Source organism: Sphingopyxis sp. GW821-FHT12C06, assembly GCF_058807415.1.
In genome coordinates, this window is record NZ_JBXAQR010000001.1 from 1,124,474 (window position 1) to 1,182,144 (window position 57,671).

At 64.1% G+C, this 57,671-nt stretch carries 47 protein-coding genes (2 of these 47 running past the window's edge); 21 read left to right on the top strand and 26 right to left on the bottom strand.

All coding sequences use genetic code 11. The features are described from left to right. The 11 genes from AC1RRJ_RS05010 to AC1RRJ_RS05060 all read left to right on the top strand — a co-directional run. A protein-coding gene (locus AC1RRJ_RS05010; protein WP_493120613.1) for an AMP-binding protein crosses the window boundary here: on the top strand, positions 1-836 show its 3' portion. 838 nt of this gene lie to the left of the window's left edge; only the last 836 of its 1,674 coding nucleotides appear in the window; its start codon lies off the left edge, out of view; it ends in the stop codon at positions 834-836. After that, positions 836-1,147, top strand: coding sequence for a hypothetical protein (locus tag AC1RRJ_RS05015; protein ID WP_493120614.1), 312 nt, complete (start codon positions 836-838; stop codon positions 1,145-1,147). Before AC1RRJ_RS05010 ends, AC1RRJ_RS05015 begins: the two co-directional genes overlap by 1 nt. Then, entirely contained in the window at positions 1,147-3,675 is a 2,529-nt protein-coding gene (locus AC1RRJ_RS05020) for a beta-glucosidase (protein WP_493120615.1), read from the top strand. The genes AC1RRJ_RS05015 and AC1RRJ_RS05020 overlap by 1 nt, the downstream gene beginning before the upstream one ends. Positions 3,676-4,226: 551 nt before the next feature. After that, positions 4,227-6,530: a TonB-dependent receptor gene (locus AC1RRJ_RS05025; protein WP_493120616.1), complete on the top strand. Its 2,304-nt coding sequence runs from the start codon at positions 4,227-4,229 to the stop codon at positions 6,528-6,530. 16 nt (positions 6,531-6,546) lie between these two features. Next, complete coding sequence (locus AC1RRJ_RS05030; RefSeq protein WP_493120617.1) at positions 6,547-7,797, top strand: MFS transporter; 1,251 nt, start codon at positions 6,547-6,549, stop codon at positions 7,795-7,797. 106 nt (positions 7,798-7,903) lie between these two features. Then, on the top strand, positions 7,904-9,097 hold the full coding sequence (locus AC1RRJ_RS05035; RefSeq protein WP_493120618.1) for an amidohydrolase family protein: 1,194 nt from the start codon (positions 7,904-7,906) through the stop codon (positions 9,095-9,097). Between the two features lie 136 nt (positions 9,098-9,233). Next, positions 9,234-10,139: a LysR family transcriptional regulator gene (locus tag AC1RRJ_RS05040; protein WP_493120619.1), complete on the top strand. Its 906-nt coding sequence runs from the start codon at positions 9,234-9,236 to the stop codon at positions 10,137-10,139. Positions 10,140-10,278: 139 nt separating this feature from the next. After that, positions 10,279-11,289: a Rieske 2Fe-2S domain-containing protein gene (locus AC1RRJ_RS05045; RefSeq protein ID WP_493120620.1), complete on the top strand. Its 1,011-nt coding sequence runs from the start codon at positions 10,279-10,281 to the stop codon at positions 11,287-11,289. A 70-nt stretch (positions 11,290-11,359) separates the two neighbouring features. Beyond that, positions 11,360-12,160 carry an acetoacetate decarboxylase family protein gene (locus AC1RRJ_RS05050; protein WP_493120621.1) on the top strand — a complete coding sequence of 267 codons (801 nt, stop codon included), beginning with the start codon at positions 11,360-11,362 and terminating at the stop codon, positions 12,158-12,160. Continuing rightward, entirely contained in the window at positions 12,160-13,029 is an 870-nt protein-coding gene (locus AC1RRJ_RS05055; RefSeq protein ID WP_493120622.1) for an SDR family NAD(P)-dependent oxidoreductase, read from the top strand. Before AC1RRJ_RS05050 ends, AC1RRJ_RS05055 begins: the two co-directional genes overlap by 1 nt. Further along, on the top strand, positions 13,023-14,366 hold the full coding sequence (locus tag AC1RRJ_RS05060) for an MFS transporter (RefSeq protein WP_493120623.1): 1,344 nt from the start codon (positions 13,023-13,025) through the stop codon (positions 14,364-14,366). The genes AC1RRJ_RS05055 and AC1RRJ_RS05060 overlap by 7 nt, the downstream gene beginning before the upstream one ends. A gap of 10 nt (positions 14,367-14,376) precedes the next feature. Here AC1RRJ_RS05060 and AC1RRJ_RS05065 read toward each other — a convergent pair whose 3' ends face one another. Together AC1RRJ_RS05065 and AC1RRJ_RS05070 are read right to left on the bottom strand one after the other, a co-directional pair. Then, positions 14,377-15,090 carry an EthD domain-containing protein gene (locus AC1RRJ_RS05065; RefSeq protein WP_493120624.1) on the bottom strand — a complete coding sequence of 238 codons (714 nt, stop codon included), beginning with the start codon at positions 15,088-15,090 and terminating at the stop codon, positions 14,377-14,379. Between the two features lie 123 nt (positions 15,091-15,213). Then, positions 15,214-16,356: a helix-turn-helix transcriptional regulator gene (locus AC1RRJ_RS05070; RefSeq protein WP_493120625.1), complete on the bottom strand. Its 1,143-nt coding sequence runs from the start codon at positions 16,354-16,356 to the stop codon at positions 15,214-15,216. A 223-nt stretch (positions 16,357-16,579) separates the two neighbouring features. On the opposite strand from AC1RRJ_RS05070, the gene AC1RRJ_RS05075 reads away from it, so the two are divergent. Further along, a complete protein-coding gene (locus tag AC1RRJ_RS05075) occupies positions 16,580-18,139 on the top strand; it encodes a FadD3 family acyl-CoA ligase (RefSeq protein ID WP_493120626.1) in 1,560 nt (519 codons plus the stop codon). A gap of 208 nt (positions 18,140-18,347) precedes the next feature. Here AC1RRJ_RS05075 and AC1RRJ_RS05080 read toward each other — a convergent pair whose 3' ends face one another. Genes AC1RRJ_RS05080 through AC1RRJ_RS05140 form a run of 13 tightly spaced genes read right to left on the bottom strand, consistent with a single transcriptional unit; the run spans position 18,348 to position 30,603 of the window. Continuing rightward, on the bottom strand, positions 18,348-18,812 hold the full coding sequence (locus AC1RRJ_RS05080; protein WP_493120628.1) for a MaoC family dehydratase: 465 nt from the start codon (positions 18,810-18,812) through the stop codon (positions 18,348-18,350). Then, positions 18,809-19,591, bottom strand: coding sequence for an SDR family oxidoreductase (locus AC1RRJ_RS05085; protein WP_493120629.1), 783 nt, complete (start codon positions 19,589-19,591; stop codon positions 18,809-18,811). The genes AC1RRJ_RS05080 and AC1RRJ_RS05085 overlap by 4 nt, the downstream gene beginning before the upstream one ends. Before the next feature lie 11 nt (positions 19,592-19,602). Continuing rightward, the gene (locus tag AC1RRJ_RS05090) at positions 19,603-20,784 is read right to left on the bottom strand and encodes an acyl-CoA dehydrogenase family protein (RefSeq protein WP_493120630.1); all 1,182 of its coding nucleotides are present in this window, start codon (positions 20,782-20,784) and stop codon (positions 19,603-19,605) included. Then, positions 20,781-21,845, bottom strand: coding sequence for an acyl-CoA dehydrogenase family protein (locus tag AC1RRJ_RS05095; RefSeq protein WP_493120631.1), 1,065 nt, complete (start codon positions 21,843-21,845; stop codon positions 20,781-20,783). The genes AC1RRJ_RS05090 and AC1RRJ_RS05095 overlap by 4 nt, the downstream gene beginning before the upstream one ends. 1 nt (position 21,846) lies before the next feature. Next, entirely contained in the window at positions 21,847-22,749 is a 903-nt protein-coding gene (locus AC1RRJ_RS05100) for an SDR family oxidoreductase (protein WP_493120632.1), read from the bottom strand. Between the two features lie 5 nt (positions 22,750-22,754). Further along, positions 22,755-23,906, bottom strand: coding sequence for an acetyl-CoA C-acetyltransferase (locus AC1RRJ_RS05105; RefSeq protein WP_493120633.1), 1,152 nt, complete (start codon positions 23,904-23,906; stop codon positions 22,755-22,757). 12 nt (positions 23,907-23,918) lie between these two features. Beyond that, positions 23,919-24,992: an acyl-CoA dehydrogenase family protein gene (locus AC1RRJ_RS05110; protein WP_493120634.1), complete on the bottom strand. Its 1,074-nt coding sequence runs from the start codon at positions 24,990-24,992 to the stop codon at positions 23,919-23,921. Positions 24,993-24,997: 5 nt separating this feature from the next. Then, on the bottom strand, positions 24,998-26,149 hold the full coding sequence (locus AC1RRJ_RS05115) for an acyl-CoA dehydrogenase family protein (RefSeq protein ID WP_493120635.1): 1,152 nt from the start codon (positions 26,147-26,149) through the stop codon (positions 24,998-25,000). Further along, positions 26,149-26,904 carry an enoyl-CoA hydratase family protein gene (locus AC1RRJ_RS05120; RefSeq protein ID WP_493120636.1) on the bottom strand — a complete coding sequence of 252 codons (756 nt, stop codon included), beginning with the start codon at positions 26,902-26,904 and terminating at the stop codon, positions 26,149-26,151. Before AC1RRJ_RS05120 ends, AC1RRJ_RS05115 begins: the two co-directional genes overlap by 1 nt. A gap of 15 nt (positions 26,905-26,919) precedes the next feature. Further along, positions 26,920-27,987 carry an NAD(P)H-dependent flavin oxidoreductase gene (locus tag AC1RRJ_RS05125; protein ID WP_493120637.1) on the bottom strand — a complete coding sequence of 356 codons (1,068 nt, stop codon included), beginning with the start codon at positions 27,985-27,987 and terminating at the stop codon, positions 26,920-26,922. Continuing rightward, positions 27,987-28,910: an enoyl-CoA hydratase gene (locus tag AC1RRJ_RS05130; RefSeq protein ID WP_493120638.1), complete on the bottom strand. Its 924-nt coding sequence runs from the start codon at positions 28,908-28,910 to the stop codon at positions 27,987-27,989. The genes AC1RRJ_RS05125 and AC1RRJ_RS05130 overlap by 1 nt, the downstream gene beginning before the upstream one ends. 3 nt (positions 28,911-28,913) lie before the next feature. After that, positions 28,914-29,714, bottom strand: coding sequence for a CoA-transferase subunit beta (locus AC1RRJ_RS05135; RefSeq protein ID WP_493120639.1), 801 nt, complete (start codon positions 29,712-29,714; stop codon positions 28,914-28,916). A gap of 13 nt (positions 29,715-29,727) precedes the next feature. Beyond that, on the bottom strand, positions 29,728-30,603 hold the full coding sequence (locus AC1RRJ_RS05140; RefSeq protein ID WP_493120640.1) for a CoA transferase subunit A: 876 nt from the start codon (positions 30,601-30,603) through the stop codon (positions 29,728-29,730). Between the two features lie 151 nt (positions 30,604-30,754). Between AC1RRJ_RS05140 and AC1RRJ_RS05145 the strand changes: the two genes are divergently transcribed. Together AC1RRJ_RS05145 and AC1RRJ_RS05150 are read left to right on the top strand one after the other, a co-directional pair. Next, positions 30,755-31,519 carry an SDR family oxidoreductase gene (locus AC1RRJ_RS05145; RefSeq protein ID WP_493120641.1) on the top strand — a complete coding sequence of 255 codons (765 nt, stop codon included), beginning with the start codon at positions 30,755-30,757 and terminating at the stop codon, positions 31,517-31,519. A 104-nt stretch (positions 31,520-31,623) separates the two neighbouring features. Next, complete coding sequence (locus AC1RRJ_RS05150) at positions 31,624-32,655, top strand: NADP-dependent oxidoreductase (protein ID WP_493120642.1); 1,032 nt, start codon at positions 31,624-31,626, stop codon at positions 32,653-32,655. Between the two features lie 333 nt (positions 32,656-32,988). Here AC1RRJ_RS05150 and AC1RRJ_RS05155 read toward each other — a convergent pair whose 3' ends face one another. Beyond that, complete coding sequence (locus AC1RRJ_RS05155) at positions 32,989-36,018, bottom strand: TonB-dependent receptor plug domain-containing protein (RefSeq protein ID WP_493120643.1); 3,030 nt, start codon at positions 36,016-36,018, stop codon at positions 32,989-32,991. 422 nt (positions 36,019-36,440) lie between these two features. Here AC1RRJ_RS05155 and AC1RRJ_RS05160 point away from each other — a divergent pair, with 422 nt between their 5' ends. After that, positions 36,441-38,834, top strand: a complete 2,394-nt coding sequence (locus tag AC1RRJ_RS05160) for a penicillin acylase family protein (protein WP_493120644.1) — start codon at positions 36,441-36,443, stop codon at positions 38,832-38,834. Between the two features lies 1 nt (position 38,835). Here AC1RRJ_RS05160 and dacB read toward each other — a convergent pair whose 3' ends face one another. From dacB to AC1RRJ_RS05195, 7 genes are all read right to left on the bottom strand, one after another. Next, positions 38,836-40,320: a D-alanyl-D-alanine carboxypeptidase/D-alanyl-D-alanine endopeptidase gene (dacB, locus tag AC1RRJ_RS05165; protein ID WP_493120645.1), complete on the bottom strand. Its 1,485-nt coding sequence runs from the start codon at positions 40,318-40,320 to the stop codon at positions 38,836-38,838. Continuing rightward, entirely contained in the window at positions 40,317-41,342 is a 1,026-nt protein-coding gene (locus AC1RRJ_RS05170) for a serine hydrolase domain-containing protein (RefSeq protein ID WP_493120721.1), read from the bottom strand. The genes dacB and AC1RRJ_RS05170 overlap by 4 nt, the downstream gene beginning before the upstream one ends. Further along, entirely contained in the window at positions 41,342-42,835 is a 1,494-nt protein-coding gene (locus AC1RRJ_RS05175; RefSeq protein WP_493120646.1) for an MFS transporter, read from the bottom strand. Before AC1RRJ_RS05175 ends, AC1RRJ_RS05170 begins: the two co-directional genes overlap by 1 nt. Continuing rightward, a complete protein-coding gene (locus AC1RRJ_RS05180) occupies positions 42,832-44,094 on the bottom strand; it encodes a dicarboxylate/amino acid:cation symporter (RefSeq protein WP_493120647.1) in 1,263 nt (420 codons plus the stop codon). The genes AC1RRJ_RS05175 and AC1RRJ_RS05180 overlap by 4 nt, the downstream gene beginning before the upstream one ends. 22 nt (positions 44,095-44,116) lie before the next feature. Next, the gene (gene dgcA / locus AC1RRJ_RS05185; RefSeq protein ID WP_493120648.1) at positions 44,117-45,109 is read right to left on the bottom strand and encodes an N-acetyl-D-Glu racemase DgcA; all 993 of its coding nucleotides are present in this window, start codon (positions 45,107-45,109) and stop codon (positions 44,117-44,119) included. 10 nt (positions 45,110-45,119) lie between these two features. Beyond that, positions 45,120-46,130, bottom strand: a complete 1,011-nt coding sequence (dgcN, locus tag AC1RRJ_RS05190; protein WP_493120649.1) for an N-acetyltransferase DgcN — start codon at positions 46,128-46,130, stop codon at positions 45,120-45,122. 97 nt (positions 46,131-46,227) lie between these two features. Beyond that, positions 46,228-47,112, bottom strand: a complete 885-nt coding sequence (locus AC1RRJ_RS05195) for a LysR family transcriptional regulator (protein ID WP_493120722.1) — start codon at positions 47,110-47,112, stop codon at positions 46,228-46,230. Between the two features lie 174 nt (positions 47,113-47,286). Here AC1RRJ_RS05195 and AC1RRJ_RS05200 point away from each other — a divergent pair, with 174 nt between their 5' ends. Beyond that, positions 47,287-48,936: an N-acyl-D-amino-acid deacylase family protein gene (locus AC1RRJ_RS05200; RefSeq protein WP_493120650.1), complete on the top strand. Its 1,650-nt coding sequence runs from the start codon at positions 47,287-47,289 to the stop codon at positions 48,934-48,936. Between the two features lie 226 nt (positions 48,937-49,162). On the opposite strand, the gene AC1RRJ_RS05205 is transcribed toward AC1RRJ_RS05200, so the two are convergent. The 3 genes from AC1RRJ_RS05205 to AC1RRJ_RS05215 are packed head-to-tail and all read right to left on the bottom strand — an operon-like array spanning position 49,163 to position 52,716. Beyond that, a complete protein-coding gene (locus tag AC1RRJ_RS05205) occupies positions 49,163-50,443 on the bottom strand; it encodes a dihydrolipoamide acetyltransferase family protein (protein ID WP_493120651.1) in 1,281 nt (426 codons plus the stop codon). A gap of 1 nt (position 50,444) precedes the next feature. Further along, entirely contained in the window at positions 50,445-51,452 is a 1,008-nt protein-coding gene (locus AC1RRJ_RS05210; RefSeq protein ID WP_493120652.1) for an alpha-ketoacid dehydrogenase subunit beta, read from the bottom strand. A 13-nt stretch (positions 51,453-51,465) separates the two neighbouring features. Further along, positions 51,466-52,716, bottom strand: coding sequence for a thiamine pyrophosphate-dependent enzyme (locus AC1RRJ_RS05215; RefSeq protein WP_493120653.1), 1,251 nt, complete (start codon positions 52,714-52,716; stop codon positions 51,466-51,468). 133 nt (positions 52,717-52,849) lie between these two features. Between AC1RRJ_RS05215 and AC1RRJ_RS05220 the strand changes: the two genes are divergently transcribed. The 5 genes from AC1RRJ_RS05220 to AC1RRJ_RS05240 all read left to right on the top strand — a co-directional run. Next, positions 52,850-53,314, top strand: a complete 465-nt coding sequence (locus AC1RRJ_RS05220) for an Lrp/AsnC family transcriptional regulator (protein WP_493120654.1) — start codon at positions 52,850-52,852, stop codon at positions 53,312-53,314. A gap of 163 nt (positions 53,315-53,477) precedes the next feature. Beyond that, entirely contained in the window at positions 53,478-54,152 is a 675-nt protein-coding gene (locus AC1RRJ_RS05225) for a helix-turn-helix domain-containing protein (protein ID WP_493120655.1), read from the top strand. A 280-nt stretch (positions 54,153-54,432) separates the two neighbouring features. Next, the gene (locus AC1RRJ_RS05230; protein ID WP_493120656.1) at positions 54,433-56,415 is read left to right on the top strand and encodes a serine hydrolase domain-containing protein; all 1,983 of its coding nucleotides are present in this window, start codon (positions 54,433-54,435) and stop codon (positions 56,413-56,415) included. A gap of 185 nt (positions 56,416-56,600) precedes the next feature. Beyond that, a complete protein-coding gene (locus AC1RRJ_RS05235) occupies positions 56,601-57,647 on the top strand; it encodes an N-acetyltransferase DgcN family protein (RefSeq protein ID WP_493120657.1) in 1,047 nt (348 codons plus the stop codon). Continuing rightward, a protein-coding gene (locus tag AC1RRJ_RS05240; protein WP_493120659.1) for a YkvI family membrane protein crosses the window boundary here: on the top strand, positions 57,644-57,671 show its 5' end (the start). Its footprint extends 1,142 nt past the window's final position; 28 of the gene's 1,170 nt are visible here — the first part of the coding sequence; its start codon is at positions 57,644-57,646; its stop codon lies beyond the right edge, outside the window. Before AC1RRJ_RS05235 ends, AC1RRJ_RS05240 begins: the two co-directional genes overlap by 4 nt.

Consider the following 57,671-nt stretch of genomic DNA (forward strand, 5'->3'; position numbering starts at 1 on the left):
CGGTGCTGCGCGCGGTCGAGGCCGAGCGCTGCACGTCGCTCTACGGCGTGCCGACGATGTTCATCGCCGTGCTTGCGCATCCGCGCTTCGACGCGTTCGATGTCTCGTCGCTGCGCACCGGTTGTATGGCGGGCGCGATCTGCCCCGAGCCGTTGATGCGGCAGGTGGTCGATCGGCTGAACATGCGCGACGTGACGATCGCTTATGGTATGACCGAGACGAGCCCCGTCAGCTTCCAGACCGAGCCCGACGATCCCTTCGAGCGTCGCGTCGGTTCGATCGGCCGCGTCCAGCCGCATCTCGAATGCAAGATCGTCGACCTCGATGGCAATATCGTGCCCTCGGGCGAGCCCGGCGAACTGTGCACGCGCGGCTATTCGGTGATGATCGGCTATTGGGACGAGCCCCAGCGCACCGCAGACTCGATCGACGAAGACGGCTGGATGCATTCGGGCGACCTCGCGACGATCGACGAGCAAGGCTATGGCAATATCGTCGGTCGCCTCAAGGACATGGTGATCCGCGGCGGCGAGAATATCTACCCGCGCGAGGTCGAGGATTATCTCTATCGCCACCCCGCGGTCGAGGATGTCGCTGTGGTCGGGATCCCTGACGAGAAGATGGGCGAAGAGCTTTGCGCGTGGGTGCGATTGAAGCCCGACGCCACCGTCGACGCCGAAGCCGTACGCGAATTTTGCCGCGGCCAGATCGCCCACTATAAAGTCCCGCGTTACGTGCGTATCGTCAGTGAATTCCCCACCACAGTGACGGGGAAGGTCCAGAAATATCTGATCAGAGAGGCGATGGTCGCCGATCTCGGAAAGGAAGAAGCATAATGAAGACTGCCATGTTTGTTGCAGCGCTGATGGCCGCTGCCCCCGCTTTTGCTCAGGGCGCCGCCGCGCCGGCTCCGGCGCCCGCACCCGCCAGCGATGCGAAGTTCAACCTCGACACCCCGCTGCAGGACATCGTCGCCGACGAAAAGGGCAAGGCGGTGATCGAAAAGCATTTCCCCGGTATGATCGCGCTGCCTGAATACGAGATGTTCAAGGCGATCAGCCTGACGCAGCTTCAGCCCTATTCCAACGGCAAGATCACCGACGAAATGCTGGCCGCGACGGCCAAGGATCTGGCGGAGATCAAGTGATGAAGAGCCGGACAGCCTATCTGGCGGCAAGCTTGCTGTCTTCCACGGTGGCGCTGTCCGGCGCTCAGGCCCAGGAAATGATCTACAAGAATAAATCGGCTCCGCTCGAGGCGCGCGTCGACGACCTGATGGGGCGGCTGACGCTTGACGAGAAGATCCTGCTGCTCGCGGGCGAAACGTCGATGACGCTGAACCCGATCGAGAGGCTCGGCATCCCTTCGATCCGTATGACCGACGGGCCGACGGGTGTGCGTTCGCCCGACGGCAAGCCCGCGACGGTCTTTCCCGTTGGCGTCGCGATCGCAGCGACGTGGAACCCCGACCTGACCGCAAGGGTTGGCGCGGCGATCGGCAAGGAAACGCTCGCGCATGGCGCCGACGTGCTGCTTGCGCCGACAGTCAATATCGTGCGCACCCCGCGTTGGGGTCGCAATTTCGAAACCTATTCCGAAGATCCGTATCTCGCGGGCCAGATCGGGCTTGGCTATGTGAAGGGCGCGCAGGGCGCGGGCATCGGCGTGTCGCTCAAGCATTTCGCAGCGAACAATCAGGAAACCAACCGTTTCATCGTCGACTCTGTTGTCGATCAGCGGACGCTGCGCGAAATCTATCTCCCGGCGTTCGAGACGGTGATCAAGCAGGGCGATCCCTGGTCGGTGATGGCATCGTACAACAAGATCAACGGGACGCACGCGGCCGAGAACCGCTGGCTGCTCACCGACCTGCTCAAGACCGAATGGGGCTACAAGGGCTTTGTCGTGTCCGACTGGGGCGCGGTCCATTCGACCGCCACAACCGTTAACGCTGGCATGGACCTCGAGATGCCGGGGCCGCCGAATCATTTCGGGCCCAAGCTCAGGAAGGCCGTCGACGAAGGCAAGGTTACGACCGCACAGATCGACGACAACGCCCGCCGCATGGTGCGCCTGATCGTACGCAGCGGCGCGATCGAACGCGGCTTCGCGCGCCCGGTCGCCGAAACGACTCCGCGAAACGCTGTGCTCGCGCAAAGCGCCGCCGAAGAAGCGATTGTCCTGCTCAAGAACAGCGGCGTGCTGCCGCTCCCTTCATCGATCAAGTCGCTCGCGGTGATCGGCCCCAACGCCGATGTCGTGCGCATCCAGGGCGGCGGCAGTTCGGCGGTCGTGCCGTTCGAGACGAGCACACCGCTCGCGGCGCTCAAGGCCGCGCTGCCCGGCGTACAAATTGTCTATGCCCGGGGCGTCGACAACGAGGAAACACCGCCAGCCGCTAACCCGAAATTGTTCAGCCCCGGACAGGACCGCAGTGTCACCGGTCTTGCGGCCACTTATTACGCCAATGCCGACATGAGCGGCGAACCGGTGAAGCGCGAAACCGCGACAAGCTTTCTCAAGCGGATCAGCGGCAATATCGCCGGGCCGCAGGTAACAGGCTATGCCGGGTTCCGCTGGGAAGGTCTGTTCTGGCCCGACAAGAGTGGCACCTATGAATTCAGCACCCGCGGCACCGGCAATGCGACGATCACGCTCGACGGCAAGACCGTGCTGTCGAAGGAGAGCGCGTCGAAGCCTGACATTCGCGACGTGCTCGGTTTCCCGATCCCTCGCCGGACGGTTTCGGTCGAACTCGAAGCGGGGCGCAGTTATCCGATCCGTCTCGACTATGTGAACGGCCAGACCCCTTATGAATATCTGAGCTTCGGCATTCGTGAACCGCTGCCGTCGTTCGACGAAGCGGTCGTGGCGGCACGCGGCGCCGATGCCGTGGTGCTGTTCGTAGGCTCGTCCTCGACGACCGAGGGCGAAGGATATGACCGCACTTCGCTCGACTTGCCGGGTGACCAGAACAAGCTGGTCGAGGCGGTCCTTGCTGCCAACCCAAAGACTGCGGTGGTTGTCAACGCCGGGGCGGCGATGACGATGCCCTGGTCCGACAAGGCGCCGGCGATCGTCGATATGTGGCTGCCGGGCGAAGGCGGCGCAGCGGCGCTCGCGAATGTCCTGACGGGCAAGGTCAATCCCTCGGGAAAGCTCCCCGTGACCTTCCCCGCGCGGACCGAGGACGACACGATCAACCTCAAGGGCGCCAAGACACCTTATTCGGAAGGCCTGCTCGTCGGTTATCGCGGCTATGCCGCGCGCGATGTGAAGCCGCTCTTCGCTTTCGGCCATGGGCTGAGCTACACCAGCTTCGCCTATTCTGGCTTGTCGGCGCCGGCACGCGCCAAGGGCGGCGAAGCCCTTCCAGTCAAGCTAACTCTCCGCAACGATGGCAAGCGCGCGGGCAAGGAAGTGGTGCAGCTTTATGTCGCACCGGTCGCGGCCGTGGCGGGTGATCCGCCGATCGCGCTGCGTGGTTTTGCAAAGGTCGACCTCGCGCCCGGCGCGCGCCGGACGGTCAGCATAGCGCTCGATCCGCGGGCCTTTTCGCAATTCGATGCCGAGCGTGGCCAGTGGCGCGTCGTGCCGGGCCGCTACCGGATTATGGCGGGGTCGTCGTCGTCGGATATCCGCGAGGCCCGTGAGGTCGAGATAGGTTTGGATTGATGGCGGTCATATCGCAGGCAGGACATTCTGCCGAACAATCACTCGACCGTGACTGAGACGGCTATTGACGGTCCGCCTGTAACGCAATTCAGCCGAAAACGACCGGGTCACCGGCCGATCATCGCCATTCGTTAGTATGATCATCGATATCGGGAGTTGCAGCCGGAGCGCAGGCCTGTGAGCGGCAGCCTGTATCGCGAGGTTTGCCATGCGAAAATTGACGTCATCTTTTTTTGCGTCGCTCGCCGGGGCCGATTGACCTCCTGTCCGCGCAATCAACCCGGATCGGTCTTCAGTATCTGATATATCGTCCGGGCGGGCCCCGGGCGACATCCTTTGCTTCCTGTTTTTCAGGGCCAATCGTCCATCGCTGACGTGTGAGCGCTGCCGCGTGGTCAAAATGCTATTCGCCACGGGAGTGAACAGTGTGGCCACGAGCGTGCGCTTTACCGTCGTGGCTTGTTGGTTATCCTCAAGGACAGTTATCGGGCCACGCATCAAGAAGCCCGAGAGTGGCGGTCGAAACTGGCCGTGATGGGAAGGGAGAAATTATGGCATTTCGGAAAGCCGCGTTTGCGGCGGTCATGGTCACGACTGCGTTGAACTCGTCGATGGCATTCGCGCAGGAGGCGGATGACAAGGGGACGGCACTCAGCGAAGGGGAGATCGTCGTCACCGCGCAGCGCCGTGAAGAGCGGCTGGTCGATGTGCCGATTTCGGTTTCGGCGGTCAGTAGCGCGGCGATCGACCGGGCGCAGGTCCGGACCGTATCCGATATCGCGACCATCGTTCCCAACATCCAGATCAACGAAACGATCGGTAACAGCTTCGGACCGCTCATCACCATTCGCGGCCTGTCGCCATCGGCCGATACCAGCCTTGCCCGTGACCAGCCGGTCGGCCTTTACATCGACGGCGTGCCGATCGGGAAATCGACCGGGGCTGCCTTCGACACCGTCGATCTCGAGCGGGTCGAAGTGTTGCGCGGGCCGCAGGGTACTTTGTACGGCAAGAACACGATCGGCGGCGCGGTCAACCTGATCACCCGCAAGCCGAGCGGCGAATTCGGCGGCCAATTTCTGGCGGGCGCCGGGAGCTTTGGGCAGTTCAACCAGCGGATTTCGGTCGATCTGCCCGAAGTGGCTGGGTTTAGCGCCAAGGTGGGCCTGATCACCAAGCTCGACGGCGGTTATTTCCGTAACAACTTGCGCAAGGATAATTTCGGCGAGGAGGAGTTGTGGGCGGCGCGCGCCGACCTGTTGTGGCGTCCGTCGGACAGCTTCAGCGCGCTCTACAGCTATGATATTTCGGACAGCAAGGGCACACCGAACCAGCTCGCCGCCACCGCGGTCACGGGCTCGGGGGCGACCGCTTTCGTCAACGCCCTGATGGCGCCCTATGTCGTCACCGGTCGGACGCGTGAAATCGGGGCGCAAAGCGCGCTCCGCAGCGATTATCGCACCAACGGGCATGCGCTGACGCTTGAATGGCAGCCGGGTATCGGTGACCTCACGCTCAAGTCGATCACCGCGCGGCGAACCGCGATGACCCGGTCGGCGAGCGATTTCGACGGCAGTCCGCTCGACCTGCTGCGCATCATTCTCGACAATAATTACAAGCAGTTCACGCAGGAATTTCAAGCGATCGGGACCGTCGGCGACTTCAAATATACGCTCGGTGCCTTCTATCTCGACGACGACTATGACGTGTACAATCCGCGCTGGAACTTCCAGTTCGGCGGCAACGCCTTCGATATCAGCGAGCGCGGCGGCCATTCGAAATCCTATGCCGGCTATGGCCAGCTTGCGTGGACGCCGCAGGCGCTCGACGAGAGGCTGACGGCATCGGTCGGGCTTCGCTATACGCGCGAGTCCAAGAATGCTTACGAACTTCTGCTGTCCAATTCGGCCTATCGCACCAATCCGGCGGCGCCCGGTTCGGGCGTGTTCCTGCGCGACGCCAACGGCAATCCGGTCACCCGTAGTGGACAGCCCGCGGCCGGCGCGCGGCCGGGAGCTGGCGGGATCGGCTATACCGACCTCACCCCGCTCGAAAATTCGGGGGTGTGGAAGCGGTTCAATCCCGAATTCAACATTCTGTACAAATTCCAGCCCGATTTCTCGGTTTACGGACGCGTGGCGACGGGCTTCAAGAGCGGGGGCATCAACGATACCGCTGCGACGAACGCGGCCTTCATGACCTCCTATAATCCGGAAAAGCTGACGTCGTTCGAACTGGGTATGAAATATGGCGGCTTCGGCAATTTGCTCAATCTGAATGCCTCGGTCTATCACTCGATCTACAAGGATTTTCAGGCTGGTGTGCTCGTCCCCGCGCTGGTGACCACCAACATCATCAACGCAGGCAAGGCGAAGTTCACCGGCGTCGAGGTCGAGGGAACGCTGCGCCCCGTTGAAGGGCTGAGCTTCAATTTCGGCGGTGGCTATGTCGATGCGCGCTACACCGATTTCATCCTGCCCGACGGCACCGACGTCACCAAAACCTATGTCCTCTCGCGTGTGCCCAAATGGAATTATCAGATCGGGGCCCTTTATCGTCAGGAGGTCGGTGTCGGGCGATTGGAAGCGAGCCTGAACTACAGCTGGCGCAGCAGCCAATTCTCTTCGATCACGCCCGATCCGCTGTCCAAAATGCCATCCTATGGCCTGCTCGACGGACGCATCGCGCTCACCCGGATCGAACTTGGCGGCGGCACGACGCTCGAAGTCGCGGCATGGGGCAAGAATCTGACCGACAAGGAATATCTGGTCAGCGCGATCAACCTCGGGGTCCTCACGCTCGGCCAATATGGTGATCCGCGCAGTTTCGGCGGCGAAGTTCGTATCCGCTTCTGATCGCGGCGAAGCCGAGATGTCCGTGATATTGGACCCGCCGCGCACCGGGTCGCGGTGGGTCCTGCCCTTTCTGGGGGCAGTGACCTTCCTCACCGCGATCGGCAACATCGGGCTGGTGTCGGTGATGCCGACGATCGGCCGGTTGTTGCACATCCCCGATTTTCTGGTCGCGGGCATCTTCTCGCTGTCGGCGTTGACTTGGGCGATCAGCGCGCCCTTTTGGGTGTCGCGGATCGAGCGCAAGGGGCCGAACCCTTATATTCGCGCGGGTCTCGTCGGCTTTGTGGTGTCGATGGGCGGCTGTGCGCTGTCGGTCGAGCTCGGCCTGCTTGGGCTGCTTACGCCCTTCGCGGCCTTCCTGCTCTTTTCGATCTTGCGGTCGACCTATGGCCTCCTCGGTTCGGCGGCGGCCACCGCGACGCAGGCGCTGATCGCGGCGCAGACGGCCGGCGCGGCCCGGACGCGGGCGATCACGACGCTGGCCGGAGCGCTCAGCCTTGGCACCATCGTCGGGCCTGCGATCGCGCCCATGATGATCGTCGATCCGCTGGGGCCGCTCGGGCCGATGCTGGGCTTTGCGATATTTGGCGTTATCGCTTTGGCCGGGGCCTTTCTCTTTCTTCCGCGGTCCTCGTCAGGGACAGCACCGGTGCCTGGCGGCGCGCCGAACATCTCGCTCACGCGGGTCTGGCGGCGCAAGGGGATCGGTTCTTATCTGAGCTTCGGGTTGCTGCTCTGTTCGGCGCAGGCGATCAACCTTTACACCATTGGCTTCGTGATCATCGACCGCATGGCCGACGATCCGATGGCGGCGCAGCGGATGATCGGCATCGCCATGACCGCCGCCGCGATGGCCGCGCTGCTCGGTCAATGGGGCTTCGTCCGGCTGTTTTCTCCGTCGCCGCTCTCGATGATGCGGATCGGCACCGGTTTTGCCTTTGCCGGCAATCTCCTGGCCCTATCCCATGGCAGCGTACACGCCGCCGCGCTGGGCTTTGTCCTTGCGAGCTTCGGCTATGGCTTGGCGCGCCCGGGGTTCAGCGCGGCGGCGTCGCTCGCGGGATCGACCGAGGATCAGGTCGCGATCGCCTCTGCGATCACCTTCATCGCCGGCGCATCGATCACCCTGCCACCCGTCCTCGCGTCCGCCGCCTATCAATGGTGGCGCCCTGCGCCGTTTGCGATCGCCGCAGTGATCGGGGGCGCCTTGCTGTTGAGCCATCTGCTGCCCGTGCTGGCCCGGCATATTGTCCACAGCGAGCGATAGATCGTTCGCTCCGACCCGCTTTATCCGGCGGATGAAGAGCATAATGTCTGACCATGGCTGCACGGCCAATTCGCCCGTGCACAGAAACAAAAACTGGAGAGAGAGTGTGGATCGTTATCTTGTCATTTCGTCGGACGGTCATGTCGGTCTGCCCCCCGAAAAATATCGCGGCTATCTGGAATCGAAATATCATCAGCAGTTTGACGAGACGGTCGAGCTGGAGATCAAGGCGCGCGAAGAGCATGAAAAGCGCTTCCTGATCGACGACTTCAACAACAAGTGGCGCTCGCGTGTCGGCGACGGGCTGGAGGGCGCGTGGGACGGCACGATCCGCAACCGCGTGCTCGATGGCGACGGCGTCGCGGCCGAAGTCCTGTTTCCCGACGGGATCACCGAACGCAATGCGCCGCCCTTTGGTGCGGACATTGGCCTCCGCCCTTCGGCAGCACGGGCCGAACTGCAATGGGCCGGTGCGCGCGCGCACAATCGCTGGCTGGCCGAATTCTGTCAGGACGACCCGCACCGCCGCATCGGGTTGGCTGTCATTCCGGCGCTCTATGACATCGACGAGACCGCGAAAGAGATTGAATGGGCGAAGCGCCACGGCCTGAAGGGGGTGTTCTTCCCCGCGCTGACCGACGGGTTCGATCTTTATAACCACACCAAATATCATCGCATCTGGGCGATGCTCGAAGAAATGAACATGCCGCTTCATTTCCACTCAGGCGCCGCGCCCGCCTATGACACGACGCAGCCCGGCTGGATCGGCACCTTCCTGTGCGAATATGCATTCTGGATGACGCGGCCGCTGTGGGCGATGACCTTCGGCGGCGTTTTCGAAGAATATCCGAAGCTGAAGGTCTGCTTCACCGAAGCGGGCGGCGAATTCTGGTTCCCCTGGGTCACGCAGCTGATGGATGTTCGCGCTTCGGCCAAGCATACGAGCGGGAAACTCGGCGATTATTATGCCAATATGAGCATGAAGCCGAGCGAGTATTTCCAGCGCAATGTGTGGGTCGGCTGTTCGGCGCTGCCCGATGAGGAAACGACGCAGGCCTATTATGACATTGGCGTCGATCGCATCCTGTGGGGTACCGACTACCCGCATCCCGAAGGGACCTGGCCGCACACTTTCGAGAAAATGTCGGCCAGCCTCGGCGGATTGCCCGACGATGATATTCAGGCGATGCTCGGTATCAATGCGCTCGACGTTTATGATGTCGATGCCGATGCGCTGTGGAAAATTGCCGGTGAAATCGGTCCGCGCCGCGAATTGTTCGTCAAGCAGGCGGCCGAATAAGGTCACGACTGGCGTCCCTCCGATCTGGATTGGCGCATTCTGGAAGCCCCCTTCTTTCAAGGAGGGGGCTTCTGCCGCTATAGGCGATTGCATTCGGGCAATGCGCTGATAGCATCCTGTCCTTTAGGGTGGATTGATGTCGAGCTGGCGCGGGATTGAGGAATTTCTGGCGGTTGTTGATCAGGGCAGCTTCACGGCCGCGGGTGATCGGCTCGGCCTTTCGAAATCCTATATCAGCAAGACCGTGCACGAACTGGAAGAGCGACTGGGCGTCCAGCTGCTCGTCCGCACCACCCGCCGCCTGTCGCTGACCGGCGCGGGCGAAAGCTTCCACCGCGAATGCGCCCAGCTCCAGCAACGATTGAGCGAAGTCGAAAAACAGGTCGGCCTCTATAGCACCCATCCCGTGGGCCGGCTGCGCATCGGGCTCAGCGATATCTTCGGTTCGGATTATATGTCGGGTTTGCTGGCCGAGTTCAGCGCCGAGCATCCCGGGATCATGATCGAACCGATTGCCTATCTGAACGAGAATGAGATTGTTCAGGAAAGCTTCGACATCGTCATCCGCTATGGCGCGTTGCCGAACTCGAATTTGCGCGCACGCACCTTTGGCTATCTGGCCTATTGTCTGTGCGCGACGCCGGCCTATGTCGCGGCGCACGGCTGGCCGAAAGCGCCTGAAGACCTGCTGGAACATGATTGCCTGACCGACCGCAGCGGATCGATCAATTTCAACGGCGATGTCTGTATCCGGGTTCAGCCCAAATGGGCCAGCAACAGCGGCATCGCCCTGCGCAGCGCGGCGCGAAAGGGGCTGGGCATCGCCAGCCTGCCGGTCATGGTCGTCCGTCAGGATCTGGCCGAAGGACGGATGGTCGCGCTGGAGGAGGAATGGTCCTTCTATGACCGCGAGTGCTGGGTCGTTTATTCGCCGGGCATCATGTCGGTCGCGACGCGTGCGTTCATCGATTATCTGGTGCGCAAGACGGGGCGGACGAAAATCCGTCCCTCGATGGCCGCGTCGCTCGTCGCGCGCTACTAGGAGTCACGTCTGAATCCGGAGATTGTTCGCGAGCAGGCACAAACTGTGCGCGATTTTGATCTTACCTCTTGGCGAACAGACGATACACTTCCCGGACAAAGGCCATCGCTCAAAGATGGCGTGAACTGGGAGACTGACCTTGTCTAAAGTCGATCGCTTTCCGATGCCCATTCCCCATGGCTGGTTCGGAATAGGCTATGGCGCGGATCTCGCGATCGGCGATGTCCGGTCGGTCCGCTACTTCAGCCGTGACCTGGTCCTGTTCCGCAATGAGCAGGGGGAGGCTGGCCTTCTCGACGCCTATTGTCCGCATCTTGGTGCGCATCTGGGGCATGGTGGAACGGTCGAGGGCGACAGCATTCGCTGCCCCTTTCATCACTGGGCGTTCCGGCCCAACGGCTTTTGCAGCAGCATTCCCTACGCCAAGGCTTTTCCGCCGCGGGCAAAGCGCGAGGCGCTCGCCCAATCCTATCCGGTGGTCGAAAAGAGCGGCGTCATCTGGGCCTGGTATCATCCCGACGAAATCGCGCCGACGTTCGACGTCATCGATTATCCGGAATTCACCAATCCCGAATGGGCCGAGCCGATCAAGCGCGAATGGCGTTTCGCCAGCAATCCTCAGGAAATTGCGGAAAATGGAGTCGACGTCGCGCATTTCGCTTATGTCCATTCGATGGATGCGGTCCCGGAAGGTGAGACCGAGTATGATGGCGTGCAGCGGCACAGTGTTGCGCGGGGGCATCGCACCATCGATCTGCCGTCGGGCGAGCGCAAGCAATTGCCCTATTCGGTCGACACGCTCCAGAACGGGGCGGGGCAGAAGTTCACGCGGCTGAGCGGGCTCGTCGAGCTGTCGCTTCTGGTCATCGCCACCCCGGTCGAAGCCGACGACGTCGAACTGCGCTTCTGCTTCACCCACCCGAAGGTCGCGCCGGGCTCGCCCGAAGAAAAGGCGATCGAGGCGGCAATCGAGAGTACCTGCGGACAAAAGGGCGTCGAGGGCGATATTCCGATCTGGCACAACAAGATCCACCGCGCCCGGCCGTATCTGTGCGATGGCGACGGTCCGATCCTGCGTTTCCGCCGCTATTTCGAGCAATTTTATATCGATGGGCCCGACGGAAGCCGCCTCGTCGAGGCGGCCGAATAAACCCTCCGCGCACGCGGAAAATCCTCACTGCCAAACATCTGCGCCTGCGGGCGCCATAGGGAGAATTGCGATGTCCAAATTGCGTTATGTTCAGGGTCCCGTTGAAACCCGTGCGCCAGGCATGCTGCGCAACACCGTCTACGGGATTCGCGCGACATATGAGACCGATCCTGAAATCATCGCGGCGCTGCTGCCGCAGCCGCTGGTCGCGACCGCAAAGCCCGAAATCTGGCTGCAGATGGTCCATGTGGCGATGCATGTGACTGAAACCGAGACGATCGAAATCGGCGCGCTGACCGTCGGGGTCAGCTGCACCCATGAAGACGCGCCGGGGGCCTATTGCTTTCACATGGCGATGGAGGGTGAGTCCGTCGTCACCTCGGGCCGCGAACGTTTCGGCGAACCGAAAAAGATCGCCGAGACGCATTTCGAACGCAATGGCGACCATCTGCGTGCGACCTGCTCGCGCCACGGCATCGCCTATTTCGAAATCGAAGGTACGATCGGCGAAGCGATTGATGCGCCGCTGAAATTCGAAGAGCATCTGTTCTGCTACAAGGGCATGCCGTCGATCGATCAGCCGGGCCAGTTCGACGGCGACGTCTTCCTCACCCGCCTCAACTGGGAACGCAATTACGCCGCCCGGCGCGCGATGACGGGGACGATCACCTTGCGCGATTCGGCCTTTGATCCGCTTGCCGATATCCCCGTTCGCCGCATCACCGACATGCAATATGTCGAGGGCGGGACCGCGACCGGCGGCACGCTGCTGTGCACGGTGCCGGGCGAATGGATCGCGCCGCACTGGGTCGGGCGGAACGACGATCCGCGCAATGTCGGCTTCGACGTCAGCAAGCGGAAGGCCGCCTGATGGACGATTTTTCCGGCCGGGTGGCCGTCGTTACCGGTGGGGCGAGCGGGGTTGGCAAATGTTTGTGCGCCGACCTCGCCCGCGCCGGGGCGCATGTGGTGATTGCGGACATCGATCCGGCGCGGCTCGAAGCCGTGCGCGGAGAGATCGATGCGCTGGGTTCGGGGCAGGTGCTTGCTATCGCCTGCGACGTGACCAAGGAAGCGTCGGTGCGAGCGCTGGCGGATCAGGTCTTTGACCACTTCGAGACGGTGCATATCCTGTTCAACAATGCCGGGGTCGGGCTGGGCGAGGCGCAGCGCAAGCTGTGGACGCTTCCGCTCAGTGACTGGCGCTGGGGCATCGACGTCAATGTGCTCGGCGTCATCCACGGCATTGCGGCTTTCGTGCCGCGGATGCTCGAGGCGGGGCAGGAGGGCGTGGTCGTCAACACCAGCTCGACCAACGGCGGGCTGCGCTCGCTTCCCAACACCCCCATCTATGCCGCGACCAAGGCGGCTGTGACCAGCATCTCTGAAGTGCTCCACCAGCAATTGCTGCGCGAAGGCGGCAAGCTGCGCGCCGCCACGCTCTTCCCCGGGCCGCACACGGTCAACACGGCGATCATGGCATCGGGTGAGGTCCGCCCGGCGGATTATGTCGAGAATGAAGCGCAGACCAAGGTCGCCTATCGCACGATGGAAGATCTGGTACGGACGACCGGGCTCAAGCTCAAGCTGACCGAGCCTGCGGAGGTATCCGCCTTCGCACTTGACGGCATAAGGGCGGGACGCTTCTGGTTGTTGCCCGCAAGTGAGGAGAATGACGTGCTGATCGCCGCGCGAACCGAGCAGATATTGGCGCGGCGGGACCCGCCGTCGGCATGGTAACCGTCGCGGCGGCCGAAGGGCAAGGGGTGCCGGAGGGCGCAGCGACCAAGGGCGGCTTCTACCGCTGGATGGTCGTCGCGATCCTGTTCGTCGGCTATTGCTTCAGCGCGATCGATGCGCGTGTGCTGACGCTGATGGTCGAACCGATCCAGCGCGACCTGCGGCTCAGCGATTTCGAGATCAGCCTGCTTCAGGGCTTCGCCTTTTCGCTGCTCTACAGCATCGCCGCACTGCCGATCGGCCGGTTCGTCGATCGCACCAAAAGGCGCGCGACGCTGATCGTCTGGGGGGTCATTTTCTGGTCGGTGATGACCGCCGCCTGCGGCTTTACCAGCAGCTTCATCGGGCTGTTCCTTGCCCGCGTCGGTGTGGGGGTGGGCGAAGCCACGCTCAGCCCGACCGCCTATTCGCTGATCAGCGATTATTTCGAGCGCCGACGACGGGCGTTGGCGATCAGCTTTTATGCGATCGGCTATCCGATCGGCGGCGGGCTGGCGCTTTTGATCGGGGGCTGGCTGCTCGCGCGCTTCACCAAAACCGGTGGCGCTACTCTGCCGTGGCTCGGCAGTTTCGAACCATGGCAGATGGTGTTCCTGTGCGTCGCGGCGCCCGGAATACTCGTCGCCGCGCTGATGATGACGATCCGTGAGCCCGCCCGGCAGGAGCTGGCCGCGAACCTGTCGGCGCAAAGCAGTCTGCGCGAAGGCTTTGACTATATTTCCGAACGCTGGGCGCTTTTCGGCTCGCTGATCGGTTCGCTCGCCCTGATTGCCCTTTTGGCGATCGGGACGGCACTCTGGTTTCCGACCTTCCTGATCCGCAGTTACGGCATGAGCCCGGCCGAAGTGGGGATGTCCTACGGGATGGTCATGCTGGTCTGCGGCACCACCGGCACTTTGGCGGGCGGCTGGTTTGCGGGGCGGCTGATGCAGAGCGGGCGGGCCGATGCCAATATGCGCGTCGTGCTGATCGCGACCTTGTTGAAGGGGGTGCCGCTGGTCATCGCGCCGCTGATGCCGACGGCCTTTTGGTCGTTGGTCATGATGGCGATCGGGACGCTCATCGGACAGGCGTCGCAAGGGGTGATGCTGACCGCGATTCAGGATGTGACGCCCAACCAGTTACGCGGGCAGGTCACCGCCATATCCTTGCTGTTCGTCAATCTGGTGGGGATGGGGCTGGGCGCCAGCGTCATCGCCGCGATCACCGATTTCGGTTTCGGCGATCAGGCGGCGCTCGGCTATTCGATCGCGATCGCCGGGGCGGTCGTGCTGCCGTTGATCATCGGCCTGCTTCTCGTCGCCCTGCCGCACTATCGCCGCGCGATCGAAGGGTGATCGCGTTGGGTCAGGGCGCGAACGGCCGAATATCGAACTGGCTGGTCGGGATGCAGTCGATCCGGTCGAAATCGATGAAGCGCGCGCAGCTTTCCATCATCAGCCGCTGATTTTCAGCCAGCCGTGCGGCATCCCCCACCGCGTCGAAATAGACCGCTTCGTCGGTCAGCGCGGCGGCCGGGAAACATTCCTCGACCATCGCGACATAGGCGGGTGCGCCATAGCTCAGCGGTCGCACGACCAGATTCTGGACATATTCGAAGTTGCTTTGCGTATCGGCTGCGACCGCCGAATGCTGGCGCTGCCAGATATCGCGCCAGCCTTCCCGGCTCAGCCGCGGCGGCAAGCCCAGAAATACGATCTGGGAAAAGCCTTCTGTCCGCACTCCGGGCGAGGGCGGGTGCAGTATGTTGTCGATTATGGTCGATTCACTCACAAGCCACGCGGCATGGCGCGGCGCGGCGTCGGCGATGATCGCATCGGTGGCGGCGCGTTTGGGTTCATTCGCGCTCGGCAGCCAGAGCTGGATCACGGCGTCCATCTGAGGGCGGGTTGAGATCAGGCGCGGCGAACTGCCGTTCGCGACGCTGTCGTCCTGAACATTGATACGCACCGCATGCGCCGTATCGCTGAGCCGCGACGCGATATCGCCAAGCAGCCGCGCGTTGAAGCGCCCATTTTCCTCTGCGCTGTCTTTCCACAAAGCGTAGATGACCTTTTCCATGCTCTCTCCCTCACGCCGCGTCGGATGGACGGGTGCTGCATCGACCCTATCGTTCGGCCCTGACCGCGCATGGCTCAATTGGACTAGATATGGGGCGCCCCGCGCAACGCTTTCGAGCGTGCGTCAGCCGAGAACCGCGACGCTGCGCAGGATGAGGCGGACGAGATCGGCCTGCCGGCTGACCCCGGTCTTGCTGAGGATGGTCTTGCAATAGCTGCGCACCGTATTCTCGGTCAGCTCCAGCTTTGTGGCGGCTTCGGCCAGGCTGAGCCCCGTCGCGAGCAACGCGGCCAGATGCGCCTCGGACGGGGTGAGGTCGAAGATCTGGCTGACCAGCCTTTCGAGCGGCTGATTATTGTCGAGTCCGGAGACATAGACCACCGCGGCAGGGCCAGCCTCATTGCCATAGCGCGACGGCGTCTCGATCGTTCGCACGAGCACGCCCAGATGCCGGTCGCTGTCCGCTTCGACGCGCAAGCCTTCGGCGAAGCTGCCGCCATCGCGCCGCGCCGAGACGGCCTGCCCGATGAGTTTCTGGAGCTGCGTGTTGGCGGTCTTGCTCGCCAGCGCTAGCCGATTGTCGGCGGCGCGGAGCGCGTCGCTCGATTTGATCAGCGCGCGGCCCGCGCTGTTGGTGCGCAGGATATGACCCTCGCCGTCGAGGATGAAGGTGCAGAGCGTGAGCCGGTCGAGCGTGTCGACCATCACCTGAAGTTCGGTCTCGTCGCGGCGCATGCGCGAGAAGAGCGCGAGCGATTGTTCGAGGTGCGGACGTAGTGCGAACAGAACCTGTTTATCGTCGTCGGTGAAATCCTCTTCGTCCGGACCGTTGGTCAGGCCGACATTGCCCTCCCACCCACCGGGTTCGGATATATACATGCCCAGCTGATGCTCGATGCCATAGGGCTGTAATATCTCGCGATAGAAGCGGTTTTCGCGAAGGTCTTCGGGCGAAATCAACTCGCTCAGCCGGAAGATGTCGCCGGCTTTGGTCAGCGCGTTGCGCAGCGGGTCGAGATCGCCGATCTCGGCGTGGATCGCATGGATACCGCGCGCCTTGCGCTCGTCGATCACCAGCGGCGGTCCCCAGATGATCAATGGCGGCGTCCCCTGCCGGCTGAGACGTAAGGTGATGGCGGCACTGGTGCAGCGCATCCGCCGGCTCAGCGCCTCGAGAAAGCCCAGCCACGGCGTCGCTTCCAGCGGCCCCCGATAGAGGAGGGTCACCAGTTCATCGACTTCGGCCAAAGGCTTTTCGATCCGCATTCCGACTCCGCTTCCTGTTCGCGCCCAACCGCCAATTATCTATGGGGATTGGTATCGGGTCCGGCAATGATATGTCGGGCCGCGAACGGCAAGCGCGATGGCAAATCGGCTCCCCCTGAATGGGGGTTGTCGCGGCCGCACTCGCGCGTCACGCAGCAAGGCACAATCGACCGGGCGGATGGATAACGTGTCCATCGATGTCCGGCGCAGGAGACGATCTGCCGTGGCCGAGGTGAAGTTCACGATACCGCATAAAATCTTCGCCGCGGCGCGCGCGCATGGCGATGCCGTCGCGATCTGCGGCGAGGACGGGACTGAGGTTCGCTACCGCGATATCGAACCGCTGGTGCGTGCCGCTGCCAAGGGCTTCATCTCGGCGGGCGTCGCCGAAGGGGACCGGATCGCGATCTGGGCGCCCAATGCGGTCAGCTGGATTATCGCTACCATCGGCGCGCAGGCGGCGGGCGCCGCGATCGTGCCGCTCAACACACGGCTGAAGGGGCGCGAGGCGGGCTATATCCTGCGCACCAGCGGGGCGAAGCTGCTGCTCACCGTCGCCGATTTTCTTGGCACCGCTTATCCGCAATTGCTTGAGGGCGAGGATCTGCCTGATCTGCGCGATATTGTGCTGATGGAGGGCGATAAAGGCGGGCTGTCGTGGCAGAACTTCCTCGATCGCGGCGCGGCGCTTTCGGATGCCGTGGTCGATGCGCGGATGAATGCGCTGGGCGAGGATCAGGTTTGCGACATCCTTTTCACCTCGGGCACCACGGGCAACCCCAAGGGCGCGGTGACGACGCATGGCCAGAATGTCCGGCTCTATCACGCCTATGGCGAGACGCTGACCTATGGACCTGGTGACAATTTCCTGATCATCAACCCGTTTTTCCACAGCTTCGGGTACAAGGCGGGCTGGCTGGTCGCGCTGATGCGCGGCGTGACCGTTCTGCCCCATGCGGTGTTCCAGACCGACAAGGTTCTTGAGCGGATCGAGCGTGAGAGGGTGACGCTGCTTCCCGGGCCGCCGACCATCTTTCAAAGCCTGCTCGCCGGTCCGCATGAGAAGTTCGACATTTCGTCGCTGCGCGTCTCGATCACCGGCGCGGCATCGGTGCCCGTCACGCTGATCGAGGAGATGCGCGGCAAGCTCGGCATCGATGTCGTGCTCACCGCCTATGGCCTTACCGAAACCTGCGGGGTCGTGACGATGTGCGGCGCCGATGACGACGCCGTGACGATCGCGAACACCGCGGGCCGCCCGCTCGCCGGGATCGAGGTCAAGCTGATCGATGAGGCGGGCGAAATGGTTACGCCGGGCGAGGCGGGAGAGTTGCTCGTGCGCGGACCCAATGTGATGCGCGGTTATTTCAACGATCCGGCGGCGACCGCGGCGGCGATCGATGGCGAAGGCTGGCTGCGCACCGGCGACGTTGCGGTGCAGGACGTGCGCGGCAATGTGAAGATCACCGACCGCGCCAAGGACATTTTCATCGTCGGCGGTTTCAACGCCTATCCCGCCGAAATCGAAGGGCTGCTCGCGGCCAATCCGGCGGTGATGCAATCGGCGGTCATCGGCGTACCCGACGAACGTCTGGGCGAAGTGCCCAGAGCCTATGTCGTCCTGCGCCCGAGTGCGAGCGCTAGCTCTGAGGAGATCATCGCCTGGTGTCGCGAGAATATGGCGAATTACAAGGTTCCGCGGCAGGTGGTTATCCTCGACGCGCTGCCGATGAATGCGGCGGGCAAGGTGCAGAAATTCCTGCTGCGCGATGCGGGGGCGTAGGCGTCTGACCTGAGTGGGACCGCTAACGACCGATTGCGGCCGTTCTTTTTGATCGTCACCCCGGACTTGGTCCGGGGCCCCGCTTGATGACGAAGCCCGTCGATGCCTCAAAAAGCGGAACCCCGGATCAAGTCCGGAATGACGAAGGAAAATGAAGCAGCGTCTGCGTTACTTCCCTAAGCGGACCGCCGATTGCGGGCGTTAAATCTCAACTCTCAGGATAAAAGCGGCTGATCGTCTCCACCACACAGGCGGGCTTCTCGACGCCCTCGATCTCCACCGTCACCCGGACCACCGCTTGGATGCCGCCTTTGGCTTCCTCGGCCTTGACCAGTTCGCCCTTGCCCCGGATGCGGCTGCCGGCGCGGACAGGGTTCAGGAAGCGCAGATTGTCCGTGCCGATATTGACCCCCATCGACACGCCGCGCACCTCGACCAGATCGGGGAGGAAGCGGTTGACGAGGCTCATCGTGAGATAGCCGTGCGCGATCGTACCGCCGAACGGGCCGTCCTTGGCGCGCGCGGGATCGACATGGATCCATTGGTGGTCGTCCGTCGCCTTGGCGAACAGGTCGATCCGGTCCTGCTCGATCATAACCCATCGGGTCGGCCCGAAATTCTCGCCCACCGCGTCGAGCAGCGCGCCCGGGGTTTCGAAAATACGCGCGCTCATGCCTGCTGGCTCGACACCGCGAGCACTTCGCCGGTCATATAGGACGACAGGTCGCTGGCGAGGAAAAGCATGACGTTGGCGATCTCCCAAGGCTCGGCATAGCGGCCGAAGGCTTCCTTCTCAGTCAGTTCCTCGAGCAGCCCCGGCGGGGTCACCTTGGACAGCGAAGCGTGCATCGCGAGGCTGGGCGATACGGCATTGATGCGGACGCCGTGCTCGGCAGCCTCAAGCGCCGAGCAGCGCGTGAACGCCATCACCCCCGCCTTGGCCGCGGCATAATGCGCCTGCAGCTTCTGCGCGCGCCAGCCGAGCACCGAGGCGTTGTTGACGATCGCCCCCTTCTGCCGTTCGTACATGTGCGGCAGCATCGCGCGGGTCATGCGGAAGACGCTGGTGAGCGTGACGTCGAGCACCTTGTGCCATTGATCGTCGGTCATCTCGGTCACCGATGCCGCGCCGCCGAGGCCCGCATTATTGATGAGCACATCGACATGCCCCATCGCGCCGATCGCGCCCGCAACGAGGGCCTGCACCTGCGTCTCGTCGGTGACGTCGCAGACGAGCGTGCCGGGGCGTGCGAAGCCGAGCGCGGCGATCCGGTCGGCGGTCTCGCCCAAACGCCGTTCGTGCATGTCGGAAAGGAAAAGCGTCGCGCCTTCCTCCGCCGCACGCTGCGCGACCGCGCCGCCGATGCCGCTGCCCGCGGCGGCGGTGATCAGCACGGTCTTGCCCTTCAAGAGGCCGGTGGGAGTGGGATATTCGGGGGCGGGTCGTGCCACGCTTGGCTCCTTCATTTGAGGTCGCCGCGCGGTTCGCGGGGAAGCCCCAGCGCGCGCTCGGCGATGATATTGCGCTGAATTTCGTTGGTGCCGCCGTAAATCGTGTCGGCGCGGCTGTAGAGGAACAGATTGGGCAGCGCGGGGAAGGCATAGTCATGCCCCGCCACGGTCTCGCCCACCTGGCCCAGCACGTCCATCGCGAGCTCGCCCAGATCGCGGCGCCACGTCGCCCACTGAATCTTGTAGGTGAGAGCCGACGGGCCCAGCCTGCCGCCCTCGGCATCGCTGAGCATCCGCAGCGCGCCATAGCGCATCAGCTTCAACCCGATTGCGGCCTTGGCGATGCGCTGGCGGATCAGCGGGTTCTTTGCCTCACCATTGGCGCGCGCGGCGGCAATCACCGCGTCGAGTTCGTTGCGGAAACCCATTTGCTGCGCGAGCGTCGAGACGCCGCGCTCGAAACCCAGCAGCCCCATCGCGACCTTCCAGCCGTCGCCGGGTTGGCCAAGAATGTTGGCGGCGTCGGTGCGTGCGCCGTCGAAGAAGGTCTCGTTGAACTCGGCTTCGCCGGTGATCTGGTGGATCGGGCGGACGGTGACCCCGCTCTGGTCGACCGGGACGAGCAGGAAGGAAAGCCCCTTCGGCCCCGTCGATCCTTCCTCGCTGCGCGCGATCACAAAAATCCAGTCCGAGAATTGCGCGAGGCTGGTCCAGATCTTCTGCCCCTCGATCACCCACTCATCGCCATCGCGCCACGCCTTGGTGCGGGCGTTGGCGAGGTCGGAACCCGCGCCCGGTTCGGAATAGCCTTGGCACCAGATTTCCTCGCCCTTCGCGATCGCGGGCAGGAAGCGCGCCTTCTGCTCTTCGGTGCCGAAGGCGAGGATGGTAGGGCCGGCGAGTTCGATGCCGATATGGTTGAGCCGTGACGGCGCGGCCGCGCGCGCATATTCTTCGGCGAAGATCACCTGCTGCGCGAGCGTCGCGTCGCGTCCACCATAGGCTTTGGGCCAGCCGACGCAGCTCCAACCCGCTTCGCCCAGCCGCTTTTCCCAGCTGCGGCGGCGCTCGGGGCTGGCGACCAGACTCGTCAGTCCGCGGACGTCGGCGAAGGGACCGTTCAACTCGGCCGTGAGCCATGCCGCGGCTTCCGCGCGAAAAGCCTCTTCCTCGGGAGAAAATCCCAGCTTCATGCCGCTTGGTCCAATCCGGTCAGGCCCGCAACCTGCTCGCGATGCCAGTCGGGGGTGCCGAGCAGGCTCGCATTGCTGCGCGCGCGCTTGAAGAAGAGATGCGCGTCATGCTCCCAGGTGAAGCCGATCCCGCCATGAAGCTGGATCATCCCCCCGGCGCAGTGGCTGTAGGTGTCGCAGGCGAACGCCTTGGCGGCATGAACCGCGAACAAAGCTTCGTCCGACCCTTCGTCAATCGCGCACGCGGCCCAGTAGACCGCCGATCGCGCCTGTTCGATTGCCACCATCATATCCGCCAGCCGGTGCTTCACCGCCTGAAAGCTGCCGATCGCCCGGCCGAACTGGACGCGTTCCTTTGCATAGGCGACCGTCCGGTCGAGACACGCCTGCGCGCCGCCCAGCGCGTCGGCTGCTATGGCGAGCCAGCCCGTGACGAAGGCAGCGTTCGTCGCTGCCCGCGGATCGGCGAGCGGGTCGGCGGCGACCCCGTCGAAATCGAGCCGCGCATAGGGGCGTGTCTGATCCATGCTGGTGAGTGGGGTGATGCCGAGGCCGGGTGCACCGCGTTCGACGATCGCGACGCCGTTGCGGGCGGCGACGACGAACAGGTCGGCACTTGCACCGTGCGGGACGTGGAGCGCAGAGCCGGTGAGCGTCCCGTCACCGAATGTTCCGTCGCTGTTCACCTCCGCGAAGCTTGCAATCAATTCACCCGACGCAAGGCGAGGGAGCAAGCGCGCCTTTTGCCAATCGCTGCCGCCTGCGAGGATTGCGGGGGCCGCAAGGGCGAGGCTGGCGAGGAAGGGAAGGGCAGCGGCGTATCGCCCTGCTTCCTCGGCAAGGATCGCCAGCTCGACCATACCGAGCCCGACGCCGCCGAGCGTTTCGGGAATTGCGACACCGGCAAGCCCGAGCTCGCCGGTGAACGCCTGCCACAGCGCGCGATCGACGCCGGTATCTGCCATCGCCGCGCGCGTGCGCTCGCTGGTCGCATTTTCCGCGAAGAAGGCCTTCGCCGTCTCGGCGATCATCACCTGTTCGTCGGTGAAGGCGAAATGCATCTCAGCTGCCCCAGACCCGGCGCGGTTCGCTCTGTTCGCCCAGCAGCTTATCGACCGCCGCGCCGACATCGGCGGGCGCCCATTTTGCCTGCTGGTCAACCGTCGGTCCGAGCTTCCAGCCATCCTCGATCGTGATCCGCCCGCCCTCGAGTTCGAAAACGCAGCCGGTGACATGCTTCGACTGTACCGACCCCAGCCAGACCACGGTCGGCGCGATATTGTCGGGGGCCTGCGCGTCGAAACCGCTTTCGACCGCAGCCATCTTGTTGGCAAACGCGCCTTCGGTCATCCGCGTGCGCGCGGCGGGGGCGAGAGCGTTGGCGGTGATGCCATAACGCCCTAGCTCGGCGGCTTGCACCAGAGTCAGCGCGGCGATGCCGCCCTTCGCGGTCGAATAGGCCGCCTGCGCGATCGAGCCTTGCAGCCCTGCGCCGCTGGTGGTGTTGATGATCCGGCCATCGACGGGATGGCCCGCCTTCTGCTGCGTGCGCCAATAATCGACCGCATGGCGGCTGACGCAGAAATGGCCGCGCAGATGGACGTGCATCGTCGCGTCCCATTCCTCGGGCGTCGCCGACACGAACATCCGGTCACGGACAATGCCGGCATTGTTGACGACGACATGCAGGTCGCCGAACGCTTCTACGGCGGCATCGACGATGCGCTTCGCCGCGTCCCAGTCGGTGATGTCCTCATAATTGGCGATCGCGTTGCCGCCCGCCGCCTTGATCGCGGCGACGACATCATCCGCTGCCGACGTATCGCGGCCCTCGCCCGACAGGCTCGTCCCGATGTCATTGACGACGACATTGGCGCCCTCGGCGGCGAAGGCGAGCGCGTAGGAGCGGCCGAGCCCGCGCGCCGCGCCGGTGATGATGACGGTCCGTCCGTTGCAGATACCCATGGGTCTTACAGCCTTTCGATGATGGTGACGTTGGCTTGGCCGCCGCCTTCGCACATGGTCTGGAGGCCATAGCGGCCGCCGGTGCGTTCGAGCGCGCCGAGCAAGGTGGTCATCAGCCGCGCGCCGGTGGCGCCAATCGGATGGCCGAGCGCGATCGCGCCGCCCTGCACATTGACCTTTTCGTGGGGGACGCCGAGTTCCTGCATCCACGCCATCGGAATCGACGCGAAGGCTTCATTGCATTCGAACAAATCAATGTCGTCCACCGTCATACCGGCCTTTTCGAGCGCATATTTGGTCGCGGGGATCGGGCCAGTGAGCATCCAGATTGGATTGTCGGCGCGGACCGAAATATGATGGATGCGCGCGCGGGGCTTCAGGCCGTGCGCCTTCACCGCGGCCTCGCTCGCGATCAGGATCGCCGCGGCGCCGTCGCAATTCTGGCTGGCGATCCCCGCGGTGATCACCCCGCCTTCGTTGACGGTCCGGAGCGTCGCGAGGCCTTCGGGCGTCGTGGCGGGCCGAACGGTTTCGTCCTGAGTCAAACCTGCGAGCGGTGCGATCTCGGCGGCAAACCAGCCATTGTCGATTGCGGCCTGCGCGCGGCGGTGCGATTCCGCCGCGAACAGCTCCATCGCCTCACGGCTGATGTTCCACTTATTGGCGATCATCTCGGCCGACTTGATCTGGTTGACCTCTTCATCGCCATAGCGCGCCAGCCAGCCGGGCGAGCTGAGAAAGGGATTATCGAAGCCATAGGGCTGGCCCGCGAACATCGCGGCCGAAATCGGGATCGCGTTCATCGCCTGGCTGCCTCCCGCGACGACCAGATCCTGCGTCCCGCTCATCACGCCCTGCGCCGCGAAATGCACCGCTTGCTGCGACGATCCGCATTGCCGGTCGATCGTCGTGCCGGGGACATGTTCGGGAAGCCCGGCGACGAGCCACGCCGTGCGGCCGATATCGCCTGCCTGCGGCCCGATCGTGTCGCAGCATCCCCAGACAACGTCGTCGACCAGATTGGCGTCGATGCCGGTGCGTTCGACCAGCGCCTTGATTGGATGCGCGCCCAGATCGGCGGGGTGAATTCCGGCAAGGCTGCCCTTTTTGCGCCCGATGGGCGTGCGGACGGCGTCGATGATATAGGCTTCAGCCATATTCTTCTTTCCTTATGCGAAGCTGTGGCCGGGTCCGATCGGGAGCGTGCCCCCGATGACGGCGGCGTCGATGCGGCGAAGATGGAAGGTGCGGTCGCCCCACGCGCTCGCGAGCGCCCAGCAGCGCTTCATCCAGAAATGCAGGTCGACCTCATAGGTATAGCCCATTGCGCCGTGCGTCTGGATTGCGGTCTCGCTCATTGCCCATGCGGCGTCGGTCGCGGCGAGCTTGGCGTGGCTGACATGCACCGCGGCGTTGGCATTGCCTTCACCCAGCGCGATCGCGGCGCGCTGGATCACGGGCTTGGCGAACTCGATCTTCACGACCGCGCTCGCCAGATGATGCTTCACCGCCTGAAAGCTGCCGATCGGCTGTCCGAACTGGTTGCGGTTTTTGGCATATTCGGTGCTGAGCGTCAGCATCGCATCGGCGATGCCGACGAGCTGCGCGGCGCTGATCAGCGCCGCGTAATCGAGCATCGCATCGGCCGACCCCACCACGACGCCCTCGGCCGCGACGGGCGCGAAGAGGCGGCGGAGCGGATCAACGCTGTCAAGCGGCGTGTTTTCAGTGCTCCCCGGCGAAAGCCGGGGCCCATCGATCTGGGTATCCTGGGCCCCGGCTTTCGCCGGGGAACGTGGAGCGAGAAGCAAAGCTTCTCCTTCCACCGACAGCAGGTGCGTCGCATGCTCGAGATCGGCGACCCACGGATTGACCGGATGCTGTAGCGCGACCTTCGCGGTGCCCGAAGCAACCGCCTCCAGCAATGCGTCCTGACCGCCTGCCTTGGCAAGTAGCGGTGCCGCGATCAGTGCGGTATCGGCGAGTGGTTCGGCAAGGCCCGCACGGCCGAGTTCGGCTGCGATCAGCACTGCATCGAGCAGCGTCAGGCCGAGCCCGCCCTGCGCCTCGGGAACGAGCAGACCGGGCAGGCCCATTTCGACGAGGCCCTGCCAGACGTCAGCCGAGCGGCGGCTTTCGCTGGCGTCGAGGGTGCGCAGCAATTCGGGGCCGTGGACGCCCGCCAGATAGTCGCGCACGCCCTGCGTCAGCGTCGCCTGATCTTCAGTGATCGTGAAATCCATGGCCGTTACCTCGGCAGGCCGAGCAGGCGCTCGGCAATAATGTTGCGCTGAATTTCGTTCGACCCGGCGTAGATCAGACCGGAGAGCGAGAAAATATAGCCCTCCAGCCAGCTATTGAGCGCGCCGTCGTCGAAACGGCGAAGCTCGGCCGAGGCGCCGAGAAGCTGCATCGCGGTGCGGTGCGCGGCGCGGTCTAGCTCGGACCAGAAGATCTTGTTGAGGCTCGCTTCGGCGCCGATATACCCGCCCGCCATGATCTTCGACGCAACGGCATAGGTGTTATAGGTATAGGCCTGCGCGTCCATCCACGCTTGGCATATCTGCTCGCGGGCGCTTGGTGATGCTGTGGCCTCATTCTCGCGGAACAGCGCAACGAGGCGCGCGGCGGCGGCCTGAAAGCGCGCCGGCGAGCGCAGCATCAACCCGCGCTCGAAGCCCGCAGTCGCCATCGCGACATTCCAGCCTTCGCCTTCGCCCGCGATGCGGTTTGCGACCGGAACACGTACTTCATCGAAGAACAGCTCGGCAAAACCCGGATCGCCGTGAAGCTGGCGGATCGGGCGGCGCGTAACGCCGGGGGCGTTGAGGTTGAACAGGATGAAGCTCAGTCCCTTGTGGCGCTTCGAATCCGGCTCGGTGCGGAACAGGCCAAAGCCCCAGTCGGCGAAGCTTGCGCGGCTCGACCATGTCTTCTGGCCGGTGATGACATAATGGTCGCCGTCACGGACGGCTTTCGACGTGATCGCCGCCATGTCCGACCCCGCATTGGGTTCGGACCAGGCCTGCGCCCAGATCACTTCGCCCTTGGCCATCGGGGTGAGAAAGCGCGTCTTCTGTTCGTCCGTGCCAAATTCTATGACTGTCGGGCCGAGAAGGAAGATGCCATTCTGGTTGACGCGCAGCGGCGCGCCTGCGCGATAATATTCCTCTTCGAAGATCAGCCACTGAATGAGGTCGAGCCCGCGCCCGCCATAGGCCTCGGGCCACGTCACCATGCCCCAGTTGCCGCTGGCGAGCTTGCGCTCCCATTCGACATGCTGGTGATAGCCGTCCTTGCGCTCGAGCGTGGCGAGCGGTTCCCCGGGGACGTTGGCTTCCATCCACGCGCGCACTTCGGCGCGGAAATCCTGTTGTTCGGATGTGTAGGCGAGGTCCATCAGAATTCGGCCGCCTTGCCCGTCTCGACAAAGGCGTCGCGCGATTTCTGGCTGTCTTCGTGCATATACATTTCGAGCGTGAAGCCCTGTTCCCAGCGATAGCCGCGATCGACGTCGCGCGGTTCGAGGCCGTTCAATGCTTCCTTGGCGAGGACGAGCGCCTTGCGCGATTTGCCCGCGATGATCGCGGCAAAGGCGCGCGCTTCCTCGACCAATGCTTCGCGCGGCACGATCTTTTCGACCGCGCCCAGCCGGTACGCTTCCTCGGCGGGAACATTGCCGCCGGTGAAGAAGGCTGCGCGCACCTTGTGGAGCGGCAGCATGCGCGAGAGGTGCGACGCGCCGCCCATCGCGCCGCGATCGACTTCGGGCAGCGAGAAGAAGGCGTCGTCGGCCGCGATGATCGTGTCCGAAGCGCCGCAGATGCCGATGCCGCCGCCGATCACGAATTTGTGGACCGCGACGACGACGGGAACCTCGCAGTCGCGTACCGCCTTGAAGGTCAGGTAATTGCCGCGGTTGAGCAGGGTGATGCGTTCGGGGTGCGCCTGCATTTCCTTGATGTCGACGCCGCCGCAGAAACCGCGCGCGCTTTTAGCGGCGCGGATGAGGACGACGTTGACGTCGGGATTGCTGCCCGCGTCGCGGATGATCGCGGGCAGGCTGTTCCACGTTTCGCTGTCGAACGCGTTGACCGGCGGGACGTCGAAGACGATTTCGGCGATGCGGTCCTTGATCTCGGTATGGATCGGCATGGGTCAGGCCCCTGTTTACGAAGAAGAGGAAAGGGCGGCGAGGCGCTCGCGCGCCTCGGTTTCGATCGAAGCGACGAGCTCGGCGCAGCTCGGCAGATCATCCAGCCGTCCGGCGACGAGCCCTGTTGCCATCAGCCCGTGATCGGGATCGCCCTCGACCACCGCCTTCTGGATGAGCATCGGGGCGGAGGCTGCCATCATTGCCTGCGGCAGCGTCAGTCCGCCATGGCTGGTCATGCCCTTCGCGGCGCGGAAAAACTCGCCGAACGAAGCGCCGGTCTGGCGTTTCATCTGCAATCCGCTTTCGATCGCGCGGCGCCAGATGCCGATTCCCGACGAACGCTCGATCCGGTCGAGCAGCGCGTTCTTGATCATCCGCTGCGGTAGGCCATCGACCTTGGTCGAAACGAGGATATCGTCGGTGCCCGCCCTGACGTAGCGCGTCTTGGTCAGTTCGGGGATCGGGCTTTCGCGCGTCATCAGAAAGCGCGTGCCCATCGCGATGCCGACCGCGCCATAGGCCAGCGCCGCCGCGAGCCCGCGTCCGTCGCCGAAACCGCCCGCGGCGATCACCGGCACCTTCACTGCGTCGAGTACCTGCGGCAGCAGGATTGTCGAGGCGACCGAACCGGTATGCCCGCCGCCTTCGCCGCCCTGAACGGTGACCATATCGACGCCGAGCTGCACCATCTTCTGTGCATGTTTGACCGCGCCGATGGTGGGGATGCAGAGGATGCCGGCATCCTTGAAACGGCCGATCATCTTCGCGTCGGGGCCGCGTCCGAAGCTGACCGCACGCACCTGATCGCGGTGTTTCAGGATGATCCCGACGATCTCGGCCGCACCCGGCTGGAACATGTGGAAGTTGACGCCGAAGGGCTGTTTCGTGCTCTGCTTGATCGCGAGGATCGCGGTTTCGAGCTCGGCGGGCTGCATCACGGCGCCCGCGAGGAAGCCGAAGGCGCCCGCCTCGCTCGATGCGATCACCAGTCCCGGCGTCGCGATCCAGCCCATCGCGGTCTGGATCACGGGCAGGCGACAGCCGAGCCGTTCGGTCAGGAGGGTGGCGAGCGGATCGGCCATCAGCTCGCGCCTTGATCTTTCTGGGAGGCGTCCTTCTTGTTCGCTTCGGCCATCTTTTTGCCGTCGAACCCGGCGATATAGTCGCCCTTGACCAGACTGTTGTTGGCGTGGGCGAAATGATGATAGCCGAACGCCGCGTCGATCCCGGCATTCTTGCCCGCCAGCGTCTCCATATGGTTGCACGCCTGCTTCGCGAGCTGCAGCGCGAGACGCGGCTGGGTTGCGATCCGCACCGCGACGCGCTTCACCTCGTCCGCCAATTCGGCGCGCGGGACAACGCGGTTGACCATCCCGGCTTCGCGTGCGCGCTCGGCGCTCATCCGGTCGCCCAGAAACAGAAACTCCTTCGCCAGCCGGACATTGAGTTCGTGGCAATGTGCGAAATATTCGAGGCCCGGAAAACCCATCTGCAAAACCGGATCCTGAAAGAAGGCGTCGTCGGAAGCGATGATCAGGTCGCACACCCATGCGAGCATCAGCCCGCCGGCGATGCAGCCGCCGTGGACCTGTGCGATGGTCGGCTTGGGAATGTCCCGCCACCTTTTGCACATGCCCAGATATTGTTCCTGTTCGCGGGCATAGGCCTTTTCGGCGCCCGCCTTGGTCGAGTGATCGTACCACATCAGCCGGCGCTCGACGGGTGAATGAAAGTCACGCCCCGGCGTGCCGATGTCGTGGCCGGCGCTGAAATGCTTGGCGTCGGATTTCAGGACGATGACCTTGACCGCATCGTCGTCGACCGCGCGGAAGAAGGCGTCGTCGAGCGCATAGGTCATCTGGCTGTTCTGGACATTGTGATATTGCGGGCGGTTGAGCGTCACCCACGCAATGCCGTCCGCCGCCTCGTAAAGGACCGGCGTGTCGGTCTCATAGACTGGCGATTCGTCGACCGGCGGGACCAGCCCGTCATTCTGATCGCTCATGGTTCAGCTCCTCTTGCCCGCGGGATTGTCCTTGAGCACGCCCGCGCGCAGGCCATGCGGATCGAGGCGCGCGATGATCGCGAGCTGCTCAGCGGTCGGGGCGGGGGTGGTCGTGATCTCGGCCGCGGCTTCGAGCGCGAAGCCGGTCGCTTCCCGCACCTGGTCGAAGGTCACGCCCGGATGCAGCATCACGACGCGGATCGCGTTGCCCTTGCCGCCGAAATCCATGACGCACAGGTCGGTGACGATCAGGCGCAGGTCGACACGGCTGAAATTGACGCCGGGGTTACGACGCGCCGGATTGTAGCCGACGCTCGACACCATATCGACCTCGCCCTCGACGAAGACGCGCTTCGAATGCGCGGGCACGAACATCGAATTGATGTGGCAGATGCTGTTACCCGGAAAGCCGCGCGCGCCTAGCATCTGCACCTTCGGCTGATCATAAGTGCCGCCGAGGTAGGAGATGTTCGTCTGGCCGAAACGGTCGATCTGGCTCGGCGTCACCATCGCGTGGCGCTTGCCCGACCACACCGCGGCATCGAAGAAACGCGAGAAGGGAAGATAGCCTGCGGCCTTGCGGTCGTCGTAACCGCGCGGGCCGAGCGGCACCGGGTCCTCGACCAGATACGCCTCGCCATCGGTCATCATCAGTTCGGGGGTGTGCGTCAGCTTGGCGAGGCCGGCGGCGAGGCGCGGCGCCGGGCCGATGCCGGTCGCAACGAGTTCGCCATTGCCGCGCCACGCCTCGGACGCGGCGACGATGAGCTGTTCGCAAAGAGTGAAATCGGGTGCGGTGGTCATGGTGTCGGCCGCCTCAGAAAATGGGAAGGGGGAGGGCGGCGACGGCGTCCTTGCCGCCGGCGCGTTCTAGATAGCCCGCTTCGTCGGCGCCGATCGTGTCGGCTGCATAGTCAGCCCAGCCGCCGTCCTCGCGCGCGCGCGCTGCATAGGCTTTGAGGTGTTTCATGTCCCAGCCGTACAAGGGCGGCATCGAGGTCGGGTGCGCGCCGAGCGGCGCCTCGATCACCCCATGGACGAAGCAGCGCTCGACGATGTTGGCGCGCGCATCTTCGGGATAGCTATGATCCATCCGCTCGACGACTTCCTCGGCCGAAACGAAGGTGCGATCGGCGGCGCGCGCGAACCATTCGTCATAATAGGTGTCGGGGCCCAGCGCCTGAATATTGCCGAGCCGGTCGGCGCGGCTGACGTGGATAAGCGCGGCGTCGAGCTTCAGCGGCGGCATCGCCAGCACGACCTCGCCATCGTCATAGGGCGACTGGACGGTCCGGAAACCGCCGTGGGTCATGATATCAGTGCCGAGGCCGACATGGGTGGGGAGGAAAGGCAGGCGAAAGGCCGCGGCCTTCAGCCCCCATTGGAGCATGCCTTCGTCGAGTTCGAGAATGTCGAGCGTCCCCGCCTCGCGCGCCTTGCGGAAATAGGGCTCGAGCGGGATCGCATCCATCGAGACGAAGCCGAAGATCAGCTTCTTCACCTTGCCCGCGGCGCAGAGCATCCCGACCTCGGGGCCGCCATAGGCGACGATCGTCAGGTCGGTGAGGTCCGAACGCAGGAGGGCGCGCACCAGCGCCATCGGCTTGCGGCGTGGTCCCCAGCCTCCAATCCCGATCGTCATCCCGCTCTTCAGCGAGGCGACGAACTGTTCGATGGTCAGTTGCTTGTTCAATCCACTCTCCAGCCAAAAGGCGTCGGGTACGAGGGCACCCGCGATGTCGCTGGATGGATAGGCGCGCTGGTCGTTCGCCCGATACCACCATATGGAGAGAGACTTTCACGCCGCCCGGCAGGAGAGAGGCGGGTGAGAAATGGAGATGGTTATGGCGGACGAGAAACAGCGCGTGGCACTCGTGACTGGCGGCAGCCGCGGGATCGGCCGCGCGATCGCGGAGCGACTGCTGGAAGACGGGATGCGCGTTGTCATCTGCGGCCGCAACGCCCCCGACGACCTGCCGCGTCATCATGACGCGGCGGCGGAGTTCGAGGCGTGCGATGTGCGTTCGGCGGACGAGGTTCAGGCGATGGTCGACCGGATTTTCGAACGCCACGGCCGACTTGATCTTGCCGTGAACAACGCCGGGGGCTCGCCTGAAGCTGACGCGGCCTCCGCTTCGCCGCGCTTTTCGGAACGCGTCCTCGCGCTCAACCTGCTCGCCCCCCTTCATGTGGCGCAGGCTGTAAACCGCATCATGCAGACACAGGACGAGGGCGGCAGTATCGTCAATATTGCGAGCGTCTCGGGCGTGCGCCCGTCGCCCGGGACGGCGATCTATGGCGCCGCAAAGGCTGGATTACTGAGCCTCACCGAATCGCTTGCCATGGAATGGGGGGCGAAGGTGCGCGTCAACGCGATCATCGTCGGACTGGTCGCTACCGAAGCGGCGGCCGACCATTATGGCGGCGCCGAGGGGATGAAGCGGATCGACGCGATGCTGCCGCTCGGCCGCATGGCGCGTGGGCGCGATATCGCCGGTGTTGTCAGCTTTCTGGCGTCGGCGGATGCGGCCTATATCAGCGGTGCAAGGATTGCCGCACATGGCGGTGGCGAGCGGCCAGCCTTCCTGGGTCTTGCCCAGACGGGCTGATGTCGAAAACATATTGTGCTTGGCGCAGGACAATCGCGACCTAGCGAAGGCGCCGGACCGTTGCGATAGTAGGCCACCGTTCACTTTTGTACCGGAGTGCCGCCATGCCCGCAGAGACCGTCAATCGCCAATGGCTGCTCGCGCGGCGCCCTAGGGGGCAGGTCAGCGTCGACGATTTCGCGCGGCACGATGCTTCCATGCCGCGCGCCGATCTGGCCGCAGGTGAAATTCTCGTCCGCAACCTCATGCTCGGTTTCGATCCCGCGCAGCGCGGATGGATGGACGATGCCCCAAGCTATCTGCCCCCCATCGCGATTGGTGAACCCGTGCGCGGCAGCGCGGCTGCGCGCGTGATTGCATCGGCCAATCCGGCCTATCCGGAGGGCTCGATGGTGCGCGGCTTGTTCGGATGGCAGGATTATGCCGTTGCGGCGCGGGCGGGCGACCCCGATCCGGTGGCCATAGCAGGAGGAACGGCGCCAGAAGAAGCCTTGGGCATATTCGGAGCGGCAAGTCTCACCGCCTATGTTGGCATGCATGACGTCGGCCGGCTTCGCGCGGAGGATTGCGTGCTCGTCTCGGGCGCGGCGGGCGCGGTCGGGTCGGTCGCCCTCCAGATCGCGCGGCTCGCCGGTGCGCGCGTGATCGGGATTGCCGGAGGCGCCGAGAAATGCCGCTGGCTGGTTGAGGATTATGGCGCCGATGCTGCGATCGATTATCGCAATGAGGATGTCCGGGCGCGGCTCAAGGCACTCGCACCCGATGGGATCGACCTGTTCTTCGACAATGTGGGCGGCGCGACTCTGGAGGCAGGGATTGCCCATATCGCGCGTTTCGGCCGGATTGTGCTGTGCGGTGCCATTTCGGGCTATAACGACATGCACAGCGCCCCCGGTCCGCGCAATTTGATGCGGCTGATCCCGCAGCGCGCCGAGATGCGCGGCTTCATTTTGCTCGACCATCTGGATCGCGTGCCCACCGCCATGGCCGACCTCCGGCAATGGGTCCGCAGCGACCAGATCCGCTATCGTACCGACATCCAGCACGGCTTCGAGGCAATTCCGCAAACATTCCTGCGCCTGTTCAACGGCTCAAATCAGGGCAAGCAACTGCTGCGGATCGAGGGGGTGGAGTAGGCATCATATGGTGTTCAGCACCACCCATCGAGCTGTCGGTATCACTCCATACCTCACACAAGCTTCATGAAATATCGAGCCGTCACCTGTGCGGGGAATGTTCGCCCCTCCTGTCTTCGTCCCCAAAAATCGACCGACAACTGACGGCCACTTTCTCACAATGCTTACGACTTCGCAGTTTCAAAAATAGGCGAAGTTCCGGAAGAGATGTTTGCCTCGAACATATTCCGCGTCAAGCGGCCTCCAGAATGTGCGCGCCGGGTGAGGCGCGGCTGTTCGTTTCGGATGATGAAGGAGGGCTGCACAGGGCCCTCCTTCTTGTTCACCCTCGCGTCAGTTCAGCTTGAACCGGACGCCCACGCGGAATGTGCGGCCCAGCAGGTCCGAATAGGTGCTGTTCGCGGCCAGGCCGGTTTCGGGCAGCAGGATCGGACCGGCGTCGAACACATTGGTGACGTTGACGAAGAATTCGGCATCGCCCTTGGCCATCGCGTCGAACTTGAACGTCGCGTTGAGGTCGACGTAGGTCGCGCCGTCGATGCTGTTGTCCTCGTAGGTCGGAAACTGGTTGGTCGAGATCGGGCAGGTGGTCCCACATTCGACGCCGGTGGCATCGTACCTGCCGTCGCTGACTCCTCGCGCCGTCGCCGTCAGCGAGAAATCGTCGGTGTCGTAGGCCGCGGTGAAGCGGTAGATCCACTTCGGCGTGATCGATTGCGTGCCGGTGCCGACACCCAGCGTTCCGACGGAGTTCAGCGGCACGAAGCCGGGCACGCCTGTTGTGACGATGTTGTCGATATAGCGCGTCGCCAGGCCGCGCAGGGTGAAATTGCCCCCGGCGAGGGGCATCCGGTACGACGCTTCCAGATCGATGCCACGCATGACGAGGCTGGAGAAATTGACCGGCTGGCGGCTGATCAGGACGCGCGCGGGATTGGCCGGGTCGGGCGTGATCGCCGCGCAGAAGTCCGCCAGCCCCTCGAAACAGCGGTTGACGATGTCGTCCGCGCTGAGGCTGTCGATCGCGTCTTTCACCTTGACGTCAAAATAGTCGACCGACGCGGTGAAACCCGGAATGAAGCGGGGCGAAAACACCGCGCCGACGTTCCACGAATCCGCCTTCTCCGGGCTCAGATTCAGATTGCCCGTGATGGTGCCCAGATAGGAGAGGCTGGATCCATAAGTGCCGGTCCCTGGCCCCACTCCCGGGAAAAACGGGTTGGTGACGGTGGAGGTGTTGGCGGTACCCGCCTGGAACAGCTCGTTGAGGTTGGGCGCGCGAATGTCGCGCGAGCGCGAGGCGCGCAGTCGAATGTCGTCGATGGGCTGCCAGGTCGCACCCAGCTTCCATGTCGTGACATAGCCCGAGGTCGAATAGTCGGTGGCGCGCACCGCTCCGTTGAACTCGAGTCCAAAGCCCAGCGGCACAACCGTTTCGAGGTAGGCCTCCTTGACGTCGTAGCTGCCCTTACTGGGGCGGAAGTTGCCGACCGACCACACGCTGGTCGATGCGCCGGTGGTCGGGTTGAAGATGGGTTGGAACTCGGCGGGCACGAACCCGTCGATCTTCTCCTTGCGGTACTCGGCGCCGATCGCGATGCTGACGTCGCCCGCCCAGGTCGCGAAAGGCGTGAGCGACAGGTTCGCGCCAACCACGGTCTGTTCGAGCGTCTGATCGCGGAACGGATCGCCGAGGATATAGTCGATCGCAGCCGGATCCGCGACGCCAATGCCCAGCAGGTTGAGCGGGCGGCAGGCGGGATCGTCATCCGCCGCGCTGGCGTTGACGTTGATCAGGCACTGGATCGAACCGACCGGGAGATTGTTCGGATTACCGGCCGGCGCGAACACGGCGGCGAGCGCGTTGTTTCTCTTCACTGTTTGCTGGATGTTGGTCAGTTGCTCGTGCAACTCGGCGCGGCCGTACTGGGCATAGACGTCCCAGCTCGCCGGCTTTCCGAAAGCCTCGAACTCACCCTCCGCGCCGATCAAATAGCGCTGCACCTTGCGCTTGTTGTTCGAGCCGCGGCCGGGCAAGTCGACGGCGGTCGTCGCCAGCGTGGCGCTGTTCAGGCCCGCCAGGGGTGTCGGTCCGAACGCATTGTAGAGGAACGCATTGCAGGTTGTCGGAGCCGCCGCTGCGGTCGCCGCCGTGCCGCAGCCTCTCGCGTCCAGGCCAAGGCCGGTCATCAGGTTCGGACCCGCGTTGAACATTGTTTCCTGTTGATTGTACGAGGCCTGTGCGAAAAGCGTGACCCCGTCGCTGACCTCGAAGCTCAGCCGGCCGAAGAGGCCATAGCGGTCTTCTTCCGGGCTGAGGCCGATGCGGCGGCCCGAATCATTGACCTGCCAGTCGCCGCCCTGCGTCAACGACGGGGTGGACGAGCAGGCGGGCGAAGGGAAGGTCAAGGCGCCGTACTGGTACTGGTTGATCGACCCGCCCTGTCCGAAATAGTTCCCGCACAGCCGTGAAGATGGCAGGGCGGGTCCACCGGCTGGATTGGGAATGGTGCTGCCCGTGATGAGGCCGCCCGGCGTCGAGTTCGCCGCGCCGACCTGGGTCCGGAGCAGGTACCGGGGCACGGTGCTGTTGGTCGTCCAGGCCGGATTCTGGATCCGGACGAAGCCGGTGTGGTTCCAGTCGCGATCGACCTGGAAGATGCCGTCCGAGTGGGCGATCTCGCCCGCCACGATCAGGCGGCCACGGCCATCGGCGAACTTGAAGCCGGCGGCAAGGCTCGCCGAGTAGTTGAAGCCGTCGCCCTCATCCGTCACGCCAGCATCGCCGGATAGCTTCAGCCCGCTGAAGTCTTTTTTCAGGATGAAGTTGGTCACCCCCGCAACCGCGTCGGAGCCATAGGCGGCCGAGGCACCGCCCGTGACCACTTCGACGCGTTCCACCAGCGACTGCGGGATCGTGTTGATGTCGACCACGCCGCTGGCGGTCGAACCCACGGACCGCCGCCCGTCGATCAGCACGAGCGTACGTACAGTTCCCAGGCTGCGCAGGTTGAGCGCATTGATGCCGGCGATGCCGTTACTGAGCTCAAGGCGCGAGTTCGACGGACGGATGGACGCGGCGAGTGCCGGCATCTGGTTGACGAAGTCCGCGATGTTGTTTGTCGGCGAGCTGTTCTGGATATCTTCCTGCGTCAGCACCATCACCGGCGTCGGGGCCTGGAAGCCATCGCGCGCGACGCGCGATCCGGTGACGATGATCTGGTCGGTGGGCGCGGCTTCGGTCGTGGCGGCAGCCTCTTGCGCCAGAGTGGGCGCGCTCTGAACCAGAGCCAGTGCGGTCATCGCCGCGCCGAATTGGCTTGTGCGGCCCAGCGGCCGACGGTTTCGTCCAGTATCACGCATGTTAACAGTCCCCTTATTGCCCAAGGGCTCACCGCACGCCGCCTTTCGCGTGCCCCGGCTATGATGCGCCGGGTTGGCTTGCCCCACTTTGTCCTACCTGACCGTATGGCGGGATTTTTCCCGCCTTTTTATGTTTTTAGTGATATGCATCGTGCCGCCCGGTTATCGCCATTTTCACGGCGTGCAGACAGCCAGTTCCATGACAGCAAGGTTACAGGGTGGTTACGGCCGGTCAACAGCTTCGGCGATAACCAGGCTGTATGGACATATAGCCCGAGGGAATGGTGCGCCGAAACGACCGGAGGCTCGCGGATGCGGATAGCTTGCAGTTATAGGAGGTAGTCCGCTTGCTATGGGGGGGCGACGCCGTCCTGCGATAGGGTTGGGTTTCGTCATCTTTCTTCTTTCCCGGGGAGGCCTTGTTGATCCAGCGCCGCGCGTTTCTGTTGGCTTCGGTTGCGCTTGCCGCGATGCCGGGAAGCCTTTTCGCGAAACCCGCCGTCAAAGGCGTCAGCGCCAGGGCGCGCACGATCAGCCTGTCCGGCGCACGGGCGCCGGTCGAGGTGATCGAAGATGAATTGGGCGTGCCGCACGTTCGCGCCGCCTCGTTGCACGATGCCTTTTTCGGGCAGGGCTATCTGGTCGCGCGCGACCGCCTGTTCCAGATCGACATGGAACAGCGCCGCGACATGGGGCGGATGGCCGAAGCCTTCGGGCCGCGCTTCGTCGCCGCCGACCGCGCGGCGCGGCTCTTCCTCTATCGCGGCGATATCGAGGCCGAGCTTGCGGCGTTGCCCGCCGACGTGCTCGAATGCGCGCGCGGCTATGTCGCCGGGGTGAACGCCCGCATCGACGAACTGGCGGCGGATCCAGCGCAGTTGCCGCTGGAATATGGCATATTGGGCATCAACCCGCTGCGCTGGGATATCCGCAATCTGGTGCGGGGCCGCGGCATTGGCATGGGCGACGCCGACGACGAAGTGCGCCGGGCGCAGCTTCAGGCGCGTGGGCTGCTCGACGCCGATCAACTGATGGCGCCGCTGCGCCCGGCGTGGTCGTTCACCATACCCGAAGGGCTCGACGCCGCGGCGGTGACCGACGCCGACCTCGGAATCCTGGACCCGTCCGCCCGGCCATCGCCCTTCGATACAATTCAGGAGGCACAGCTCGATCCTGAACAGCGCTGGACCGACCGCTTTGCGCTGGGCAGCAACGCATGGACGATCGCCCCCGCGCGCAGCGCAACGGGGCGGCCGATCCTCGCCAATGATCCGCACCTCGGCATCGGCGGTGCCAGCCCACGCCATATGGTCCATCTGACCGCGCCGGGGCTCGATGTCATCGGCGCAGGCGCGCCGGGGCTGCCGGGGATCATGCAGGGGCACACCGATCGCTTTGCTTTCGGCCGCACCAATTTCCACATCGATCAGACCGACCTTTTCATCCTGCGGACCAAAAAAGGCGATCCGGGCCGATACTGGCACAAGGGCGCGTGGAAGGCGTTCGAGACCTTCGAGGACGAGATTGCGGTCAAGGGCGCGCCGTCCGAGCGGGTGACGCTGCGCTACGCCGCGGGCCGCCCGATCGTGTCGCAGGATGCCGCGCGCGACCGCGCGGTCGCCTTGGCGACGGTCAGCATGCTGCCCGGCGCCAACCAGCGTTTCGCGATCATCGCGATCAATCTGTCGAAAGACTGGGCCTCGCTCCAGCAGGCGTTCAAGCTGCACGTGTCGCCGACCAATCTCCATTATGCCGACATCGACGGCAACACCGGCTGGCAAACGATCGGCTTTACCCCGCGCCGGCCGAAGCATGACGGCCTGCTGCCTGCACCCGGCGACGGCGATTTTGACTGGACCGGCATCATGCCGGTTCAGGATATGCCCCATGTCTATAATCCGCGCGAAGGCTGGTTTGCGTCGGCGAACCAGATGAACCTGCCGGTGGGCTATCCCTATCGCGAGCGGATCATCAGCTTCAACTGGAGCGACCCCTTCCGCTATGATCGTATCGCCGAAGTGCTGCGCGCCCAGCCCAAGCACCGGATCGAAGACAGCATCGCGCTTCAGCACGACGTCCAGTCGCTTCCTGCGCGGGCGTTGCTCAAGCTGTTGCCCGCCACGCCCTCGGCCGATGCTGCGCAGGCGGCGGCGCTGCTCCGGCGATGGGATTGCGGGATCGAGGCCGACAGCGCGGCGGCGCTGCTTTATGAAATGGTGATGCCGGCGCTGTCGGCGGGCTTCTACGACCGGGTTGTGCCGGCGGCGGCGCGCGACCTGATTCCGTCGGTCAACCTGTCGGAAATGCTGCGCATCCTCGCCGTGCCCGACAAGCGGCTGGGCGACGATCCCGCTGAGGCGCGCGATGCGCTTGTCGACCGCGCGCTGGCAGCCGGATGGAAGAGGGCGGTCGAACTCGGTGGCCCCGATCCGGCGCGCTGGCAGTGGGGCGACCTGCACCGCGTGACGATCGCGCATCCGCTGTCGTCGATACCGGCGATCGCCGCCGCCTTTCCCAAGATTGAGGGCGGCCGGTCGGGCGGCGACGGGACCACGCCGATGGCGCGCGGCTTCAACGCCAAACGTGGCTTCAACGTGTCGCACGGCGCGAGCTATCTGATGGTTGCCGACGTCGGCGCGTGGGACAACAGCCGCTTCCTGTTGCTGCCCGGTCAGTCGGCCGACCCGCGCTCGCCGCGCTATCGCGACTTTTATCCCTTTTGGCTCGCGGGCGCGATGCAGTCTTTGTGGTTCAGCAGGGCGGCGGTCGAGCGGCACGCCGTAGGGCGGCTGACACTGACGCCTGCCGCCGACTGACCTATAGCGCCTCGGCGATGGTGACGAGCGCGCGGTCGACCGCGGCGGTCGCCTGATCGTCGGTGCCGTCGGGCATGTCGTTGGCGAGCACCGAAAACACAAGCGTCCGCCCGCTGCGGGTGACGAGGTAGCCGGACAAAGCGCGCGCTGCGTTGAGCGACCCGGTCTTGGCGAACAGCTTGCCCTCCAACAGTGTCGTTTTGAAGCGGCGCTGCAATGTCCCGTCGTGCCCGGCGATCGGCAGCGTCTCACGCCATGCTGCGCCCCACGACTGGCGCGCGATCCACGTCAGCAGGCTGACGGCGGCGCGGGGCGTGATGCGGTTATAGGTCGACATGCCCGACCCGTCTGAAAAGCCATAGCTGGTCTCGGGCAGTCCCGCCTGCGTCATCACCCGCCGCATCACCGCCTGACCGTCGGCGATCGAGCCGTTGCCCGATTGCCGCGCAACACGCCGCAGCATCAGTTCGGAATGGAGATTCTGGCTCTCCTTGTTGATCCGCACCATATCCTCGGCCAGCGGAGGTGCAGGCAATTCGGCAAGCATCGCCGGCTCGACCCGCGCAACAACTGGCGGGCCCTTGCGGTCCGCTGCATCATAGGTGGGGGCCAGCGGCTGATGGCGTGCCACGACATCGCCGTCCACCCGCACCCCGCGTGCGCGCAGCAGGTCGCGAAAACGCCACGCGGCATAATGCGCGGGGTCGTCGATGCCGAACCGGAGCGTGACCGGCGCGGCCTCGGCACCGATCGTGCCGGTCAGGCGGAACGTGCGGCTGCCCGGGGCGCGGACGGCGGCGATCGCCTCGGCCTTGCCCGGCACCGTCGTCACCTGATTGTCGATGTCATAATAGCCGGCCGCCCGCACGTTCGCACCCGCGTTGCCGGCCCCCGGTGCGACCATGACCACCAGTTCATTGTCGTCGAGCGTCAGCGCCGAGGTGCCGGTGCCATAGCGCGACTGGATATTGTTCCAGCTCATCCCCGGGCTCCAGCGCTCGTCGGGGAACCAGCTGTCGTCGCCGACGACATGGCGGACATGGCGCGTCTTTGCCGCGACCGCGTCGGCCAGCGTCTGCAGGCAGTCGGTGACGCAATCCTCGGCGCTCGACAGCTGCGCATCGCCGCGGCCGTGCAGGACGACGTCGGTGGCGCCACCGACTGTTTCGAGCCGCACGCCAGTGCCTTTCGCGGTCTGCTGAAGCAACGGCAGCTGGGCATAGCCGATGGCGGTTGTGAACATCTTGGTGTTCGACGCCGGGATAAAGCGCTGGTCGGGGGCGATCGATACCAGAGTTTCGCCGTCGAGCGTCGCGACCAGCACGCCATAGCGCCCACCCACCGGTCCGCCGGCCAATTGCCGCTCGACCATCGTCAGCAGCGCGCCGGCCTTTGCGTCCGCCGGGGCCTGGGCACTGGCCGGAGCGAGCGCAAGCGACAGCGCGAGGGCAGAGGCGAGGGCGAGGCTCTTCATGGATGGCGTCATAGTGTCTCCCGTGCATCCCATGCTTTGAGTGTCCGTTCGCCCACCGCGGGGCGCAGGGCGGTGATGCCGCTGTCGGCGTGCCGGGTCGGATGGACCCGGTTGGTGAGCAGCGTCCATGCGACGCCGCGTTCGAAATCGATCCACAGCCCGGTGCCGGTAAAGCCGGTATGGCCGATCGTGTCGGCCGAGCAGGCATCGCCCCCGTGCCACCCGGCAAAGGCGCGTTCCCAGCCGCAGGTCCGATGCCTTTCGTTCTCGGTCCGGACCTCGGCCAGCATCGCGGGTGACAGTATCGAACCATCGAGCATCGCGCGGGCAAAGCCGAGCACGCCGTCGATGGTCCCGAAAAGCCCGGCGTGACCCGGCGCGCCGCCGAGTGCGAAGGCATTCTCGTCGTGCACTTCGCCCTTCAGGACGCGCCCGCGCCAGCTGCAACGCTCGGTCGCGACCGCCGGACCGGGCGGCGGCCCAAAGCCCAGCCCGTCGCCCAGCGGCCATGCCGACAGCGGCGCGCCGGTGATGCGTTCGATCGCGATGCCCAGCAGGATGAAGCTGATGTCGGAATAGACCGGCGGCCGGGGACGCCATTCGCGCTGCAGGACAAAGGCGCGCAGCCGCGCCGGATCGTCACCATAGGTGTAGATGGGCTCGACCGCGGGCAGAAAGGTCCGGTGCATCAAACAGTCGCGGAAGGTCAGGCGCCGTTCGGCGGCGTTCGCGACATCATATTGACGCAGGTCCGGGATCGCGTCGGTCAGCGGCCGGTCGAGATCGATGCGCCCCTGTTCTGCGAGCGTCAGGATCATCGTCGTGGTCGCGATCACCTTGCTGAGCGAGGCGAGGTCGAACCAGTGGTCGCGCGTCAGCGCCTCGCGTTCGGGAACGAGCGCCGCCATCCCGGCTAGACATACCGCGCTCTCGCCCTCAGCATTCACCACCCCCAGCATTGCGCCCGGAATGCGGCCGCTCCGGGTCGCTTCCAGCGCCGGCGAGAAGCCTTGTTCGCAAACTTCCTCGATCATCATATCGGGGTGCGTCCTTTTACGCGCGCAACTACCGGCAGGAGAAAGATCGCCGCAAAGCTCAGCGCGCCCGAAAGCAGGAAAAAGCCGTCATAGCCGATCTGCGTCTGCATCGTCCCCGATGCGCCCGCGAGCAGGCGCGGCAGGAGGAAGGCGAAGCCCGAAAGAAAGGCATATTGCGCCCCGGTGTAGTTCGGGCTCACCAGCATCGAGAGATAGACGACGAAGGCCGCACCGGCAAAACCATTGCCGAACTGGTCGACCGCGACCGATGTGTAGAGGATGAAGGCCGAGGGCTCGCTGTGCCACAGCCAGACATAGATCCAGTTGCCCGCCGCCGCGGTCACCGCCCCGATCGCGAGAGTCCAGACGAGCGACAGCCGCGTCGACAACCAGCCGCCGAGTGCCACCCCTGCCATGCTCGACGACAGCGCGACCACGCCGTCGGCAACGCCGATCTGCTCGAGGCTATAGCCCGCCTCGTTCCACAAGGGATGCGAGAGGGTCAGCGTCAGCACGTCGCCCATGCGATAGAGCGAGACAAAGGCGAGCACCGCCAGCACCGCATAGCCATAGCGCCAGAACAGCTCGACATAGGGCGCGGCGAAGGCGGACATTCGCGCCGGGGCATCGGCGGGCAGGCGGCGAATGCGGGGCAGCGCGATTGCCAGCGCCGCGAAGGGCAGCAGCGCCACAGCCAAAACGACCGGCGTCACATTGGTCCTGGCCGAAAAGCCCGCGCCCTGCACCGCGGACAATAGCGCCCAGCCGATGAGGGTGGTGGTGAGCGCGACCGCGAGCAGGATGAGCAGGCTGGAGAGAATTCCCGCGAGCAGCGCCGATGCGCGGCCTGTGGCTCCTTCGCGTTCGGGCCGCATGGCGGCGAGGATCGGGAAGGGCGCGAAGGCCGCGACCGCGATGACCAGATAGGCCCAGGTCCAGTCGGCCCAGGCCGCGACCAGCACCGCGCCGCTGCCCGCGGCGACCATCGCGCTGCGATAACCCCACAGGTTCGCGGCAACGATCGGCCCTTGTTCGGCCTGCGTCGGCGCGAGTTCGATGCGCCAGCCATCTGCGGCGACCTCGAGCGTCGTCGTCCAGAAGGCGAGCAGGATCGCGAAGAGCGCGGTCAGCGGCAGGCTCTGGTCGCTCGCGGTAAAGGCCATCGCGACCATCGAGGTGAAAATGCCGAGCTGCGACAGCATGATCCATCCGCGCCGCCGCCCCCAGAAGCGTGAGAAGCCTGGCACATCATAGCGGTCGAGCAGCGGCGCCCAGGCGAATTTGAAGGTTGGCAGCAGCGCGATCCACGCAAAGAAGCCGATAATCACAATATCGACGCCGTGCCGGGCGAGGCGCAGCGTCAGCACGGCATTGAACATGTAAAAGGGCAGCCCCGCCGAAAAGCCGAGCAGCAGGTAGAGGCCGAGCAGGCGCCGCGCCGATGGCCGGGCAGGCGCCCCCGGCGCGCCGGCCAGAACCATCGCCGTCATGGCGCTCGCTGCGGCTGCGACAGCGCGTTGGTCTCTGGCTCGATCGCCTTTTCCCAGCGCGCGACGACGGTCGTCACGGTCAGATTGGCGCTGGCGCTCGCCACGGTGCGGGTCATGTCGAGCAACCGGTCGAAAGGCAGGATAAAGCCGACGACCAGCGCCGTCTGTTCGGGAGAAATGCCGACCGACGAGAGGACCGCGGCGAGCATGAACAGCGACGCCGACGGGATCGGCGCGGTCCCGAACGCGGCAAGCGATCCGGTTAGCAGGATGATCGCCAGCATCGACAGGTCGGGGTGAATGCCGATCGCCTGAAGCGCAAAGATGCTGAGCAGCCCGACATACATGGCGGTGCCGTCCTTGCCGATGCTCGCGCCGATCGGCAGCACGGTCGACGCGACGCCGGGGGCGATGCGCAGGTCCTCCAGCGCGATGCGCAGCGCGACGGGCAGGGTGGCGGCCGAGGATGCGGTCGAAAAGGCCACCGCCAGCGCGTCGATGATCGTCCGGTAGAAACGGCGGACCGGCTGCCGCGCGACAAAGGCGATCAGCGGCAGGTGGACGAGCAGAATTTGCACGATCACGCCCGCCGCAACGCCGACCGCCAGCCAGCCGACATGGGTAAAGACCGCGACGCCATTGTCGGCGACCGCCTTGGCGATCAGCGCCAGCACGCCGAAGGGCGTCATTTCCATGACGATCCGCACCAGATGAAACAGCGCCTGTCCGGCCGATTGCAGCAAGGTCGCCATCGGACGCCCTTCCTCGCCTGCGAGGATGACGCCGAAACCGAACAGGATGGCGAAGAAGATGATCGCCAGCATGTCGCCGTCGACTAGCGACTGGACGATATTGACGGGGATGATGCCGACCAGCTGGTCGTGCAGCGACTTGGCCTCACCCAGCGCGTGTGGGACGGCGGTGCCCAGCGCCGCGCCCGCACCCGGTTGCAGCAACAGGGCAACGCCCATGCCGATCGATACCGCGCAGACGGTCGTCGCGGCGAACAGCCCGACCGTGCGCCCCCCCACCGACCCCAGCTTGCGCGGGTCCGCGAGCGCCGTGACCCCCGACGCGATGCTGATGAAAACGATGGGAACGACCAGCATCCGGATCAGCCGGACGAACAATTCGCCGACAATGGCGATCGACGATGTCGCGGCAGGCCAAGCGAGCCCCAGCAACACGCCGAGCACCATGCCGCCCAAGACCCTTTGCCACAGTGGTACCGCGAACCAGCGGCGAAGGAATCCGGTCATTGGCCCCTATGCTCCGATCGTTTCAAAGGCCGCCCCAGAAGCCGGACCCTGGTGGTGACAACAGGCCGTTCGCCCCGCTGACACCACCCGCGCGATCCTTGGCGAGCCAGAGCGGTCCGTCAAGGTCGGCAAAGCTGCTGTCGACGGCAAGCGCCCACGCCGGTGCGATCGACAGCGACGAACAGATCATGCAGCCCGTCATGACGCCGAGCCCCCGTTCGCGCGCTGCGCGCGCGAGGTCGAGCGCCGCGGTCAGGCCGCCCGCCTTGTCGAGCTTGATGTTCACGATCCCGTAGCCGTCGGGCAGGGCGTCGAGATCCGCCGCGACATGGATCGATTCGTCCGCCGCGATCGGGATGGCGGACCGGAAACCGGCGAGGTCGCCGTCGGCGTCGGCGGGCAGCGGCTGTTCGAGCAGGTCGACGCGCAAATCGATCATCAGCCCCTGCAGGTCGCGCACCTCCTCGATCGTCCAGCTTTCGTTGGGATCGACGATCATCCGCGGAGCGGGCGCCGCGGCGCGAACGGCGCGGAGGAGCGTGGCGGGATCGTTTCGGTCGACCTTGACCTTCAGCAGCGGCACGTCGGCGAGCATCGCGGCGGCGCGCGCCATATGATCGGGGGTGTCGAGGCTGATCGTCATCGCCGTCGCGATCGGGCGGAGCGGGCGTTCCAGATCGAGCGCCGTAGCGATATCACTGTTCGCGAGCCGCAGTTCCAGATCCCACAGCGCGCAGTCAATCGCGTTGCGCGCGGCACCGGCTGGCATCAGCTGGAGCAATTCCTGCCGTCCCAGCCCTTGCTCGATCGCACGGCGCACCGCCTCGATCGTCCGGATCGTGCTTTCGACGCTCTCGCCATAGCGCGGATAGGGCGCGCATTCGCCGCGCCCGATCACACCATCCTTAGCGATGGCGACGGTCACGACCTCGGCGGCGGTCTTGACCCCGCGCGCGATGCGAAAGGGGGCGTGCAGCGGAAACGTCTCGCCCGCGACGGTCAGAATGCGATGCATGGTCAGCAGATCAGGCCGGTTCGGCGTCGAGCAGCCGGTCGAGGATCGTCTCGACCCCGAAGCGATAGGGATCGCTGGTCGGCAGGCCCAGTGCGGCTTCGGTCTGGGCGCACAGCGCGATCGCCTCGTCCTCGGGCATGGCAGAGGTGTTGAGGGCAATCCCGACCACCCGCACGTCGGGATTGGTCAGCCGCGCGGCGCGCAAGTTGGCTTCCAGGCATATGGCGAGGTCGGGCAGCGCATAATGCGGCAGGCCGCGCATGTGCGGGCGCACCGGATCGTGGCACAGGACGAGTGCGTCGGGCTGGGCGCCGTGGAGCAGGCCCATCGACACCCCGGCGAAGGAGGGGTGATAGAGCGATCCCTGACCTTCGATCAGGTCCCAGCCACCATCGATGCGCGCGGGCGAAATCTGTTCGATCGCACCCGAGATGAAGTCGGCGACCACGGCGTCGAGTGGAACGCCGTCGCCCGCGACGAGGATACCCGTCTGGCCGGTCGCGCGAAAATCGGCGGCGACACCGCGCTTTTCGAGCGCGCTGGCGAGGCACAATGTCGTGTACATCTTGCCGACCGAACAGTCGGTGCCGACGGTCAACAGCCGCTTACCCGCGCGCCGCTTGCCGTTACCGACGGGAATGTCGGGCCGCGGATCGCGCACATCGTGCAGCGCGCGGCCGAGGCGGGCCGAAGCTTCGGCGAGGCGGGGCACGGCGTTCAGCCGCTGATGCAGACCCGATGCGATATCAAGTCCTGCTTCCATCGCGGCCAGCGCATCGACGATCAGATCCTCGCCCAGCTTGCCACCCGCATTGGCGATGCCCAGCACCAGCGTCCGCGCGCCGGCGGCGTGCGCTGCGGCGAAATCCATGCGGGGCAGGCCCAGGGTCAGCTCGCAATCATCGTGGCGATACTCGCCAATGGAGATGTCGGGCCGGAACACGGCGAGCCCGCGCGAGGTCTTGATGTCGGCGGGGTCGTTGGAATGGCCGAGGTAGAGAAGGTAGGGCGTTTCGATCATGGGTCAGGGAAACCTGCGTGATGGAGAGAAGCTGCGATATTATCCGGGCCGGCCTCGCGGCCCCAATATCTAGGGCCACATCTCCTATAGCCTGATGCTATAGCCCCTCGACCACCGTCGAGAGCAGGGAGAGAAACTCCGATGCCGTTCGCGATGGCGGCCGATTTTGCAGATAGACCGCATTGATGTCGAAAGTGATCGCGGGCTGCAATGGCCGGCTTGTCAGGCCAGGGGGCAGGGCGGCGTGAGCTGTGAAATTATCGACGATCGCCATGCCGACCCCTGCGCCGACCAGCGCCGCCGCGACATAATAGGTGCGGGCCGAAACAACCTCGTCGAGAACGACCTCCAGACGATTGAGCTCGCTCGACAGCATGCGTCCGATCGGCCCGCTCTGCGCCGGGCTGATGAACTTGTGTCCGCGCAGTTCGTCGAGGCGCAGGCGCGGCGGCGCGTCAGGCATATCCTCTTCGCGATAGATGACCACCAGTTCGCCTTCGCCGATCACCTGATGCGCAACGGGGGCCGACAGCGGCACCTCGAAGCTGATTGCGATGTCGGTTTCCCGCTCATAAAGTTTGCGCACCATTTCATCATGATGCAGCGTCTGAAGGTCGAACATGATATCCTCATGATCGGCCAGAAACCGGGCCACCGCCTCGGGGATCGCGCTCAGCCCCAGCGAGGGAAGCGCCGAAATTCGCAGCAGCCCGCCGCGCCCGTGGCGCATATTCTGGCACGCCTGACGCAGCGACCGCACCCGGTCCTGAATGTCGGACACTTCGGCGAACAATGTGTGCGCGTCCTGCGTCGGAATCAGCCGCCCTTTCGAGCGTTCGAACAAGGGCAGGCCAATCGAGCGTTCGGCATGGCGTAGCACCTTGGTGACCGATGGCTGCGACACGTTGAGCGACCGCGCGGCGGCGCTGACCGTGCCGTGCAGGAACACCGCGTGAAATATTTCGATCTGGCGCAGATTCATCTCTATGGACCCCAAAGTTGTCATCATGGAGCGTCTGGTCCGCCCTCTTTTCGGTTGAATTTTATGCCGGTTTTGACCTCTATGCCATTGGGTTATAGGCGGTGCAACAACGCACTCTGGACGGAGCGCGCGCATTGGGGACATCCTCGTCGCCACCATTACCCCGGAAGGACCATGCCGTTGCTGCCTGCCTCGCTTTCCGTTCGCCGGACGATCGCTTCGCTTTCCACCGTCGCCGCGCTGCTCTGTGTAGCGGGGGCCGCCGCGCGGGCGGATGAACCCGTCGATGTCCTCATCCGCGGCGGGACGATCTATGACGGCGGTACAGGCGAAGCTTTTGTCGGCGACGTCGTGCTCCGGGGCGATCGGATCGTCTATGTCGGTCGCTCGAGCCGCCATTCGGCGGGCCGCGTCATCGAAGCAAAGGGCATGATCGTCGCGCCCGGCTTCATCGATCCGCATACCCACGCTGACAGCTTCATTCGCTCGCCCGACAAGGCGGTGCGCGTCAACGCGGCCTGGCTCAATCAGGGTGTGACCACCGTGGTGATCGGGGTGGACGGTTCGGGCACGCCTGATGTGGCGGAGGATGCCGGCAAGCTGGCGGCGTCGGGCATCGGCACCAATATCGTGTCGTTCGTGGGTTTCGGCCCCGTCCGTGAGCGGGTGCTCGGTCAGGATGCCCGTGCGCCCAACGCGGCCGAGCTCGGCCGGATGAAAGCGCTGGTGGCTAAGGGGATGTGCGAAGGCGCCGTGGGCTTTTCCGCCGGACTTTTCTACCCGCCGCAAAGCTTCGCCACGACTGATCAAGTCGTTGCTGTGGCGCGCGAGGCGGCGATCCGCGGCGGCCTCTACGATACCCATCAGCGCGACGAATCGAGCTATAGCATCGGCCTGCTTGGGTCGGTGAAGGAAGCCATCGACATCGGCCGGCGGGCTGGGATGCCGGTCCATTTCGCCCATCTGAAAGCGCTGGGCGTCGATGTGCATGGACAGGCGGGCACCGTGATTTCCGTGATTGAGGCGGCGCGCAAGACGGGCATGGACGTGACCGCCGATCAATATCCTTGGCTGGCATCCGGGTCGAACCTCGACGCCTCGCTGCTGCCACGCTGGGCGGTCGACGGCGGGGCTGCGGCACTGCTGAAGCGATTGGATGACCCCGCCATGCTAGAGCGAATCCGAGGCGAGATGCAGGGTAATCTACGTCGACGCGGCGGCGCCAGCGCTCTGCTGATGATCGCACAGGGCTTTCCCTGGACCGGCCGGACGCTGGAGCAAGTAGCGGTGGAGTGGAAGATGGACCCACGCGACGCAGCGCTGCGCATCATCCGTCAGAGCGTCGAGGCGAAGGATCAGGGAGAGAAGGGCGGGGGCACCGCCGTCGCCTCCTTCAACATGAAGCAGTCTGATGTCGATCTGTTGATGCAGCAGTCGTGGATGGTGACATCGTCCGATGGATCGGACGGCCACCCTCGCATGTTCGCGACTTTCCCTGAAAAATATGTGCGTTATGTCCGCGACCGCAAAGTCATCGACCTGTCGACCTTCATCCGCCAGTCCACGGGGCTCACCGCCGATATCTACAAGCTCGACCGGCGCGGCTATCTGCGTCGGGGCTATTTCGCCGACGTGGCTGTCATCGATCCCGCTCAATATGCTCCGCGCGCCGACTATGTACGCCCGCGCGAACTGAGCGTTGGCGTCCGCAAGCTGTTCGTCAACGGTCAGTTGGCGGTCGATGACAGTCGAACGACGGGCATCGCTGCCGGCCGCGCTCTACTGCGGCCCACTCCGCCTGGCTGTGCCCCGTCACATCGTTGAAGGCGAGGCTCATCAGGCACAGCGGTGTGCACCTCGATTTTTTTGCTGTGTCGTCCCGTCCGCCTATGTGACCTTCAAGCTGAAGTTCGACCAGACGAGCTTTGCGGGACTGGGGCTGTAACTGGCCCAAAAAACCGTTCGCATCGAGCGAAGTCGAGATGCCCCTCGTCAGCGCGCGCCTTCGGGGTGTCTCGACTTCGCTCGACACGAACGGGTTTGGGTTAGCTCAATCAGCGAACAGCAGAACCGGCGTTTCGACCAACTTCTTCAATGCCTGGACATAGCTCGCGGCATCCCAGCCATCGACGACGCGGTGGTCGCAGCTGATCGACAGGTTCATCAGTTTGGCGCGGCGAATCTCGTCGCCGTCGAACACCGGGCGTTCGACGATCTTGTTCGGACCGATGATCGCCACTTCAGGCCGGTTGATCACCGGGGTCGTTGCAATCCCGCCGAGCGGCCCCAGCGAGGTGATCGTCAGCGTCGAGCCCGACAGCTCGTCGACCTTCGCCTTGCCGGTGCGCGCGGCTTCGGCGAGCCGGCCGATTTCGCTCGCGAGCTGCCAGACATTCATGTCCTGCGCGTCGCGGATCACCGGAACCATCAGCCCCGCATCGGTCTGCGTCGCCATGCCGAGATGCACCGCGCCATGGCGCGTCACGATACCGGCTTCATCGTCGTAGCGCGCGTTGATCATCGGGAATTGCGGGATGGTCCGGCAGATCGCGACGATGAGGAAGGGCAGCATCGTCAGTTTCGGGCGGCCGCCGCGGTTGGCATTGAGGTCGGCGCGCATTTCTTCGAGCGCAGTGACGTCCATTTCATCGACATAGGTGAAGTGCGGAATCGCGCGCTTCGACGCCGCCATATTCTCGGCGATCTTGCGGCGCATCCCGATGACCTTGATCGGCTCGTCGGCGCGGGCGCGCGATGCACCGGGGGCGTGATAGCCCTGTCCGCCGCTGTAGCGCAGGAAGGCGTCGAGATCGGCGTGACGGATGCGGTCGCCTTCGGCATGGACCTGACCCAGATCGACGCCCAGATCCTTCGCACGCGCGCGCACCGCGGGCGATGCAAGGACGGCCTTGTCATGATCGACCGGCATGGAAACAGAGGCCGGCACCGGGGGAGAGATCGGCGCCGGCTTGGGAGCCCGTGCAACAAGTTGCGCAAGCGCCATAACTTCAACAACAGGGGCTTCAGCGGCCTTGGCGGGCGGAGCCTCGACCGCCACATCAACCGGCGGCTCGTCGGCCGCATCGTCGCCGTCGGTCTCGATGACCGCCAACGTCGACCCGATCGGGATCAGATCGCCAACCTCGCCCGCCAGCTCGACGACGACCCCGGATACCGGCGATTCCATTTCAACGGTCGCCTTGTCGGTCATCATGTCGGCGAGTTGCGTGTCCTCCTCGACGCGCTCGCCGATTTTGACGTGCCATGCGACGATCTCGGCTTCGGCAATGCCTTCGCCGATGTCGGGAAGGCGGAATGAATAGCGGGCCATGTCAGGCTTCCCCAGTGACGCGCCGCAGCGCCTTGATGAGCCGTGCGGGCCCCGGAAAATAATCCCATTCGAACGCATGCGGATAGGGCGTGTCCCATCCGCAGACGCGTTCGATCGGGGCTTCGAGATGATAGAAACAGCGTTCCTGCACCAGCGCCGACAACTCACCGCCAAAGCCGCCAAAACGTGAGGCTTCGTGCAGGATTACGCAGCGCCCGGTCTTTTGCACCGACGCGACGATCGCATCGATGTCGAGCGGGACGATCGAGCGCAGGTCGATCAGTTCAGCGTCGATGCGGCATTCTTCGATCGCCGACAGCGCCACATGGACCATCGTGCCATAGGCGAGCACAGTCGCTGCCTCGCCCTCGCGCACCGTCGCCGCCTTGCCGAGCGGAACCCGGTAGAGCCCCTCGGGCACCTCGGCCGCGGGATGGCCATGCCAGCCCGGAACCTGCTGATCGGGCCGTCCGTCGAACGGACCGTTGTAAAGCCGCTTGGGCTCGAGGAAGATCACCGGATCATCCTCCTCGATCGCCGCAATCAGCAGTCCCTTGGCGTCATAGGGAGTCGACGGTATGACCGTCTTGAGCCCGGTGATATGCGCGAAGATCGCCTCCGGCGACTGGCTGTGCGTCTGACCGCCGAAGATGCCGCCGCCATAGGGCGAACGCACGGTGATCGGCGCGGTGAATTCCCCGGCTGAACGATAACGCAGTCGCGCGGCTTCGGACACAAGCTGGTCGTATGCGGGCAGGATATAGTCCGCGAACTGGATTTCGGGGACCGGGCGCAAGCCATAGGCCCCCATGCCGATCGCGGTCGCGATGATCCCGCTCTCGGCGATCGGCGCATCGAAGCAGCGCTGCTTGCCGAAACGTTCCTGCAATCCGGCGGTGACGCGGAACACACCGCCGAAATAGCCAACATCCTCGCCGAAAATCAGGACGTCGGCGTCGTCGGCGAGCTTGTCGGCCAGCGCCGAATTGAGCGCTTGGATCATGGTCATGGATGGCATGGTCTTAAAGCCCCAGCTCTGTTCGTTGTTCGTCGATGCGCCAATCGGTGTCCTTGAAGACGCATTCGAACATTTCGCCAACGGGCGGCTTCGACGCGCCCAATGTGCCGACGGCCTCGGCTGTCTTCACCGCAGCCCTCACTTCATCGTCGAGCTGTTTCGTCAGCGCCGCATGCCGGTCTTCGTCCCACGCCCCGATCGCTATCAAATGGGCCTTGAGTCGATCGACAGGGTCGCCGAGCGGCCAGTGATCGGCCTCGTCCTTGGGGCGATATTGGGTCGGGTCGTCGCTCGTCGAATGACCCTCGACGCGATAGGTGACGAATTCGATGAGGGTTGAGCCGAGGTTCGCGCGCGCGCGTTCGGCCGCCCATTGCGTCGCCGCCCACACCGCAAGGAAGTCATTGCCATCGACCCGGAGCCCCGGGATGCCATAGGCGAGCGCCTTGGCGGCAAAGGTTGCGGTTTCGGCGCCCGCGATGCCGGTAAAGCTGGAAATCGCCCACTGGTTGTTCGTCACGCACAGGATGACCGGTACGCGATAGACCGCCGCGAAAGTCAGCGCCTCGTGAAAATCGCCTTCGGCGGTCGTGCCATCACCGACCATGCCGAGTGCGATCCCCGCGTCGCCGCGATAGGCCGACGCCATTGCCCAGCCGACGGCGTGGCCAAAGCGGCTGCCGAGATTGCCCGACAGCGAATAAAAGCCATAGTCGCGCGCCGAATAAAGGATGGGCAGTTGGCGCCCGGCCAGCGGGTCGGCAGCGTTGGAGAAAATCTGGTTCACCAGCGCGTCGAGCGGATAGTGGCGTGCCATCAGCCAGCCGAGCATGCGATAGGTCGGAAAGCACATATCGTCGCTTTCGAGCACCATGCTCTGCGCCACTGCGATCGCCTCTTCGCCGGTGCACTTCATATAGAAGCTGGTCTTGCCCTGCCGATGCGCACGAAACAGCCGATCGTCGAAAACGCGCGTCCGCAACATCGCCGTGAGGCCCGACACAAGCACTTCCGGATCGAGTTGGGGAGCCCACGGTCCGACCGCTTGGCCGTCGTCGTCGAGTATGCGGATGAGCGTGTAAGGGAGTTGGCGGATGTCGGCCTCCTCAGCCGTCACGTCGGGGCGCGATACCTCGCCGGCCTTGGCCAGCACGAGATGGGCGAAGGTGGGCTTGTCGCCGGGACGCGTCGCGGGCTCCGGAATGTGAAGCCGCAAGGTCTGGCTATTCAGCCGCGAGTTGGGAGATTTGGACACGCGGCGCTTTTACCGCCAACGCATCGAAATGGGATTGCGTTGTTTGTGCGATATTGCCAATTTATCGCAAGCACATTGCGTCATATTGAATATGGATGCATGGAAATAGCGATTTGATAGAAAACTTGCGCGAATGGATTTCAAGATGGACGCATTCGATCGGAAGATATTGCGCTGCCTGCAGGATGAGCCGCATCTGTCGATGGTCGAGGTCGCCGCGCGCGTCGGCCTATCGCACACGCCGTGCTGGCGCCGAGTGCGCCGTATGGAGGAAGCCGGCCTGATTCTGGGTCGCCCCTTCATTTTCGATGCGGTAGCGCTCGGCTATCCGGTGAATGTCTTTGCCCAGATCAAGATCCGCAATCATGAAGAATCGGTGCTCGAAGCCTTTGAAGCGGCGGTGCGCGGCCATGCCGAAATCGTCGAGTGTTTCTCGATGAGCGGTGAGAGCGATTATGTGCTGCGCGTGCTGGCGCGCAGCATTGAGGACTATGAGCAATTTCTGCGCAAGACGCTTCTGCACCTGCCCGGCGTCGGCGCGATCAACTCGAGCTTTGCCTTGAAGCCGGTCAAGGTCACTACTGCCGTTCCTGTTTGAAACAGGCTCTGCGCCCAGCCGGTGCGATCGAAGAATGGCTCCTTATTGATCCAACACGTAATTTTCTTTTCCGATCATTGCGATTTTGCATCCTGCGGTGCTTGATGAATAGGATGAATCAGCAAATATGTGCTAAAAGGGAAAAAGGATTGAAAGGACGCCGATGCCATCTACCAGTAACCTGAGCTCACTTGGTCGTGACCGACGGTCCGCCGTCGACAGTAATCCGGGGACATTCCTGCGAGAGCTCCGGAGCGAGAAGGGGTGGACTCTGGCCGAAGTTAGCGAGCGCACTGGAATTCCGGTTTCAACCTTGTCCAAGATTGAAACCGGAAAAATGTCTCTCAGCTATGAGAAGTTGCTGCGGCTCAGTCGGGGGCTGGAGATTGATATCACGCAGTTGTTTTCGGCCGCTGCATCGCAACCAGCAGCCGCTCATATAGCCACGGGACGGCGCAGCATCACGCCGCAGGGTGAGGGGCCGTCGATTGAGACGGTGACATATAACTACACTTATCCTTCGGCAGATCTCCTCAACAAGCTCCTGAATCCTATGATCATTGAGGTAAAGGTGCGCTCAATCGACGATTTCGGTGATCTAATGCGCCACTCTGGCGAAGAATATGTGATCGTTCTTGAGGGGGAGTGCGAATTCCACAGCGACATATACGCACCTTCGCGTCTCAAGACTGGTGATTCGGTCTATTTCGATGCGTCAATGGGCCATGGCTATGTCGCTGTTGGTGAAGGGCCATGCCGCATATTGTCCGTATGCTCGGCGACCGACGCTGACCTGAAGTCGGCGCTCCATCCGGTCGATAGCGAGCAGCGCCCTTAGTCCGGCGGGCGAAATCTTCGGCATTGTGATGCTGCAGACGCGGCCGGCTAGGCTGCGTTTCGCCGCCAGAAAGCCGCGCGCGTTTGCCGGCCCTGTCACATCTTGAAAAATCGCGCCACATTTTGGTGCGTTCTTGCGCGCCTGTCGGATTGGCGGGATGGCGGTCGCCGTTGACAAATTTCCGTACAGCATGTTTATATCTAAAATTGAAAATATTTCAGAATGAGAAATTTCTGTTGTGAGGTTGTGGGCGACGGAAGAATCGAGAGGGAGAGGGTGAATGCGGTTCCTGAATTCATGCGGGTTGCTGGCCGTGGCGGTGTTCGTCGGGGTTATGGCGCCGCCGGTGGTCGAATCTGCGGCGCGCTCGCCCGCTGTTTCGCCGTCGGTAGAGATGCGTGACGCGCGCCCGTCGCCCTCCGCTCCCGCGATGACCAAAAGTGACGTCGATGCCTGGCTCGATGGCTATATGCCCTATGCCCTCAAGCGCGGCGACGCTGCAGGTGCGGTCGTGGTCGTCGTCAAGGATGGTGCGGTGCTGACGCAGCGGGGGTTCGGCTATGCCGATGTCGCGGCGCGACGGCCGGTCGATCCCGAGACAACTCTTTTCCGCCAGGCATCGATTTCAAAGCTCTTCACCTGGACCGCGGTGATGCAGATGGTCGAGCAGGGCAAGATCGATCTCGACCGCGACGTGAACGCCTATCTCGATTTCAAAATTCCCGCTTATGACGGCAAGCCGATCACGATGCGCAATTTGATGACGCATACGGCGGGCTTCGATGAGGTACAGCGCGGGCTCAATAGCTATGATCCCAAGGGTGTGCCGGTACTGGGCGACATGCTGAAGCGCTCGTTGCCGAAACGCATCTATGCGCCGGGATCGACGCCGGCCTATTCGAACTATGGCACGTCTCTGGCGGCCTATATCGTTGAGCGCGTATCGGGCGTGCCGTTCAATACCTATGCCGAACAGTACATTTTTTCTCCTGCGGCTATGGCACGGACAAGCCTTCGTCAGCCGCTTCCTGCGGCGTTGCAGCCGCTGCTGGCCAGCGGGTACAAGCTGGGGTCAGGCAAGCCGGGGCCGTTTGAAATGGCCCACCTTCCGCCGTCCGGGGGGCTGACGACTTCGGGTGCCGACATGGGGCGCTTCATGCTGGCGCATCTGAATAATGGCGGCGCGTTGCTGAAGCCGGCGACCGCGGCGCAGATGCACGGGACCATATCGAGGGCGATTCCGGCGCTCAACGGCATGGCGCTAGGTTTCTACGAACAGAACATTAACGGCCGCAAAGCCATTTCGCACGCCGGGGACAGCATCAACTTCCACAGCCAGCTGTGGCTTTTCCCCGAAGAGAAGGTCGGCATTTACATGTCGATGAACGCGGGGGGGACGCAAAATGTGTCGGGTCCGATCCGCAGCTACTTGTTCGAATCCTTTGCCGATCGCTATTTTCCGTTCGAGCAGCGCGACGGCCGGGTCGACGCCGCCACCGCGCGGGAGCATGCGCGGATGATGGTCGGTACCTACAACAAGACCCGCCGGATCGAAACGAGCTTCCTGAAAGCGATGGAGCTTTCCGGGCAGGTGAAGGTCACGCTCGACCGCGATGGAGGTATTGTCTTTAGTGCGTCGTCGGGTCTCGGCGGTCAGACCCGCAAATGGGTCGAGATCGAACCCTTTGTCTGGCGCGACGAGGGCAGCAAGGCGCGTCTCGCCGCCAAGGTCGAAAATGGACGGGTTACCCGGATTGGCCTCGATTCCTCGGCGCCCTTCATGCTGTTCGAGCCGGTGCCTTGGTATCTTTCCAGCGCCTGGCTCACGCCTGCCTTCTTGTTCAGCATCGGCGCGCTGTTGTTCACCGCGATTGCATGGCCGGTCTCGGCATGGGCGCGGCGCCACTATGGCGTGAAGGCGGCGCTCACGCCCGCGGCGCTGAAAAGCTATCGTCTGACGCGTGGCTTTGCTGCACTTGCTATCGCGGTCTTCGTCGGCTGGTTCCTGTTTATCTCGGCGCTTCTCGGAGATTTTTCCAAGCTGAGCGGCGAACTCGACTGGGCCTTGATCACGCTTTTGATCGCCACTCCGATCGTCTTCGTGGGGCTGCTGGCCAGTGCGGCGTGGAATATCTGGCACGTCTGGACGGGCAAGCGCGGCCGGTTCGCCAAATTTTGGAGCATCGTGCTGCTGGCCTCCGCGGTCATATTCCTGTGGATCGCTGTGGGTTTCCACCTGATCGCCTTTGACACCCATTTCTGATCCGGGGCGAGTAGGCGCGCGGTTTTGTGCACCCGCCTCCTGCCCGCCGAAGAAAATTCTCTGCCTGTATTGCAATTGTCAAATTTTGAAAATAATATCCTAAACAGGTCAACAGCGAAGAGGGGCTTGGGTTTGTTGCCGCAATGGCGCGGCGCCTGTGCCTCCTTCCGATTTTGGTGAGAGCCGTGAACATTCAAACATCCCTCGACACTGCCGCCGGTGCCCTGAGTCTGCCTCAGCCCTATCTGCTGTTCCTTGGCGACACGACCGAGAGCGGTTTTGCCAAGACGGCTTACGGGTTGCGCGATTGGGCTCCCGAAAAATGCGTCGGCGAATATGCGCTGCCCGCCGCGCAGGTGAGCACCGGCCTGCCGGTTCTGACGCCGGCTGAGGCGGCGGAAAAGGGTGCGCGTTCGCTGCTGATCGGGGTCGCGAACAGCGGTGGTATTATTCCGGCAAGCTGGATCCCTGCGTTGGCTGAGGCGCTGGAGGCGGGGCTGGATATCGTCAGCGGCATGCACGTCCGGCTGTCCGATGTCCCCGGTTTGGCGGTATTGGCCGAACGGCTCGGGCGGCAACTGATCGATGTGCGCGATCCGCCGCAGGGCCTGTTGATTGGCAACGGGCGCAAGCGTTCGGGCAAGCGGTTGTTGACCGTTGGAACCGATTGCGCGCTCGGCAAGAAGTATACCGCGCTCGCCATCTCTCGAGCCTTTGCCGATCGCGGGATCGATGTCGATTTTCGTGCGAGCGGCCAGACCGGGATCATGATCGCCGGCGGTGGCATTCCGATGGACGCCGTGATTTCCGATTTCGAAGCGGGCGCGGCTGAGATGCTGAGCCCCGACGCTGATGCTTCGCACTGGGATATCGTCGAGGGGCAGGGGTCGCTTTTGCATCCCGCTTATGCCGCGGTGTCGCTGGGCCTGTTGCATGGCAGCCAGCCCGATGTGATTGTCGTCTGTCATCAGCCCGGACGTGAGCAAATGCTGGGGACTCCCGGCTATGCGGTGCCGAGCATCGAGGAAGCGATCGATCTCAATCTGCGCCTTGGCGCGCGGACCAATGCAGCGATCCGTTGCGGCGGCGTCTCTTTCAACACGTCGCATCTTAGCGAGGAAGAGGCGACCACGCTGATGGCAGAGGAAAGCCTGCGGCTGGGACTGCCGGTCGCCGATCCGATCCGCGGCGGTGATGCCTTCGCCCGCCTGGTGGATAACTGCCTCGCATGAGCGGAATGGCCGCCCCGGCAGCGA

Excerpts from the sequence above, each read along its gene's own strand:
- AC1RRJ_RS05040 (WP_493120619.1), top strand. The coding sequence starts at position 9,234 with ATGTCGAGCTGGCGCGGGATTGAGGAATTTCTGGCGGTTGTTGATCAG.
- AC1RRJ_RS05025 (WP_493120616.1), top strand. The coding sequence starts at position 4,227 with ATGGCATTTCGGAAAGCCGCGTTTGCGGCGGTCATGGTCACGACTGCG.
- dgcA (WP_493120648.1), bottom strand. The coding sequence starts at position 45,109 with ATGCATCGCATTCTGACCGTCGCGGGCGAGACGTTTCCGCTGCACGCC.
- AC1RRJ_RS05020 (WP_493120615.1), top strand. The coding sequence starts at position 1,147 with ATGAAGAGCCGGACAGCCTATCTGGCGGCAAGCTTGCTGTCTTCCACG.
- AC1RRJ_RS05200 (WP_493120650.1), top strand. The coding sequence starts at position 47,287 with ATGCCGTTGCTGCCTGCCTCGCTTTCCGTTCGCCGGACGATCGCTTCG.
- AC1RRJ_RS05105 (WP_493120633.1), bottom strand. The coding sequence starts at position 23,906 with ATGGCTGAAGCCTATATCATCGACGCCGTCCGCACGCCCATCGGGCGC.
- AC1RRJ_RS05070 (WP_493120625.1), bottom strand. The coding sequence starts at position 16,356 with ATGCGGATCGAAAAGCCTTTGGCCGAAGTCGATGAACTGGTGACCCTC.
- AC1RRJ_RS05065 (WP_493120624.1), bottom strand. The coding sequence starts at position 15,090 with ATGGAAAAGGTCATCTACGCTTTGTGGAAAGACAGCGCAGAGGAAAAT.
- AC1RRJ_RS05220 (WP_493120654.1), top strand. The coding sequence starts at position 52,850 with ATGGATTTCAAGATGGACGCATTCGATCGGAAGATATTGCGCTGCCTG.
- dgcN (WP_493120649.1), bottom strand. The coding sequence starts at position 46,130 with ATGATCGAAACGCCCTACCTTCTCTACCTCGGCCATTCCAACGACCCC.
- AC1RRJ_RS05120 (WP_493120636.1), bottom strand. The coding sequence starts at position 26,904 with ATGCCGATCCATACCGAGATCAAGGACCGCATCGCCGAAATCGTCTTC.
- dacB (WP_493120645.1), bottom strand. The coding sequence starts at position 40,320 with ATGACGCCATCCATGAAGAGCCTCGCCCTCGCCTCTGCCCTCGCGCTG.
- AC1RRJ_RS05205 (WP_493120651.1), bottom strand. The coding sequence starts at position 50,443 with ATGGCCCGCTATTCATTCCGCCTTCCCGACATCGGCGAAGGCATTGCC.
- AC1RRJ_RS05135 (WP_493120639.1), bottom strand. The coding sequence starts at position 29,714 with ATGACCACCGCACCCGATTTCACTCTTTGCGAACAGCTCATCGTCGCC.
- AC1RRJ_RS05175 (WP_493120646.1), bottom strand. The coding sequence starts at position 42,835 with ATGACGGCGATGGTTCTGGCCGGCGCGCCGGGGGCGCCTGCCCGGCCA.
- AC1RRJ_RS05055 (WP_493120622.1), top strand. The coding sequence starts at position 12,160 with ATGGACGATTTTTCCGGCCGGGTGGCCGTCGTTACCGGTGGGGCGAGC.
- AC1RRJ_RS05015 (WP_493120614.1), top strand. The coding sequence starts at position 836 with ATGAAGACTGCCATGTTTGTTGCAGCGCTGATGGCCGCTGCCCCCGCT.
- AC1RRJ_RS05180 (WP_493120647.1), bottom strand. The coding sequence starts at position 44,094 with ATGACCGGATTCCTTCGCCGCTGGTTCGCGGTACCACTGTGGCAAAGG.
- AC1RRJ_RS05060 (WP_493120623.1), top strand. The coding sequence starts at position 13,023 with ATGGTAACCGTCGCGGCGGCCGAAGGGCAAGGGGTGCCGGAGGGCGCA.
- AC1RRJ_RS05115 (WP_493120635.1), bottom strand. The coding sequence starts at position 26,149 with ATGGACCTCGCCTACACATCCGAACAACAGGATTTCCGCGCCGAAGTG.
- AC1RRJ_RS05230 (WP_493120656.1), top strand. The coding sequence starts at position 54,433 with ATGCGGTTCCTGAATTCATGCGGGTTGCTGGCCGTGGCGGTGTTCGTC.
- AC1RRJ_RS05125 (WP_493120637.1), bottom strand. The coding sequence starts at position 27,987 with ATGGCCGATCCGCTCGCCACCCTCCTGACCGAACGGCTCGGCTGTCGC.
- AC1RRJ_RS05080 (WP_493120628.1), bottom strand. The coding sequence starts at position 18,812 with ATGAGCGCGCGTATTTTCGAAACCCCGGGCGCGCTGCTCGACGCGGTG.
- AC1RRJ_RS05095 (WP_493120631.1), bottom strand. The coding sequence starts at position 21,845 with ATGCATTTCGCCTTCACCGACGAACAGGTGATGATCGCCGAGACGGCG.
- AC1RRJ_RS05210 (WP_493120652.1), bottom strand. The coding sequence starts at position 51,452 with ATGACCATGATCCAAGCGCTCAATTCGGCGCTGGCCGACAAGCTCGCC.
- AC1RRJ_RS05155 (WP_493120643.1), bottom strand. The coding sequence starts at position 36,018 with ATGCGTGATACTGGACGAAACCGTCGGCCGCTGGGCCGCACAAGCCAA.
- AC1RRJ_RS05195 (WP_493120722.1), bottom strand. The coding sequence starts at position 47,112 with ATGAATCTGCGCCAGATCGAAATATTTCACGCGGTGTTCCTGCACGGC.
- AC1RRJ_RS05150 (WP_493120642.1), top strand. The coding sequence starts at position 31,624 with ATGCCCGCAGAGACCGTCAATCGCCAATGGCTGCTCGCGCGGCGCCCT.
- AC1RRJ_RS05130 (WP_493120638.1), bottom strand. The coding sequence starts at position 28,910 with ATGAGCGATCAGAATGACGGGCTGGTCCCGCCGGTCGACGAATCGCCA.
- AC1RRJ_RS05225 (WP_493120655.1), top strand. The coding sequence starts at position 53,478 with ATGCCATCTACCAGTAACCTGAGCTCACTTGGTCGTGACCGACGGTCC.
- AC1RRJ_RS05090 (WP_493120630.1), bottom strand. The coding sequence starts at position 20,784 with ATGAAGCTGGGATTTTCTCCCGAGGAAGAGGCTTTTCGCGCGGAAGCC.
- AC1RRJ_RS05170 (WP_493120721.1), bottom strand. The coding sequence starts at position 41,342 with ATGATCGAGGAAGTTTGCGAACAAGGCTTCTCGCCGGCGCTGGAAGCG.
- AC1RRJ_RS05030 (WP_493120617.1), top strand. The coding sequence starts at position 6,547 with ATGTCCGTGATATTGGACCCGCCGCGCACCGGGTCGCGGTGGGTCCTG.
- AC1RRJ_RS05100 (WP_493120632.1), bottom strand. The coding sequence starts at position 22,749 with ATGGGTATCTGCAACGGACGGACCGTCATCATCACCGGCGCGGCGCGC.
- AC1RRJ_RS05145 (WP_493120641.1), top strand. The coding sequence starts at position 30,755 with ATGGCGGACGAGAAACAGCGCGTGGCACTCGTGACTGGCGGCAGCCGC.
- AC1RRJ_RS05110 (WP_493120634.1), bottom strand. The coding sequence starts at position 24,992 with ATGGATTTCACGATCACTGAAGATCAGGCGACGCTGACGCAGGGCGTG.
- AC1RRJ_RS05050 (WP_493120621.1), top strand. The coding sequence starts at position 11,360 with ATGTCCAAATTGCGTTATGTTCAGGGTCCCGTTGAAACCCGTGCGCCA.